At 66.4% G+C, this 55609-nt stretch carries 57 protein-coding genes (2 of these 57 only partly in view); 19 read left to right on the top strand and 38 right to left on the bottom strand.

The features are described from left to right. On the bottom strand, window positions 1-903 hold the 5' portion of the coding sequence (locus IE224_RS04725; protein WP_191308448.1) for a type III PLP-dependent enzyme. 252 nt of this gene lie to the left of the window's left edge; the window shows 903 of its 1155 coding nt (coding positions 1-903); its start codon is at window positions 901-903; its stop codon lies beyond the left edge, outside the window. 172 nt (window positions 904-1075) lie between these two features. On the opposite strand from IE224_RS04725, the gene IE224_RS04720 reads away from it, so the two are divergent. Further along, window positions 1076-1507, top strand: a complete 432-nt coding sequence (locus tag IE224_RS04720) for an Lrp/AsnC family transcriptional regulator (protein ID WP_167621181.1) — start codon at window positions 1076-1078, stop codon at window positions 1505-1507. A gap of 9 nt (window positions 1508-1516) precedes the next feature. Here the strand turns inward: IE224_RS04720 and IE224_RS04715 are convergent, their stop codons facing one another. Then, window positions 1517-2146 (bottom strand): winged helix-turn-helix transcriptional regulator, encoded by a 630-nt coding sequence (locus IE224_RS04715; protein WP_191308446.1) that lies wholly within the window; start codon window positions 2144-2146, stop codon window positions 1517-1519. 80 nt (window positions 2147-2226) lie between these two features. Here IE224_RS04715 and IE224_RS04710 point away from each other — a divergent pair, with 80 nt between their 5' ends. From IE224_RS04710 to IE224_RS04685, 6 genes are all read left to right on the top strand, one after another. After that, window positions 2227-2955 (top strand): DUF1428 domain-containing protein, encoded by a 729-nt coding sequence (locus IE224_RS04710; protein WP_167621179.1) that lies wholly within the window; start codon window positions 2227-2229, stop codon window positions 2953-2955. Continuing rightward, window positions 2955-3743: a VOC family protein gene (locus IE224_RS04705; RefSeq protein ID WP_191308445.1), complete on the top strand. Its 789-nt coding sequence runs from the start codon at window positions 2955-2957 to the stop codon at window positions 3741-3743. The genes IE224_RS04710 and IE224_RS04705 overlap by 1 nt, the downstream gene beginning before the upstream one ends. After that, entirely contained in the window at window positions 3740-4381 is a 642-nt protein-coding gene (locus IE224_RS04700; protein WP_201281078.1) for a glutathione S-transferase family protein, read from the top strand. Before IE224_RS04705 ends, IE224_RS04700 begins: the two co-directional genes overlap by 4 nt. Then, complete coding sequence (locus IE224_RS04695) at window positions 4378-4725, top strand: VOC family protein (protein ID WP_191308443.1); 348 nt, start codon at window positions 4378-4380, stop codon at window positions 4723-4725. The genes IE224_RS04700 and IE224_RS04695 overlap by 4 nt, the downstream gene beginning before the upstream one ends. A gap of 118 nt (window positions 4726-4843) precedes the next feature. Further along, on the top strand, window positions 4844-7933 hold the full coding sequence (locus IE224_RS04690; RefSeq protein ID WP_191308441.1) for a valine--tRNA ligase: 3090 nt from the start codon (window positions 4844-4846) through the stop codon (window positions 7931-7933). Window positions 7934-7995: 62 nt separating this feature from the next. Then, window positions 7996-8319, top strand: coding sequence for a DnaJ family domain-containing protein (locus tag IE224_RS04685; protein ID WP_191308439.1), 324 nt, complete (start codon window positions 7996-7998; stop codon window positions 8317-8319). Here IE224_RS04685 and IE224_RS04680 read toward each other — a convergent pair. The 6 genes from IE224_RS04680 to IE224_RS04655 form a co-directional block, all read right to left on the bottom strand. Continuing rightward, window positions 8306-9409: a pyridoxal phosphate-dependent aminotransferase gene (locus IE224_RS04680; RefSeq protein ID WP_191308437.1), complete on the bottom strand. Its 1104-nt coding sequence runs from the start codon at window positions 9407-9409 to the stop codon at window positions 8306-8308. The genes IE224_RS04685 and IE224_RS04680 overlap by 14 nt on opposite strands. Beyond that, window positions 9409-9645 (bottom strand): Lrp/AsnC ligand binding domain-containing protein, encoded by a 237-nt coding sequence (locus IE224_RS04675; RefSeq protein WP_126154199.1) that lies wholly within the window; start codon window positions 9643-9645, stop codon window positions 9409-9411. Before IE224_RS04675 ends, IE224_RS04680 begins: the two co-directional genes overlap by 1 nt. A gap of 29 nt (window positions 9646-9674) precedes the next feature. Beyond that, on the bottom strand, window positions 9675-11045 hold the full coding sequence (locus IE224_RS04670) for an MATE family efflux transporter (protein WP_167621173.1): 1371 nt from the start codon (window positions 11043-11045) through the stop codon (window positions 9675-9677). An 89-nt stretch (window positions 11046-11134) separates the two neighbouring features. Further along, complete coding sequence (locus IE224_RS04665) at window positions 11135-11491, bottom strand: hypothetical protein (protein WP_167621172.1); 357 nt, start codon at window positions 11489-11491, stop codon at window positions 11135-11137. Between the two features lies 1 nt (window position 11492). Then, the gene (locus IE224_RS04660; RefSeq protein ID WP_191308435.1) at window positions 11493-12422 is read right to left on the bottom strand and encodes a DnaJ C-terminal domain-containing protein; all 930 of its coding nucleotides are present in this window, start codon (window positions 12420-12422) and stop codon (window positions 11493-11495) included. Between the two features lie 57 nt (window positions 12423-12479). Beyond that, window positions 12480-13538 carry an aldo/keto reductase gene (locus tag IE224_RS04655; RefSeq protein WP_191308433.1) on the bottom strand — a complete coding sequence of 353 codons (1059 nt, stop codon included), beginning with the start codon at window positions 13536-13538 and terminating at the stop codon, window positions 12480-12482. A gap of 110 nt (window positions 13539-13648) precedes the next feature. Here IE224_RS04655 and IE224_RS04650 point away from each other — a divergent pair, with 110 nt between their 5' ends. After that, window positions 13649-14062: a DUF1801 domain-containing protein gene (locus IE224_RS04650; protein WP_191308431.1), complete on the top strand. Its 414-nt coding sequence runs from the start codon at window positions 13649-13651 to the stop codon at window positions 14060-14062. Here IE224_RS04650 and IE224_RS04645 read toward each other — a convergent pair whose 3' ends face one another. The 17 genes from IE224_RS04645 to cyoA form a co-directional block, all read right to left on the bottom strand. Then, window positions 14063-14815 carry an ABC transporter ATP-binding protein gene (locus tag IE224_RS04645; RefSeq protein ID WP_191308429.1) on the bottom strand — a complete coding sequence of 251 codons (753 nt, stop codon included), beginning with the start codon at window positions 14813-14815 and terminating at the stop codon, window positions 14063-14065. A 43-nt stretch (window positions 14816-14858) separates the two neighbouring features. Next, window positions 14859-15737, bottom strand: a complete 879-nt coding sequence (locus IE224_RS04640; RefSeq protein ID WP_191308427.1) for an ABC transporter ATP-binding protein — start codon at window positions 15735-15737, stop codon at window positions 14859-14861. Then, a complete protein-coding gene (nikC, locus tag IE224_RS04635) occupies window positions 15734-16654 on the bottom strand; it encodes a nickel transporter permease (protein WP_191308425.1) in 921 nt (306 codons plus the stop codon). Before nikC ends, IE224_RS04640 begins: the two co-directional genes overlap by 4 nt. Continuing rightward, entirely contained in the window at window positions 16651-17643 is a 993-nt protein-coding gene (locus tag IE224_RS04630; protein ID WP_373305512.1) for an ABC transporter permease, read from the bottom strand. Before IE224_RS04630 ends, nikC begins: the two co-directional genes overlap by 4 nt. 114 nt (window positions 17644-17757) lie before the next feature. Then, entirely contained in the window at window positions 17758-19356 is a 1599-nt protein-coding gene (locus IE224_RS04625; protein WP_191308423.1) for an ABC transporter substrate-binding protein, read from the bottom strand. An 85-nt stretch (window positions 19357-19441) separates the two neighbouring features. Continuing rightward, window positions 19442-20599 carry a BatD family protein gene (locus IE224_RS04620; protein WP_191308420.1) on the bottom strand — a complete coding sequence of 386 codons (1158 nt, stop codon included), beginning with the start codon at window positions 20597-20599 and terminating at the stop codon, window positions 19442-19444. Then, a complete protein-coding gene (locus tag IE224_RS04615) occupies window positions 20596-21210 on the bottom strand; it encodes a hypothetical protein (RefSeq protein WP_191308418.1) in 615 nt (204 codons plus the stop codon). The genes IE224_RS04620 and IE224_RS04615 overlap by 4 nt, the downstream gene beginning before the upstream one ends. Continuing rightward, a complete protein-coding gene (locus tag IE224_RS04610) occupies window positions 21207-22106 on the bottom strand; it encodes a vWA domain-containing protein (RefSeq protein ID WP_167621162.1) in 900 nt (299 codons plus the stop codon). The genes IE224_RS04615 and IE224_RS04610 overlap by 4 nt, the downstream gene beginning before the upstream one ends. Next, window positions 22094-23041 (bottom strand): VWA domain-containing protein, encoded by a 948-nt coding sequence (locus IE224_RS04605; RefSeq protein ID WP_191308416.1) that lies wholly within the window; start codon window positions 23039-23041, stop codon window positions 22094-22096. Before IE224_RS04605 ends, IE224_RS04610 begins: the two co-directional genes overlap by 13 nt. 7 nt (window positions 23042-23048) lie before the next feature. Continuing rightward, the gene (locus IE224_RS04600; protein ID WP_191308414.1) at window positions 23049-23384 is read right to left on the bottom strand and encodes a hypothetical protein; all 336 of its coding nucleotides are present in this window, start codon (window positions 23382-23384) and stop codon (window positions 23049-23051) included. Beyond that, on the bottom strand, window positions 23381-24211 hold the full coding sequence (locus IE224_RS04595) for a DUF58 domain-containing protein (protein ID WP_229849245.1): 831 nt from the start codon (window positions 24209-24211) through the stop codon (window positions 23381-23383). Before IE224_RS04595 ends, IE224_RS04600 begins: the two co-directional genes overlap by 4 nt. Continuing rightward, window positions 24205-25164, bottom strand: a complete 960-nt coding sequence (locus tag IE224_RS04590; protein WP_191308412.1) for an AAA family ATPase — start codon at window positions 25162-25164, stop codon at window positions 24205-24207. Before IE224_RS04590 ends, IE224_RS04595 begins: the two co-directional genes overlap by 7 nt. Before the next feature lie 101 nt (window positions 25165-25265). Beyond that, a complete protein-coding gene (locus IE224_RS04585) occupies window positions 25266-25946 on the bottom strand; it encodes an SURF1 family protein (protein ID WP_202380106.1) in 681 nt (226 codons plus the stop codon). Next, on the bottom strand, window positions 25943-26359 hold the full coding sequence (locus IE224_RS04580) for a cytochrome o ubiquinol oxidase subunit IV (protein WP_191308410.1): 417 nt from the start codon (window positions 26357-26359) through the stop codon (window positions 25943-25945). Before IE224_RS04580 ends, IE224_RS04585 begins: the two co-directional genes overlap by 4 nt. Further along, window positions 26359-26976 carry a cytochrome o ubiquinol oxidase subunit III gene (cyoC, locus tag IE224_RS04575; protein WP_167621156.1) on the bottom strand — a complete coding sequence of 206 codons (618 nt, stop codon included), beginning with the start codon at window positions 26974-26976 and terminating at the stop codon, window positions 26359-26361. The genes IE224_RS04580 and cyoC overlap by 1 nt, the downstream gene beginning before the upstream one ends. A 3-nt stretch (window positions 26977-26979) precedes the next feature. Then, window positions 26980-28986, bottom strand: a complete 2007-nt coding sequence (gene cyoB, locus IE224_RS04570) for a cytochrome o ubiquinol oxidase subunit I (protein ID WP_191308407.1) — start codon at window positions 28984-28986, stop codon at window positions 26980-26982. 9 nt (window positions 28987-28995) lie between these two features. Further along, window positions 28996-30186 carry a ubiquinol oxidase subunit II gene (cyoA, locus tag IE224_RS04565; protein ID WP_167621154.1) on the bottom strand — a complete coding sequence of 397 codons (1191 nt, stop codon included), beginning with the start codon at window positions 30184-30186 and terminating at the stop codon, window positions 28996-28998. A 226-nt stretch (window positions 30187-30412) separates the two neighbouring features. Between cyoA and IE224_RS04560 the strand changes: the two genes are divergently transcribed. Further along, window positions 30413-31738 (top strand): MFS transporter, encoded by a 1326-nt coding sequence (locus tag IE224_RS04560; protein ID WP_167621153.1) that lies wholly within the window; start codon window positions 30413-30415, stop codon window positions 31736-31738. Between the two features lie 7 nt (window positions 31739-31745). On the opposite strand, the gene IE224_RS04555 is transcribed toward IE224_RS04560, so the two are convergent. Together IE224_RS04555 and IE224_RS04550 are read right to left on the bottom strand one after the other, a co-directional pair. After that, window positions 31746-32171 (bottom strand): GFA family protein, encoded by a 426-nt coding sequence (locus IE224_RS04555; protein WP_191308405.1) that lies wholly within the window; start codon window positions 32169-32171, stop codon window positions 31746-31748. Window positions 32172-32237: 66 nt separating this feature from the next. Continuing rightward, window positions 32238-34397, bottom strand: coding sequence for a malate synthase G (locus tag IE224_RS04550; protein WP_191308403.1), 2160 nt, complete (start codon window positions 34395-34397; stop codon window positions 32238-32240). 264 nt (window positions 34398-34661) lie between these two features. On the opposite strand from IE224_RS04550, the gene IE224_RS04545 reads away from it, so the two are divergent. Continuing rightward, the gene (locus IE224_RS04545; protein ID WP_167621150.1) at window positions 34662-35051 is read left to right on the top strand and encodes a pore-forming ESAT-6 family protein; all 390 of its coding nucleotides are present in this window, start codon (window positions 34662-34664) and stop codon (window positions 35049-35051) included. A 47-nt stretch (window positions 35052-35098) separates the two neighbouring features. On the opposite strand, the gene IE224_RS04540 is transcribed toward IE224_RS04545, so the two are convergent. The 7 genes from IE224_RS04540 to cls form a co-directional block, all read right to left on the bottom strand. Then, window positions 35099-36340 (bottom strand): AI-2E family transporter, encoded by a 1242-nt coding sequence (locus IE224_RS04540; RefSeq protein ID WP_191308401.1) that lies wholly within the window; start codon window positions 36338-36340, stop codon window positions 35099-35101. A 90-nt stretch (window positions 36341-36430) separates the two neighbouring features. Further along, window positions 36431-37657, bottom strand: coding sequence for a saccharopine dehydrogenase family protein (locus IE224_RS04535; protein WP_191308399.1), 1227 nt, complete (start codon window positions 37655-37657; stop codon window positions 36431-36433). Between the two features lie 35 nt (window positions 37658-37692). Beyond that, on the bottom strand, window positions 37693-38793 hold the full coding sequence (gene nspC, locus IE224_RS04530) for a carboxynorspermidine decarboxylase (protein ID WP_191308397.1): 1101 nt from the start codon (window positions 38791-38793) through the stop codon (window positions 37693-37695). Between the two features lie 87 nt (window positions 38794-38880). After that, window positions 38881-39246 (bottom strand): hypothetical protein, encoded by a 366-nt coding sequence (locus IE224_RS04525; RefSeq protein ID WP_167621146.1) that lies wholly within the window; start codon window positions 39244-39246, stop codon window positions 38881-38883. 11 nt (window positions 39247-39257) lie between these two features. Beyond that, entirely contained in the window at window positions 39258-40025 is a 768-nt protein-coding gene (locus IE224_RS04520) for a DUF6478 family protein (RefSeq protein ID WP_202380105.1), read from the bottom strand. A 63-nt stretch (window positions 40026-40088) separates the two neighbouring features. Next, a complete protein-coding gene (locus IE224_RS04515; protein WP_191308393.1) occupies window positions 40089-40367 on the bottom strand; it encodes a 4a-hydroxytetrahydrobiopterin dehydratase in 279 nt (92 codons plus the stop codon). 6 nt (window positions 40368-40373) lie between these two features. After that, window positions 40374-41801 carry a cardiolipin synthase gene (cls, locus tag IE224_RS04510; protein WP_191308391.1) on the bottom strand — a complete coding sequence of 476 codons (1428 nt, stop codon included), beginning with the start codon at window positions 41799-41801 and terminating at the stop codon, window positions 40374-40376. Between the two features lie 91 nt (window positions 41802-41892). Here cls and accD point away from each other — a divergent pair, with 91 nt between their 5' ends. Then, window positions 41893-42813: an acetyl-CoA carboxylase, carboxyltransferase subunit beta gene (gene accD, locus IE224_RS04505; RefSeq protein WP_167621142.1), complete on the top strand. Its 921-nt coding sequence runs from the start codon at window positions 41893-41895 to the stop codon at window positions 42811-42813. Between the two features lie 59 nt (window positions 42814-42872). Continuing rightward, window positions 42873-44144, top strand: coding sequence for a bifunctional folylpolyglutamate synthase/dihydrofolate synthase (locus tag IE224_RS04500; protein WP_191308389.1), 1272 nt, complete (start codon window positions 42873-42875; stop codon window positions 44142-44144). Window positions 44145-44147: 3 nt separating this feature from the next. On the opposite strand, the gene zapE is transcribed toward IE224_RS04500, so the two are convergent. Then, on the bottom strand, window positions 44148-45245 hold the full coding sequence (gene zapE / locus IE224_RS04495) for a cell division protein ZapE (protein WP_191308387.1): 1098 nt from the start codon (window positions 45243-45245) through the stop codon (window positions 44148-44150). A gap of 104 nt (window positions 45246-45349) precedes the next feature. Between zapE and IE224_RS04490 the strand changes: the two genes are divergently transcribed. Further along, window positions 45350-45997, top strand: a complete 648-nt coding sequence (locus IE224_RS04490) for a 5'-methylthioadenosine/S-adenosylhomocysteine nucleosidase (RefSeq protein WP_191308385.1) — start codon at window positions 45350-45352, stop codon at window positions 45995-45997. Between the two features lie 50 nt (window positions 45998-46047). Then, the gene (locus IE224_RS04485; RefSeq protein WP_191308383.1) at window positions 46048-47844 is read left to right on the top strand and encodes an ABC transporter transmembrane domain-containing protein; all 1797 of its coding nucleotides are present in this window, start codon (window positions 46048-46050) and stop codon (window positions 47842-47844) included. Here IE224_RS04485 and IE224_RS04480 read toward each other — a convergent pair whose 3' ends face one another. Beyond that, window positions 47845-48390 (bottom strand): CAP domain-containing protein, encoded by a 546-nt coding sequence (locus IE224_RS04480; protein ID WP_229849244.1) that lies wholly within the window; start codon window positions 48388-48390, stop codon window positions 47845-47847. A 165-nt stretch (window positions 48391-48555) separates the two neighbouring features. Between IE224_RS04480 and lysM the strand changes: the two genes are divergently transcribed. From lysM to IE224_RS04465, 3 genes are all read left to right on the top strand, one after another. Further along, a complete protein-coding gene (gene lysM, locus IE224_RS04475) occupies window positions 48556-49050 on the top strand; it encodes a peptidoglycan-binding protein LysM (protein ID WP_191308381.1) in 495 nt (164 codons plus the stop codon). A 136-nt stretch (window positions 49051-49186) separates the two neighbouring features. Continuing rightward, complete coding sequence (locus tag IE224_RS04470; protein WP_167621136.1) at window positions 49187-51073, top strand: acyl-CoA synthetase; 1887 nt, start codon at window positions 49187-49189, stop codon at window positions 51071-51073. A gap of 82 nt (window positions 51074-51155) precedes the next feature. Further along, window positions 51156-52301 carry a glycosyltransferase 61 family protein gene (locus IE224_RS04465; protein ID WP_167621135.1) on the top strand — a complete coding sequence of 382 codons (1146 nt, stop codon included), beginning with the start codon at window positions 51156-51158 and terminating at the stop codon, window positions 52299-52301. Here the strand turns inward: IE224_RS04465 and IE224_RS04460 are convergent. After that, on the bottom strand, window positions 52289-53650 hold the full coding sequence (locus IE224_RS04460) for a glycosyltransferase family 61 protein (protein ID WP_191308379.1): 1362 nt from the start codon (window positions 53648-53650) through the stop codon (window positions 52289-52291). The two genes, IE224_RS04465 and IE224_RS04460, sit on opposite strands and share 13 nt — an antisense overlap. Window positions 53651-53862: 212 nt before the next feature. Here IE224_RS04460 and IE224_RS04455 point away from each other — a divergent pair, with 212 nt between their 5' ends. Together IE224_RS04455 and IE224_RS04450 are read left to right on the top strand one after the other, a co-directional pair. Beyond that, window positions 53863-54141, top strand: a complete 279-nt coding sequence (locus IE224_RS04455; RefSeq protein WP_191308377.1) for an HNH endonuclease family protein — start codon at window positions 53863-53865, stop codon at window positions 54139-54141. 70 nt (window positions 54142-54211) lie between these two features. Next, window positions 54212-54364: a hypothetical protein gene (locus IE224_RS04450; protein WP_191308375.1), complete on the top strand. Its 153-nt coding sequence runs from the start codon at window positions 54212-54214 to the stop codon at window positions 54362-54364. Window positions 54365-54432: 68 nt separating this feature from the next. Here the strand turns inward: IE224_RS04450 and ettA are convergent, their stop codons facing one another. Further along, window positions 54433-55609: the 3' portion of an energy-dependent translational throttle protein EttA gene (ettA, locus tag IE224_RS04445; protein ID WP_167621131.1), read on the bottom strand. Its footprint extends 479 nt past the window's final position; 1177 of the gene's 1656 nt are visible here — the last part of the coding sequence; its start codon lies beyond the right edge, outside the window; its stop codon occupies window positions 54433-54435.

Below are 55609 nucleotides of genomic sequence, written 5' to 3'. Positions count from 1 at the left end.
GATGACCGGAAGTTCGGACAGCCCGCCATAGACGCCGTCGTTCAGGAAGACATCAGTCCCGTCCCTGACCGCCTTGACCCGTGTGATAAGGGCATAGGCGTCGGCGCAAAGGCCGCGCCCGGGTTCGCAGACCAGCAAGGGCGCGTCCGCACCAAAGCATTCCGCGACCATTTGGCTGATTTCGGTAAAGATCGCCTGCAGGTCAGGCTTGCCCCCCAGGACACGGTGCGAGGGGAAGCCGCCGCCCACATTTAGCCGATGTGCCTTGACGCCCGACATGTCGCAGATCCTGCGGGCCATGCGGATATAGCTTGCCCAAGCGGCCGGGTCGGCGCATTGGGTGCCCGGGTGAAAGGTCAGCGACGGGACATAGCCCCGATCCGCCACCAAGCGCAGCAGGTCCGCCGCCAGGTCCGGCGTTGCCCCGAACTTCGAGCCGAAGTCATAGGCCGCACCCGATACCGGCAACTTGAACCGGGCCGAAATCTCGACCCCCTTCCCGTCCATCTGTGTGGGCACCTGCGCGATCAGCTTGTCCAGCTCGCTTCGGCTGTCAACGGACCAGGCCAGGATGCCCTCGCGCACGGCATGGGCGATCTCGCGCGGCGAGCGGACGGGATTGTGGTAATGGCGCGCGGCACCCGGCGCCAGGCGGCCGACCAGATCGATCTCGAACGGCGAGGCCAGGTCGAAGCCCTTGATCCCGGCGGTCACCAGGTTCTGGATCACGGCCTCGTCCGGGTTGGACTTGACGGCATAGGTGACAAGGCCGGGAAAGCCTTGCAGGAACTGCCGCGCCCGGTCCTGCAGGACGGTCGGGGCGAAGGCCATCACCGGATGGTCGGGCTGAAGATTGCGGATGATCTCGGCCGGGTTGTCCCAGACGGTCTTCTTTGGCTCCATGGACGGGATCCTTTCGCGCGTTCCGTGCAGGCGGGGCGACAGGGTGACGCTCCTCCCTCCAGCGTGGCGCGTATGGGTGCCGGTTTCACCAGCCAAAAGGGTAGATTTGCGCGCTCGGCCGGTTAGAATGACGATGATTGCGTCAATGTGACGAAGCAGGGGCCCACGGCCGGTGGATGATCTGGATCGCAACATCGTGGCGCTGCTGTCCCAGGACGCCCGCACATCGATTGCCGTTCTGGCCCGGCGGCTGAAGGTCGCGCGGTCGACCCTGCAAGCGCGGCTGGAGCGGCTGGAAACCTCGGGCGCCATCGCCGGATATACGCTTCGCCTGGGCGATGCCGCGCGGCTGGGCCGCATCCGCGCCACCGTCCTGCTGGTGATCGAGCAGCGCAGCCAGCCCGCCATCCTGTCGCGGCTGAAATCCATGCCCCAGGTCGAACGCATCCACACCGCCAGCGGCCGGATCGACCTGCTGGTCCAGATCGTCAGCGGATCGACTGCCGAACTGGACGAGACCCTGGACCGGATCGGCGCCATTGACGGCATCCGGTCGCAGGAAAGCCTGATCCACCTGACGACCAAGCTGGACCGCGCCCTGTGATGGGGTCGCCTAGCGCAACCGGAACAGGTCCACGAAATCCTGCGCCGCGCGCGGATCGCCCGCCAACCCGATCACCCCGTCCCGTGCCAGGTCGGCCAGCGGCACCGGGCCGTAGACCGCCCGCGCCAAGCTGTTGCCATCGCCCGACAGGGTGAAATCCGCGTCCGCCTGACCTGCTGCGGGACGCAGGACACCGCGCGCAAGATGCAGGGTGTAAGCCTCGGTCCCCATCGACAGGCCGGCCGTCACCGGCCCCTCGCCCCCCCGGATCATCGCCGTCATCGAGATCACCAAGGCCGTCGGGCTGATGAAGCGCCGGGGATCGTGGCCCGGATGCAGCGCACCCCAACGGCACGCCGCCTGCAGGACCGGCATCAACCCGCGCCCCGAATCCGTCAGCCCGTAAAGCCCGGCGTCATGCGTGACCACGCCTGCGCCTGACAGTTGCGTCAGCCGCTGGGTCAGCACGGCGGCGGTGATGCCTGGCAGCCCGTGGCGGATCGCCTGGAACCGCTTGGGCGCCAGCATCAACTCGCGCACCACCAGCAACGCCCAGCGGTCGCCCACCACGTTCAGGGCATGGGCGGCAAGGCATCCTTCGTCATAGCGGATGCGCGGGTTCTGGCGGGTCTCGGTCATGGCTCACGGTATCAGTTGCTTTTTCATACTGCAACAGGCACCATCCCTTTGTCGGGCTTTGCCGACCGAGGGAGGAGTTCATGACCTATATTTCCGGCTTTGTCGCAGCCGTTCCGGCGGCCAACAAGGATGCCTTCATTGCCCATGCCAAGGCTGGCTGGCCCTGGTTCCAGAAACGCGGCGCGCTGCGCATGGTCGAATGCCTGGGCGAGGACGTGAAGCACGGCCGACAGACGGACTTCTATCGCGCGACCCAGGCGGCCGAGGACGAGGTGCCGCTGTTTTCCTGGGTCGAATGGCCGGACCGCGAAACCTGCGACGCGGCCTGGGCCAGCATGGAGGATGGCACCGACCTGCCCGAGATGCCCGCCATGCCCTTTGACGGAAAGCGCATGTTCTGGGGCGGCTTCACCCCCATTGTCGAGGTGGGCGAAAGCCGCCCCGGCAGCTATGTCCAGGGGTTCGTGCTGGCCGCGCCCGAGGAAAAGAAGCAGGCCTATATCGACATGGCCCAAAGCGCGACCGAGATGTTCCGCCGCCTGGGCGCCACATGGCAGGTGGAATGCTGGGGCACCGATGTTCCCCACGGCACGCAGACCGATTTCTATCGTGCCACCCAGGCAAAGGACGGAGAGGTGCCGCTGTTTTCCTGGATCGAATGGCCCGACCGCGCCACCTGCGACAATGCCGCCCGGCAGATGGAATCCGAGATGGCGGGGATGGAGATGCCCTCCATGCCCTTTGACGGGATGCGCATGTTCTGGGGCGGCTTCACGCCGGTCTTCGACAGCAAGGCTGGGGTGCAGTGATGGCCAAGGTTCACGGACATCCGATCTGGTTCGAGCTTGCGACGGCCAAGGGGCAACTGGCCGCGGCGGGCGATTTCTATGCCAGCGTCCTGGGCTGGCGCATCGCCGACAGCGGGATGGAGGGGCTGACCTACCACCTTGCCACCGCCGATGGCGACATGGTGGCGGGGCTGATGGAGATCCCCGATGGCATGGAGGGAATGCCGCCCAACTGGACGCTGTATTTCGGGGTGGACGATGCCGATCAGGCGGCCGATGACATCCGCGCGGCGGGCGGGCAGATCCATGCAGGCCCGTCCGACATTCCCGGCACCGGCCGGTTTGCGGTGGCCTCGGACCCGCAGGGGGCGCCCTTCGGGATCCTTGCCACCCTGCCGATGGAGGATGGCCGCCAGACCCAGGCCTTCGATCAGAAAAAGGCCGGCCACGGCAACTGGACAGAACTGATGTCCAGCGATCCTGCGGCGGGCTTCGACTTCTATGCCCGCATCTTCGGCTGGCAGAAATCGGATGCGATGGACATGGGTCCGATGGGCACCTACCAGCTGTTCCGTCATGACGGCGGCGATATCGGCGGCATGATGGGCCTGGGCAACGCGCCGCAGCCCTGCTGGCTGTCCTATTTCGGCGTGAACGGCATCAACCCGGCCATCCAGCGGATCAGGGACGGTGGCGGCACCATTCAGCACGGCCCGCAAGAGGTTCCCGGCGGCGCCCATATCGCCGTCGCCACCGACCCGCAGGGCGCCTGGTTCGCTTTGGTCGGCCCGCTTGAGGAAACATCATGACGCTGGTCCTGACCACCTATGACTGGGTGCCCGACTTTCCGCGCGGCTTCGTGCGCGATATCCGCGTCCGCTGGATGCTAGAGGAACTGGGACGGCCTTATCGGGTCGAGACGGTGCCGCTGCGGGACAAGTCCCCGGACCATGTCGCGCAGCAGCCCTTCGCCCAGGTGCCGTTCATCCGCGACGGCGACCTGACGCTGTTCGAATCGGGCGCGATCCTGCTGCATCTGGCAGAGGGCACGGTTCTGATGCCACAAGCGCAGCGCCCGCATGTCCAGCAATGGCTGATCGCCGCGCTGAACAGCGTCGAGCCCTTTGTCCTTGCCTGGATCGTGAACAAGGTCTTCGACAAGGACGAGGCAGGCGCTGCCCGCCGCGAACCCATGATGCGCCGGCGGCTGGCACAGTTGCAGGCCGCCCTGGGCGGGCGCGACTGGCTGGCGGGCGACGGCTTCACCGTGGCTGACCTGCTGATGGCCGACATCCTGCGCATTCCCGCGCAGAACGGGTTCCTGGACGACCTGCACGGGCTTGCCGCCTATGTCGAACGCGCGACAGGGCGGCCCGCCTTCGGAAAGGCCATGGCCGATCACCTGGCGCATTGGCGTGCAGCCGATGAAAAGGCGGGGGCGGCATGATCGGCCCCGGGCGCAACATCGCGATCAAGGTGCCCCTGCACCGATGGGACGAGATGGTCGCCTTCTATCGCGACAGGATCGGCCTGCGGGTCGCCCGACAGATGCGGGACAGTATCGGCTTCGACTTCAACGGCTTCACCCTGTGGCTTGACCGGGTGCCCCATCAGGCGCAGGCCGATCTTTGGCTGGAACTGTTCAGCGACGATCCGGACGCCGCCCTGGCGCGACTTGGCAGCCCGCTGCGCGACGAACTCGAACCGCTGGAAGGGGTGACGGGGCACTGGACCTCGGACCCCGCTGGCACCGTCCTGCTGGTCCGCCAACCGCGCGAGGGCGAAACCTGACGCTTGCGCCCTGCCGTGCCGCCGGGCGATGTGGCGGCGCGGCCATGACCCAAGCCATCCCTTGGCCTTTGCCCCTGCATTCGCTAATCCCCTTTCCAAGCGAAGGGGATCTGCCGAGATGAGCATGGACAAAAGCTTTGACGCCAAGGCCGCCGAGGCCAGGATCAGTGCGGAATGGGAACGGGCGAATGCATTCGCCGCCGGGGCCAATGCCCGACGGTCCGAAACATTCACCGTGATGATCCCGCCGCCGAACGTCACCGGCAGCCTGCATATCGGCCATGCCTTCAACAACACGCTGCAGGACATCCTGATCCGCTGGCACCGGATGCGCGGCTTCGATACGCTGTGGCAGCCCGGCCAGGACCATGCGGGCATCGCAACGCAAATGGTCGTTGAACGCCAGATGGCGCAACGCCAGGAACCCGACCGCCGCAGCATCGGGCGCGAGGCCTTCACTGCCAAGATCTGGGACTGGAAGCGGGAATCCGGCGACACGATCATCAACCAGTTGAAGCGCCTTGGCGCATCCTGCGACTGGTCCCGCAACGCCTTCACCATGTCGGGCGCGCCCGGCGCCCCTGCGGGCGAGGAAGGCAATTTCCACGACGCGGTGATCCGGGTCTTCGTGGATCTGTATAACAAGGGCATCATCTATCGCGGCAAGCGGCTGGTGAACTGGGATCCGCATTTCGAAACCGCAATCAGCGATCTCGAGGTCGAGAACCGCGAGGTTCCGGGCCACATGTGGCATTTCAAATACCCGCTGGCCGGCGGCGAGACCTATGAGTACGTCGAACGCGACGCCGACGGGAACGTCACGCTGCGCGAGACGCGCGATTACATTTCCATTGCCACCACCCGCCCCGAAACCATGCTGGGCGACGGCGCGGTGGCGGTGCATCCGGACGACGCGCGCTATGCCCCCATCGTCGGCAAGCTGTGCGAGATCCCGGTGGGGCCGCGCGAACACCGCCGCCTGATCCCGATCATCACCGACGAATATCCCGATCCCGATTTCGGGTCCGGCGCGGTCAAGATCACCGGCGCGCATGATTTCAACGACTATGGCGTGGCACAGCGCAACGGCATCCCGCTTTACGCGCTGATGGACAGCAAGGGCGCGATGCGCGCTGACGGGCTGTCCTATGCCGAAAGCGCCGAAATCGCATCTCGCGCGGCGCGGGGCGAGGATGTGGGCGACGTGTCCAACGTCAACCTGGTGCCCGAGGATCTGCGCGGCCTGGACCGGCTGGAGGCCCGCAAGCGCGTCGTCGCGCAGATCAATGCCGAAGGCCTGGCCGTCACCTATCTGCACAAGGAAATCGACGCGGACACCGGGTCGGAACACTTGGAACGCCGTCCGGTCGTGGACAGCAAGCCGATCATGCAGCCCTTCGGCGACCGGTCCGGCGTGGTGATCGAACCCATGCTGACCGACCAGTGGTTCGTGGACACAGCCCGCATCGTCGGCCCCGCACTTGACGCCGTCCGGTCCGGCCGGACCGAGATCCTGCCGGAACAGCACAAGAAGGTCTATTTCAACTGGCTTGAGAATATTGAACCCTGGACGATCAGCCGACAATTGTGGTGGGGCCACCAGATCCCGGTCTGGTATGGCCTCGACCTGTCGCTGGAAGGCCAGGTCGAGGATGACCAGGACGGTGCGCTTGACGACGTGGAGATTTTCGCGCTGCTGGAAGAAGGCCTGGTCCACCGCGACGAAATCCACCACGCCGCCGCCAGCTTTGCCGAGGTGGCCGAGCAGTTCCGCGATTCCATCGCCGGCCTGCCCCAGCCGCTCGAGATCGCCCGGATCGTCGAATGCACCGACCGCAATGCCGCCATCGACGCCTTCGCGCGTGGTCTGGCCGATTACAACCTGACCCAGGATCCGACCCGGCTGGTTTATCCGGTCTGGCGCGACCCGGACGTGCTGGACACCTGGTTTTCCTCGGGCCTGTGGCCGCTGGGCACGCTGGGCTGGCCTGAAGACACGCCTGAACTGCGCCGGTATTTCCCGACCGACGTCCTTGTCACCGGCTTCGACATCATCTTCTTCTGGGTCGCCCGGATGATGATGATGCAGCTTGAGGTGGCGGGCGACGTGCCCTTCCGCACCGTCTATGTCCACGGCCTCGTGCGCGACGAAAAGGGCGCGAAGATGTCGAAGTCGAAGGGCAACGTCATCGACCCGCTGTCGCTGATCGACGAATACGGCGCCGATGCGCTGCGCATGACCCTGACCGGCATGGCCGCGATGGGCCGCGACCCCAAGCTGGGGCCGAAGCATGTCGAGGGGGCGCGCAACTTCGTCACCAAGATCTGGAACGCGACGCGCTTTGCCGAGATGAACGGCGTGCGCGGCGGCGGCGCCATGCCCCAGCCCAGCCACACCGTGAACCGCTGGATCATCGGCGAGGTCGCGAGCATCCGGCTGGCCACGGACGAGGCGCTTGCGACATACCGCTTCAACGATGCTGCGAACGGGCTTTACGCCTTTGTCTGGGGCAAGGTCTGCGACTGGTATGTGGAATTCGCCAAGCCCCTGTTCGACGGCGATCACGCCGACGAAACCCGCGCCACGATGGGCTGGGTGCTGGACCAGTGCTATCTGCTGCTGCACCCGATCATGCCCTTCGTGACCGAGGAACTGTGGTCTCTGACCGGGGATCGGTCGAAGATGCTGGTCCATGGCGACTGGCCCGACTATGGTGCCGAACTGATCGACGCAGATGCCGACTGCCAGATGAACTGGGTGATTTCGCTGATCGAGGCAGTGCGCTCCGCCCGCGCCCAGATGGGCGTGCCGGCCGGCGCCAAGCTGGACCTGGTCGTGACCGAGGCGGATGCAGCCGCACGCGCGGCGCTGACCGCCAATGGGCCGCTGATCGAGCGTCTGGCGCGGGTCAATGCGCCGGTCGATGGCGCGGCGGGCAAGGGCATGATCGCGGTCGCAGCGCAGGGGGCCAGCTTTGCCCTGCCCATCGGCGAGGTGATCGACGTCTCGGCCGAAACCGCGCGTCTGCAGAAAGCCGTCGGCAAGACCGAAAAGGACGCCGACGGGTTGCGCAAGCGGCTTGGGAATCCGAAGTTCGTCGAAAACGCTGAACCTGAAGTCATCGAGGAAACGCGAGAGAAGCTGGCAGCGCTTGACGACGACCTGGCGCGGTTGAAATCGGCCTTGGCGCAGTTGGCCGCGATGTGACGACACTCCTCGGCCCTCGATGCGGGGCCGGGGACCGCAACAAGGCTTCAGGGGGTGCCGGGATGGGCTGGCTGGACCGGATCGCCGAACGGATGATGCTGAAGGCGCGGGCCGAGGGAAAGCTCTCGGGCCTTAAGGGCGAGGGCAAGCCCCTGCCCGACCGCCCGGCGGGCGAGGACGGCACGGCGGTAGGCTTTCGGATCATGGCCCAAGCGGGCGTCCTGCCCGAGGAGATCGTGCTGAAAAAGCAGGTCATCGCCGCGCAGGAACGCCTGGCCAGCCTGCCAGAAGGCCCGGAACGCACGGCCCTTCTGGCCGAGATCGCGCGGCTTCAGATGCGCCAGGCCATCGCCGAGGAAGCCCGGCGCCGCTTCATGCGCGACTGACCGCCGCGACGGCCCGGGGCAAGGCCTCGGCCAGGATATCCAGTTCGGCGTCGGGCGCGCAGCTGATGCGGATGCAGCGGTTCAGGGGCGCGACCCCGGGCATCCGGATGAACACGCCTTCTGCCGCAAGCGCATCCACCAGGCCGCGGGCGAAGGCGCCGTCGCGGCCGGTATCGACGGCGACGAAATTGGTGGCCGAAGGCAGCGCCGTCATGCCGTTGTCCCCGGCAATGGCGCCGATCCGGGCCCGAGCGGTCGCCACCTGCGCCACGGTCCGGGCCAGCCAGTCTCGATCTTGCAAGGCCGCAAGGGCGCCTGCCTGGCCGATGCGATTCACGCCGAAATGGTTTCGCACCCGGTCGAAGGCGGCGATCAGGTCCGGATGGCCCATGGCATAGCCCACCCGCGCGCCCGCCATGCCATAAGCCTTGGAAAAGGTCCGCATCCGGATGACGCGCGGATCGTCTGCGTCGATGTCAGGAAGGGCGTCGGCCGGGGCGAATTCGGCATAGGCCTCGTCCAGGATCAGCAGCGTGCCTTCCGGCAGATCGTCCAGCATCGTCCGGATCACCGTGCCGTCGTGCCAGCTTCCCATGGGATTGTCGGGATTCGCCAGATAGACCAGCCGCGCGCCCACCTGCCGGACGCGGTCCAGCAGGGCCTGCGGATCCTCGGCTTCGTTTCGGTATGGCACCTTGTTCAGGCAGCCGCCGAAGCCCGCGACATGGAAGTTGAAGGTCGGATACGCCCCGTCCGAGGTCACCACCACGTCGCCCGGCGCGACGGTCAGCCGCACCAGCAGGCCCAGAAGCCCGTCGATCCCCTCGCCCACGACGATGTTCCGGGGCCGGACGCCGTGATGAGCCGCAAGGGCGCGGGTCAGGTCGTGATTGGTCGGATCGCCGTATTTCCAGACCTCGCCCGCCGCCGCCTGCATCGCGGCAAGGGCGCGGGGGCTGGGGCCGAAGCCGTTCTCGTTCGCGCCAAGTCGGGCGGCGAAGGGACGGCCCGCCTGGCGTTCCAGCGTCTCGGGACCGACAAAGGGCACGGTGGCGGGCAGGCCCGCCGGGATCGGGGCAAGGCGGATCATCAGAAGGCGCGGAAGGTCATCGTGGTCAGCGTGCGGCTGATATGGGGAATGTCGAACAGCTTCTCAGACAGAAACCGGCCCACATCCTCGTCTTCCGGGATATAGACCTTGGCGATCAGGTCGTAGTCGCCCGAGGTCGAGTAAAGCTCGCTCACGACTTCCCGGTCATAGATGGCCTCGGCGACCTGATAGGTCTTGCCGGGCTCGCAGCGGAACTGGACGAAGACGGGTCGCATGGGTGGCCTCCTTTGCAATCGGGCGCAGGTTAGACTGCCGCGGCGGGACGGGTCCAGACCCCGCGCGCGTGTCCCCGCCAGAACCGAACCAGCAGCAGCGCCGCAGCCACCGTCAACCCGACGCAAAGGCCCACCCACAACCCGGCCGGACCATAGCCCAGCGGGAAGGCCAGCCCCCAGGCGACGGGCATCCCCACCACCCAATAGCTGAAGCCCGCGATCCACATCGGCACGCGCGTGTCATGAACGCCCCGCAGGAAACCCAGGGCCAGCACCTGCAGCGCGTCGGCAAGCTGGAACAGGGCCGCGAAGAACAGCAGGCCCGCGCCGATGCGGATGATCGCCCCGGCCTGCGGATCGGACGGGTCCAGATACAGCCGCACCAGCGGCACGGCGGCGGTCAGGAACAGCAGGATGGTCAAGCAGGCGAAGGCCAGCGACATCCAGGTGACGGTCATGGCCGCGTCGCGCATGAAGACGGGGTCGTTGCGCCCCTTGGCCTGGCCCACGCGGATCGTCGCGGCATTGGACAGGCCCAGATGCGCCATGAAGGCGATCGCGGTGATCTGCAGCGCGATCCCGTGCGCGGCCAGTTCCTGCGTGCCGATCCAGCCCATCATGATGTTCGACCCGACGAACAGCCCTCCCTCGGCCACCATGGTCAGGCCGATGGGCAGCCCGATCGAGGCCACGCGGCGAAGCGCCGACCAGTCGGGCCGCCAAAGCCGCTGGAACAGGTTGTACTTGCGCGCCATCGGCAGCCAGATCGCATAGGCGACCAGCAGGAACAGTTGCAGCCACTGGACCGTCAGGCTGGCGATGGCCGCGCCCGCGACGCCCAGTTCCGGCGCCCCCAGGTTGCCGAAGATCAGGATCCAGTTCAGCGCGACGTTCACCGGCAGCCCCGCCAGCGTCACCCACATCACGACCTGCGTCCGCTCCATCGCCGCCAGATAGGAGTTCAGCGTCAACTGGCACAGGACGACCGCCAGGCCCCAGCCGGCAATGCGCAGATATTCCTGCGCATAGGCCGCGACGACCGGGGACTGCCCAAGCGCGGACAGGATCGGTTCGGAAAACCACATCAAGGGCATGACTGCCAGCCCGAAGCCGCTGGACAGCCACAGGGCCATGCGTGTTTCGCGCCGCACCTCGGTCTCGTCGCCGCGGGCAATTGCGGTGGCGATCAGGCCCAGCACGCCGGTGCCGAAGCCCATGCCCAGGAAGAACAGGATGTGGAAGAACGAGGTGGCGATGACCAACCCGGCCAAGGCGTCCACGCCGTACCATCCGACCATCACCGTATCGCCGACGCCGATGGCCATGCGTGCCAGATGGCTGCCGATCAGGGGCAGGCCCAGCGACAGGGTCGCGGCAATATGAGGCAGATAACGGGTCATGATCCCGCCATACTGCGAGGGCGGTCACTTCACAATCTGCAAAAGCGGCAGATCAGCTTTCGGCTTTCCTTGAAAACGCGCACCAACCTTCAGTCGTCGCGGGACAGGGTCACGACGCGCAGCCGGCGGACGGTCTTCTGGATACGACCGCGCACTTCGTCGGGCTCGGTGGCGACGGCCTGGATCAGCGCCCGCATGTCGCCGCGCGCGGTGTTCAACTGGTCGATCAACGACATGACCATCGCCAGCGAATCGTCGGGCAGATCATAAACCTCGGACAGGTCGCAAAGCAGTTGCAGCCGGGCCAGATCGGCCTCGCTGAAGGCATGGCCCTGCGGGGTGACGACGGGACTTACCACATGGGCGGCCACAAAGGCGTGCAGCCGGGCGGGATCCAGGCCCTCGAGGGTCGCGATGACTTCGGTCTCGGAGAAATGCCGGGCCATGCTATTTCCCTCCGGCCTTCATTCCGGCCCGCGGATCATAGCCATGGTCCTTGCGCCAGGCTTCCATGAAACGCGCCAGATCGTCGTCCACCCTGGGCGGCATCACGATCTTCAGGTCCACCTGCTGATCGCCGCCATTGATCCCCCGGCCGCGCAAGCGCAGCTTCTGCCCGGTCGTGGCGCCCTTCGGGATCGTCAGGTTGACCGGGCCGTCGATGGTCGGGACCGCGATCTTGCCGCCCAGGACCGCCTCGTCCAAGGTGATCGGCAGGGTCAGCAGGATATCGTCGCCGTCGCGCCGGAAATCCGGATGAGGGGCCACGCTGATCGCCAGATAGGCGTCGCCCGCCCCGCCCTGCCCCAGGCCCTGCCCGCCCTTGCCCTTCAGCCGGATGGTCTGGCCGTCGCGCACGCCCTTGGGGATCGTCACCTCGAGGTCGCCCCCCTCGGGCAGGGTGATGCGGGTCTTGCCGCCCCTGGCGGCGGTCAGGAAATCGACCTGGAGCGAGAAGCGGTAATCCTGCCCGCGCACATGGAAGTTGCGTGGATCCTCGGCCCCGCCCCGGTTGAAGCCGCCAAAGCCGCGCCGCCCGAAAAGGTCCGAGAAGACGTCCGACAGGTCCGGGTCGGACTCAAAGCCATAGCTGCGGGCATAGGGGTTGCCCGCGGCTTCGGCATGGTCGCGCCAGGGGCGGCGCTGCGCGCGTTCCTGGCCCTGGGCATCGATTTCCCCTGCATCGAAGCGGCGCCGCTGTTCAGGATCCTTCAGCAGGTCATAGGCTGCGGACGCGGCCTTGAAGCGCGCCATAGCCGCCGGATCGGGGTTCAGGTCGGGATGGTCCGACTTGGCGATCCGGCGATAGGCCTTCTTAATCTCGGCGTCGCTTGCCGATTTCGTCAGCCCCAGGGCCTCATATGGATCACCAGCCATGCCCATTTCCTCATTTCATCGCCTGTGTTCAAGAACATAGGGAACGGCCACGTTTCATCAATAGGGCAACGGATACTGCTTGTGCAGCCGGTCCACCGCCTTGCGCAGGTCGTCCGGCAAGGGCTTGCCCAGGCCCGCGATCAGGTGGTCAAGCTGGTCCATCCGCGTGGCGCCGATGATCGGCACCACCTTGAAGGGCCGTGTCAATTGCCAGGCGATCGCCATGTGGATCGCGTCCCAGCCATGTTCGGCGGCCAGCTTGTGATAGGCCTCGGTCGCGGCGACAGCTTGCGGGGTCTTGCGACCCCCAAGGTTGCCTTGCCCGCCCGTGGCCTTGTCGACCGCCGCGCGGCTGCCATCCGGCATGGCTCCGCCCGAGTATTTGCCCGACAACAGGCCAGCGGCCAGCGGGGAATAGGACAGAAGCGTCACATCCTCGTTCACCGCGACCTCGGCCAGGTCGGTGTCGTAAAGTCGATAAAGCAGCGAATATTCGTTCTGGATCGAGACCATGCGCGGCCCACCGGTCCGGTCGGCCACGTCGCACCAGCGGGCCAGGCCCCAGGCGGATTCGTTCGACAGCCCCACGGCGCGGATCTTGCCCGCCTTCCGGGCATCCGACAGCGCCCCCAGGACGTCGGCCATGTGGTCCAGTGTCTGCTGCTTCGACTGCTTCGAGGGGTCGTAGGTCCAGTTCTGGCGGAAGGCATAGCTGCCGCGCACCGGCCAGTGCATCTGGTAAAGGTCGATCCGATCCGTCTGCAGCCGCGTCAGCGAGGCGTCGATGGCCTTGGCGACGATGGCGCCGTCATAGGGCACGCCATCGCGGACCATCTGGCTGGGACCGGTGATCTTGGTGGCGACCTCTACCCGGTCGCGGTTGCCGCCGCGGGCCAGCCAGTTGCCGACGATGGTTTCGGTCAAGCCGATCGTTTCCCGCCGGACGGGGTTCACGGGATACATCTCGGCCGTGTCCAGGAAGGTGATGCCCGCGTTCAGGGCGCGGTCCATCTGGGCGTGGCCATCGACCTCGGCCGTCTGGTTGCCGAAGGTCATGGTGCCCAGACAGATTTCGCTGACCTCGACATCGCTGCCGCCCAGTTTCACGCGCTTCATGGTGGTCCCTTTCCTGCTGTCGCGCGCACGTTAGCGATAGCGCGCGGCGACGCAAGGCTTTGACCAAGGCCGAACCTGTGCCAGACTTGCCCCGCCAAGGGGGCAGGACGATGGAGACAGGCAAGCCCGTGCTTCTGTCGGGCGGCAACCCGCAGATCCCGAAAGGCTTTGGCGAGGGACCGGTGCAAGCCTATATCGCAGCCATGCCGGGTTGGAAGCAGGACGTCGGGCGAGCGCTGGACGGTCTGATCACGGCTGCGCTGCCGGGCGTCGGCAAGGCGGTCAAGTGGAACTCTCCGCTTTACGGGATGCAGGAGGGGCTGTGGTTCCTGTCCTTTCACTGCATGACCCGATACATCAAGGTTGCCTTTTTCCGGGGCACCGAGCTTCGGCCGATGCCGCCGGTCGGGTCCCGGCAGCCCCTGGTCCGCTATCTGCATATCGGTCCGGACGGTGCCTTCGACGAGGCGCAGTTCACCGGCTGGGTGCGGCAGGCAAGCCGTCTGCCGGGCGAGAGGATGTGATCACGCCCGCTCGTATCCTTGGGACGCGGCGATCAGTTGCCGGGTATAGTCCTGCTGCGGGGTGCCTCCGCGCAGGGCCTGGACATCCATCACCTCGACGATGCGGCCGCCCTGCATGACGGCCAGCCGGTCGCACATGTGGCCCACCACCGCCAGGTCGTGGCTGACCATCACATAGGTCAGGCCGTGTTCGGCGCGCAGGTCGGCCAGCAGGTTCAGGATTTCCGCCTGGACGCTGACGTCAAGCGCGCTTGTCGGTTCGTCCAGCAGCAGCAGGCGCGGTTCCGCCGCCAGGGCACGGGCGATGGCGACCCGCTGGCGCTGCCCGCCCGACAGTTGGTGCGGATAGCGGAAGCGGAAGCCGCGACCCAGGCCCACATCGTCCAGAAGCCGCCCGATACGGCGATCGATATCGTCCATGCCCTGCAGGCGCAGGGTTTCCGACAACACCGCATCGACCGAATGGCGGGGATGCAGGCTGGCATAGGGATCCTGGAAGACCATCTGCACGGTCTTGTAGAAGGCCCGGTCGCGTTTGCGCGCGGCCAGCGGCTGGCCTGCGACCGTGATGGTGCCGGACCAGGTGTCGATCAGGCCTGCGATGGCGCGCAGGATGGTTGACTTGCCCGACCCGGATTCGCCCACAAGGCCGAAGCTTTCGCCTTGGGCGACGCTGAAGCTGGCGTCCTGCACGGCGTCCACGCGGTCGGGATGGTGGCCGAACCAGACGTTCAGGTGATCGACCGTCAGCATGGGCGGCTCCGGCGGGATTGGGTATTTGGACAACGGAGAAGCATCAGAGGCCCCCTGGAAATTCGGTTTCCAGGCTTTGGCTGATCATGCCGCCGTCGCGCCAGGCATCCTGACGTTCCAGCACCGGCAGGCGGTCCACCGGCGCGTCCAGCCGCGGCAGGCTGTTCAGCAGGCCCTGGGTGTATGGATGGCGAGCCTGGTGCAGGTCGCGTGCCGCCAGCGTTTCCACGATCCGGCCCGCATACATGATCAGCACCCGGTCGCAGAACTGCGCGACCAGGTTCAGGTCGTGGCTGATGAAGATCAGGCCCATGCCCCGGTCGCGGACCAGCCGGTCCATGATGTTCAGAACCTCGGTCCTGACCGACACGTCCAGCGCGCTTGTCGGCTCGTCCGCGATCAGGATTTCGGGGTCGGGGGCCAGCATCATGGCGATCATGATCCGCTGGCCCATGCCGCCCGACACCTCGTGCGGATAGGCGCCCATGACCCGTTCGGGATCGCGGATCTGGACGGCGGCCAGCATGTCCAGCGCCTTCTGGCGCGCCGCTGTGCGGTTGCCGCCTGCGTGCAGGCGATAGGCCTCGACGATCTGGTCGCCGATGGTCATGACCGGGTTCAGGCTGAACTTGGGATCCTGCATGACCATGCTGATCCGCCTGCCCCGGATCTTGCGCATCCGGCGTTCGGGCAGGTTCAGGATCGACTGGCCCTCAAGCTCCATCCGGTCGGCGGTGACGCGGCCCGGCGGGCGGACAAGGCCCAGGATCGCACGGCCCGTCATCGACTTGCCCGACCCGGATTCGCCCACCACCCCCAGTCGTTCGCGGCCAAGGTCAAAGCTGACGCCGCGCACGGCCTCGAAGGCGCCCTGGCGGGTGGGAAAGGTGACGCGGAGGTTCTGGACCGAGAGCAGCGTCATTCCTTGGCCCCTTTGGGATCCAGGACGTCGCGCAAGCCGTCGCCCAGCAGGTTGAAGGCCATCGAGACGATGAAGATCGCGATCCCCGGCATGGCGGCGACCCACCAGAAATCCAGGATATAGGTTCGCCCGTCGGAAATCATCGCCCCCCATTCCGGCATCGGCGGCTGCGCGCCAAGGCCCAGGAAGCCCAGTCCCGCCGCCGACAGGATGATCCCCGCCATATCGAGCGCCACGCGCACGATCAGCGAGGAAATGCACAGCGGCCAGATATGCTTGATGAGCAGCCGCAGCGGCCCCGCCCCTTGCAGGCGGGCGGCGGCGATGAAGTCGGCATGGCGGATGGTCAGCGTTTCCGCCCGCGCAAGGCGGGCATAGGGGGGCCAAGCGGTCAGGGCCAGCGCCAGGACCGCGTTGCCGATGCTGGGGCCCAGGGCCGCGACGAAGGCCAAGGCCAGGATCAGCTTGGGAAAGGCCAGGAAGATGTCGGTGATCCGCATCAGCACCTGGTCCACCCAGCCGCCCGCGAAACCCGCCACCGTGCCGATGAACAGCCCCATGATCGGCGCGATCAGCGCCACGGTGCCGACGATGAACAGCGTGATCCGGGATCCGTAGATCAGCCGCGACAGGATGTCCCGGCCAAGCGCGTCGGTGCCCAGCCAGTGATCGGCGGATGGCGGTTGCAGCCGGCCCGCCAGGTCCTGCGCAAAGGGGCTTTGGGGGGCAATCCAGGGTGCCAGGATCGCCATGCCGATCAGCCCGACCAGTACGATCAGCCCCAGCATCGCCAGCTTGTTGCCGCGGAAGGTCAGCCAGCCCTGGTAGAAGGCGCCAAGCCGGGCTTGGCGGCGGGTCTGGGGCGCGTCTGACAGCAGCCATTCTCTCCTGGATTGGGCGCGTCCGATCTGGTTCATTTCGACCTCGGATCGAGGACGCGATACAGGATGTCGCTGAACAGGTTCAGCACCACGAAGCAGGTGCCGACGACCACCGTGCCGCCCAGGACCGCGTTCATGTCGCCCGACAGCAGCGCCTTGGTGATGTATTGGCCCAGGCCCGGCCAACTGAAGATGATCTCGGTCAGGACGGATCCTTCCAGCAGCGATCCGAAGGACAGCGCGATCACGGTGATAAGGGGAATCTGGATGTTGCGAAAGGCGTGGCGCCAGATCACCGCGCGTTCGGACAGGCCCTTGACGCGGGCAGTAGTGATGTATTCGGCTGAAAGCTGTTCCAGCATGAAGCTGCGCGTCATGCGGCTGATATAGGCCAGGCTGAAATAGCCCAGAAGGCTGGCGGGCAGGATGATGTGGGAAAACGCGTCCTTGAAGGCGCCCCAGTCGCCCGCGATCAGCGAATCGACAAGGATCAGCCCGGTCACGGCCGGCACCATCCCGTCATAGATGATCCCCTGCCGCCCCGGCCCCCCGACCCAGCCGAGGATGCCATAGAAGACCAGAAGCCCCATCAGACCCAGCCAGAAGATCGGCATGGAATAGCCCACAAGCGCCACCACGCGGGCCACCTGGTCGATGATCCCGCCCCGGCGCGCGGCGGCGATCACGCCCAGCGGCACGCCGATCAGGACGCCGATCAGGGTACCCAGGGTCGCCAGTTCGAAGGTGGCAGGAAAGACCCGCTTGATGTCGTCCACGACAAGCTGGCCGGTGGAGATGGACCGTCCGAAATCGCCTGTCAGCACATCGCCCAGATAGCGCACGAACTGCACATACAGCGGCTGGTCCAGCCCCATTGCCTGATAGGCGGCGTCGTATTGCGCCTGGGACGCGCGGTCGCCAACCACCTTCAGCACCGGGTCGATGGGCATGACCCGGCCGATGATGAAGGTGACCAGCAGCAGACCCAGCATGGTCAGGGCCAGCGACAGAAGCGTGCCGCCGATGCTGCGGGCGCGGCGGCGCCGGGCGGCGGCGCGGTGGTTGGGCGCATCGGGATTCGGCGCGGGGGGCAAAGCTGTCCCCCGGCCGGCGGCATCGGTGTCGGAAACGGCCAAGCCTTATTCGCCCTTCGTAACCTGCCGATACATGACCGAGGTCACGGACCCGCCGGAATTCCAGTTCTGCACGTTGTCGCGCAGGCCGGTGTTCTCGACCCGCTGGAACAGCGGCACGATCGGGGCCTCGGCCTGATACTGCTTCTGGATGTCGATATACATCTGGGCGCGCTTGTCGGCGTCCTGTTCCAGGGTGGCGGCCACCGTGGCCTCGTTCATCTCGGCCGGAACCTCATAGGCGTTGCGCCAGGCCAGAAGGCCCGTCGCCTGCGCCTCGTCGCTGTTGTCGGGGTTATAGGCGAAGGTCGCGGCATTGGTGTTCGGGTCGGAATAATCCGGCCCCCATTCGCCCAGGAAGACCGGCACGTCGCGGGCGCGATAGGCGTCCAGCACCTGCGCGCCGGTCATCTGCTGGATTTCCAGCGTCAGGCCTGCCTCGGCCATGGATGCCTGCAGGGCCTGGGCCACGTCCACATATTCGCGCAGGTCGCGGACCTTGGTGGTGATGGTCTTGCCGGACATCCCCGCATCGTCGATCAGGGCCTTGGCCTTGGCGACGTCATAGGTCCAGGGCATGTCCTCCAGCGCACCCAGGTATCCCTTGGGCAGGAAGGACTGGTGCGGAACGAAGGTGCCTTTCAGGAAGCTGTTCGCGATGCCGTCGTAATCGACCAGGTGCTTCATCGCCTCGATGACCTGGGGGTTCGACAGGACCGGATCCTTCTGGTTCAGGCCCATGTACAGGATCCGGCCGCGCGGTTCGTCCTGGATCTTGACGCCCTCGACCGTGCCCACGGATTCCACGTCGGTCGGCGACAGGTTGCGGGCGGCGTCGATGTCGCCCTGTTCCAGCAGCAGGCGCTGCGCGCTGGATTCGGCGACGTTGCGGACCACCACGCGCTTCATCTCGGGCGCACCCTGGAAATAATCCTCATAGGCGGTGAACTGCACGGCCTCGTTCGGGCGCCAGCCGGCCAGGACATAGGGGCCGGAACCCGCCTCGTTGGTGTTCAGCCAGGTATTGCCCAAGTCGTCGCCCTGGGCGTTCGCCATGACCGTTTCCTTGTCCACCACGCTGGCGATGTTGGCGGTCAGGCAGTTCAGCACGAAGGTCGGCGCATAGGGCTTGTCGAGCGTCAGCGTCAGGGTCGTGTCGTCGAAGGTGATCTTTTCTTCCACGTTGTCGGCGGTGAAACCGAACTGGGTCAGGATGAAGGCCGGGGTCTTGTCCAGCTTGACCGCGCGCTGCAGCGACCAGGCCGCATCCTCGGCCCGGACGGGGTTTCCGGAATGGAAGGTCACGCCCGGGCGCATGGTGAAGGTGATGGACATGCCGTCCTCGGACACTTCCCAGCTTTCGGCGAGCGAGGGCTTGAAGCCCGCCTCCATGTCCAGCGGGTCGAAATCGACCAACCGGTCATAGGTGTTCTGGTTCACGTCGTTGCCCGAGAACTCGAAGCTTTGGGCCGGGTCCAGGCTGATGATGTCGTCGATCGCGGCGGCCACGACCAGCGTATCGGCGGGCGTTTCCGCCCAAGCCGCGGGCGCGATGGCCAGGGCCGATGCCAGCAGGATCGCGCGCGGGGTCAGAAGATGTTTCATGGTGGTTCCCTGTCGGTTCATCCCGCTTCGTGGCGGGTTGCATGACATGCAGCGTGACCCATGGCCGGACGGGTGGCAACCCCCATCAGGCCCCGCGCAAGGCCCGGTGGAACGCCGCCAGCCAGCGGCGCGCATCGAAACCGGGCGGCGGATCGGCTGCGAAAAGCTGGCGGTCAAGCTGGGCCATGACGGCCGGGGCGGGCTGCCCGCGCCAATGCAGGTGGCGGTCCGCAGCCGCCCGCAGCGCCGGCAGGTCACCCGTGTCGGCCGCGTGGCGCATGGCCCACGCATGGGGGCCGGGCTGCCAGCGGCGCAACTGCCGGCGGATGCGGTCGCGGGGCAGCAGCCCGCGCCCCCGCAGCATGAGGCCGAGGCCAAGGGCCATGCCCCCGCCCAGCGACAGAAGCGTGCCCAGCCGGTTGCGCAGCACCGGTCCTTCCGGGTCGCCGAAGTTCGACCCGAAGCCCGCGAAGCCGAAGGGGATCGGCTTCAGGGGCGCCACCTGGATCTGCCGGTTGTCCGTGTCGAACCAGGTAAAGGCCTCGGCGTGAAGGATGGCGGGCTCGCCCGTGCGGGGGCGCAGCTGCCATTCCCAGACGACCCGCGCAACCGGCCCCCCTTCGGTCAGAACGGTTTCGCGGGTTTCGGGTTGGCTGAACAGGATCAGCCAGGGCTGGGACAGGTCGGGGCGTTCGGGCAGGTGATGGGCAAGCGTTCCCAATGCCTCGATGGTGACGCGGCGGGTCAGGATCTCGTCCTTCTTCAGGCGGCCGGGTTCGGCGGACAGTTCGTCCGTCAGCGTCAGTTGCCGCGCCGACAAGGGCGGCGCGTCGGCGGGAAAGGGCCGGACGGCCAAGGTGACGGGATCGGCGGTCACGGTGGTTTGCGCGCGTTGTCCATCTTCCGTGACATAGGTCAGCTTGTGGCTGACAGGGCCCACCGTCAAAGGCCCGTCGCGGCGCGGAAACAGCGCGATCTTGCGTTCGAAGATCTGCAAAAGCCGACCCTGCACGCGATCCTTGTGCCAGTCGTCGCGCGCGACCTGGATCCAGTCGTAGTCGGGCGAGTTCGGAAACTCCATGTCTTCCAGCGAGACGGTCAGGTCGTATTCGCCCCGGATCGTCAGTTCGATCATTTCCGACACGACCGGATTGCCGTGGTCGTGCAGGATCATCAGGCGGGTGTCGCCCTGCGCCAAGGCGGCGCCTGTCAGGGCCAGCCAGATCAGGATGGCGCGGATCACCACGGGTCTCCTTCCTCGGGGCGGATCAGGCCAAGCTGGGCACGGCGGTCGAACTCGCCCAGGATGCGCAGGCGCAGGAACTCGCCGGGGTCGTCGACAATGGTGTCCAGCCACTGGTCGGTCGCGGCCAGGCCACGGGCGTCCAGCCGCCGCTCCCATTCCGGCCCCGAAGCATTGGCCAGAAGATCCGAAATGGGCACGTCTTCTGCCTCAAGCCCCCCTGCCCCGCGGATGCGACCAGGGGCGATGGAATCGCCCTGGTGCGGCGGATACATCGCGGCCACCAGATCGCGGTTGCGGCGCGCCTGTTCGTCGGCAGGGTTGGCAAACAACATCGCATCGAAATAGGCCACCGACAGCGGGTAATCCCCCGTGGCCGCCAGCGACAGGCCGCGGTTGAAGGTCTGCGACCGGCCCGCTTGGGCGAAGGCCGCATCGGCAGCCGCGTGATCGCCCGCGCCGTAAAGCGCCACGCCGCGGCCAGCCGGATCGGACAGCAGGATCGCCGCGGGTCGGTCAAGCCCCGCGCGCAGGGCAAGACGGCCCAGGGCATCAGGACCAGCCAAGGCAAGGGCCGCAATTCCGGCCAGGGCAATCAGCGCGGGCTTCATTCCAGCCTCCGCAGCATCATCAGCAGCCCCGGCAGCGCCAGAACCGCGAGCCACGGCCCCAGGTCGCGGTATTGCAGCGCCCGCAGCGCCGGGTCGCGCGTCGATCCGCCGCTGCGCGCCAGCCGCGCAGCCAGCCGGTCGGTGCGGTCCCATGCCTCGACCGCCCCGCCGCGCACCAGCCGGTCAAGCGCGTCCTCGGGCGCGGCCGGGGCGCCGGGTGCCAGGGCTGTCAGCCGCAGGGCCGAGATGCGGACCCCCTGTTCCGCAAGCCGGTCTGCCTCGGCCAGGGCCTGCCGGTCGATCCCGCCGCCGTCCGAGACCAGCACAAGATCGGCGCGCGGAAGCCCGGCCAGCATCCGCGCCGCCATTCCGATGGCCGCTGCCGGACGGCTGCCCTGCGCCGGCATTGTATCGCCGTCCAGAACGCCGATCTGGGTCTGCAGGCTGCCCACGTCCAGCGTCGGCGCGGTTGCCGTGAACGCCTCGCCCGAATAAAGCACCAGACCCACGGGCCGACCGGCCAGCCCCTGCGCCAGACCGGCCGCCGCCAGCTTGGCCTGGTCCAGCCCCGGCCCCTTCGCCACGGAAGGCGACAGGTCCACCGCAACCACCACGGCGTCCGATTGTGCCAGAACCGGCGCATCGGCGCGCGGCAGGGCCGGCCCCGCAAGGCCCGCGATCAGCAGCGCCAAGGCCAAGGGCGCAAGAAGCCGCATCCACAAGGGCTGGCGGCCGCGCAATGCCCCCAGGGCCTGCATCGCCCGCAGCATGTCCGAACCCATCACGCCTTCCCACCCGCCGGCATCGGGCAGGCGGCGCAGGCGCAGCAGGACCAGCCCTGCCAGCGGCAGCAGCGCCAGCAGCCACAAGGGGCGCAAAAGGATCAGCCCGTCCATCCGCGCCTCCGCCCGGCGATCAGGAACAGGCACAGCGCGGCAAGGGCGGCGGGCCAGACCCACAAGGGCTGCCACAACCGCATCGGCGGGCGGGCCGAGGGGTTCGGCTCCAGCCGGTCCAGGCTTGCGGCCACGGCCTGCAAATCGGCAGTGTCGCGGACGCGGAAGCTTTCGCCCCCGGCGACCTCGGCCACGGCGCGCAGGGTGGCCACGTCCACCGCGTCACGCGATTGGGGCTGGTTTTCCAGATCCTCGGGGCCAAGGGCGATGGAATGGACGCGGATGCCGTGGTCATGGGCCAGCCGAGCGGCTTCGACCGCGGGAACGGTGCCCGAGGTGTCCACCCCGTCCGACAGCAGCACGATCACCCGCGTCGGCGCATCGCTGCGCGACAGGCGCTTGGCGGCAAGGCCCAAGCCGTCGGAAATCGCGGTGCCGCGTCCGGATATGCCGATCTGCGCCTCGTCTATGGCCCGGGCCACGGCGTCCACGTCAAAGGTCAGGGGTGCGGCGAAATAGGCGCGCTCGCCGAAGATCACCAGCCCGATCCGGTCCCCCCGCCGCGCCGCGACAAAGGCGGAGGCGGTGCGCTTGACGGCCTCCAGCCGGGTGACGGGCTGGTCGTCCAGGAGGAAGTCTTCCTTCAACATGCTGCCGGACAGGTCGATCACCAGCACGATGTCGCGGCCCGATGCGGGGATCACGTCGCTTGCGACCTCGATCCGCGGGCCCGCCAGGGCAAGCACAAGCGCGATCCAGGCCAGCCCCGCCAGCCAGGATCCATGCATCCGGGCCGCGCCGGCAGGACGGGCACCCGCCAGAAGATGCGCGGGCAGCGCCAGGGCGGGGCGGGGCACGGCAAGGGGCGGCAGCAGGCGGCGCAGCAGCAGGGGCAAGGGCAACAGCGCCAGAAGCCAGGGAAAGGCGAGGCTCATCCCTTGCCTAGCCCCTGCGGCGGCCAAGCGCGATGCGGTCGATCGCGTCGTCGTCGGGCGCGGGCGCCGCGCCATAGGCGGCCGGGCGCAGCGGGTCGGGCAGACGGCCGAGGATGCGGGCTATGGCAAGGATCCGCACTTGGGACGGCATTCCGCGCGTGCCGAGGATCCGCGCGCGCCGCGACGGCCTGCGGGCCAGCAGCGGCCCCAGCAGCAGCGCGACCAGAAGGCCCGCCAGCAGGCCGATCCCGCCCAGGGCCAGCATCTCGCGCCAATCCAGTGCAGCCATGTCCAGGGGCAGGCGCGGCGGGGAAAGCTGGGCCAGAAGCTCGTCCCTTGTCACGGCGCGACCTCGGCCACCGTGGCGCCAAGCGCCCGCAGCCGCGAAAGATCGGCCGAGATGTCGGGCGCGGCCAAGCGGACAATGCGGCTGTGTTGACCATCGCTTACGGCAAGGACGCCGGGCGGAGGCTGGATCTCGCTGTCGTCCAGCATCAAGGCCAGCGTCACGGCGCGACGCCGGCAAAGCTGGGCCAAGGCATCCTCGGCCCCTGCAAGCCCGTCAAGACAGGTGGCCAACAGCACCCTGCCCCCCGCAGGCGACATGCGCGCGGCGCGGGCGATCGCCTGGATCAGGTCACCTTGTCCGGGCGCGGCAAGCGCCCCGTCATGCTGGCGGGCGAGGGCGTTGCAGACTGCGGCCATATGCCCCTCTCCGCCCGCCCCGCGCAATTCCGCCACCCGCGTCCCGGCCACCAGGCAGGCGACCGATCCGCCGCGCAGGGCGACTGTCCAGCCCGCCTGCGCCAGGTGCCGCGCGGCGCGCACGGATCGCAGCGCCGCACCCGTGCCCCACAGCATCGGGGCGCGGAAATCGGCCAGCAGCAGGATCGTATCGTCGCGATCCTCGTGCAGGCTGCGGATATGCGGATGGCCGGTGCGGGCGGTCGCGGCGGGGTCCAGCCGACGGGGATCGTCGCCCGCGACATAGGCGCGGATTTCGCGCAGGTCCATGCCCGCCCCCGGCATCCGCGCCGGGACCGCGCCTGCACGACGCGTCAGCGGGCGGTGCTTGCCGCGGTCGGGTGCCTGGTCGCGCAGCGCCAGCAGTTCGGCCGCGATCAGGCGGATGCCCGGTGCGTCGGGCAGGCCTGCGGGCAAGGCTACCACGGGCGCACCTGGCGCAGGATCTCGGCCACCAGGCTGCGGGCGGTGCGGCCCTCGCCGCTGGCGGACCAGGCGGGGATCAGCCGGTGCGACAGGGCATCGGCGGCAAGCGCCTCGGCATCCTCGGGCAGGCCGTGGTCGCGGCCGTGCAGCCAGGCCCGCGCCCGCACCCCCGCCGCAAGCGCCAGCGTGCCGCGGGGCGAGACGGGATGTTCCACCCATTCCGCCACCGCCCCGCCCGGCCGCGTCGCCATGACCAACCGCACGATGAAATCCTTGAGCGCGGGTGCAAGATGAACCCGCGCGACCTGTGACCGCGCCTGGGCCAGGTCGGTGGCGCGGATCATCGTGCCGCCCTGAGTGGCCGGGGCCACCGCCTCGGCCTCGACCAGGTCGAGGATCGCGCGCTCGGCCTCGGCACTGGGCAGGTCCAGGCGCAGGTGCAGAAGAAAGCGGTCAAGCTGCGCCTCGGGCAGGGGAAAGGTGCCCTCGTGCTCGATCGGGTTCTGGGTCGCCACGACCATGAAGGGATCGGGCAAGGGCCGCGTCACCCCGCCGGATGTCACCTGCCCCTCGGCCATGGCCTCCAGCAGCGCGGATTGCACCTTGGGCGGCGCCCGGTTGATCTCGTCCACCAGCACGAGGCTGTGGAAGATCGGGCCGGGGATGAAGTCGAAGCCGCCCGTTTCGGGACGGAACACCTGCGTGCCCGTCAGATCCGAGGGCAGAAGGTCCGGCGTGCACTGGATGCGGGCGTGGCTGCCGGGCAGATGCGCCGCAAGCGCCTTGACGGCGCGGGTCTTGGCGATGCCCGGCGGGCCTTCGATCAGGACATGGCCCCCGGCCAAGAGCGCGACCAGCAGGCGTTCCACCAGCACGGCATGGCCGATCAGCGTGGCGCCGATCTCGGACCCCAGGCGGCGGACGGCATGGGCCTGTTCCGTCAGGTCGTTCATCGCTTTCTCCCCCCGCGTTGAACTTGCCTACTGTGCAACTGCGTGGGATCGCGATCCAGTGCTAATGCTGGATTTTCCCTGCCACTTTGGTCTGAAAACCTCTAGCGGCGCAGGGCGTAGGCGACCAGGACCAGCAGCCCGCCGGCCATCGCGAACCAGGTCAGCGCATAGGTCAGGTGGGAATTGCGGAAGGCGATAACGGTCAGCCCGCCGATGGGTTGGGCATCGCCCGCGCGGTCGGCGTCGATGAAATAGGGCGCGACATCGGGCAGGCCCAGCGTCGCGGCAATCGCCTGGGTGTCTCGGGAATACCAGCGGCCCGCATCCGGGTCGTTGGCGCGCAGGAAGGCGCCGTCGGGCTGGGACAGGCGTAACAGCCCTGTCACAGCCTGCGGTCCCTGCGGCAAGGGTCGGTCGTCGCGGCGGTCTGCGGCGACGAAGCCCCGGTTGACCAGAACAGTCCAGCCGTCTTCGGTGACAAGCGGGGTCATGACCCAGAAGCCCGCCCCCCGTTCCGTCACCGCCTGCACCAGCACGTCGCTGTCGGGCCGGTATTCGCCCCCGACGCTGACGCGGCGGTATTCGGCATTCTCGGCCGTCAGCCCCGCCCATTCGGCAGGCGGGGGCGCGGGGACCGGGTCCGCCGCCACCCGCGCGTCCACGCGGGTGATCAGGTCGGTCTTCCAGGCCAGCCGCTGCACCTGCCAGACGCCCAGGCCCATTAGGACCAGGAAGACGATCCCCGCCGCGACCAGCAGGGCTATGGGGCGGCGGGCGGTCACGATCCCAGGCCCAAGGCCTCGTGGTTCATCTGGGGCATCATGTTGGTGTTCATGTTGTACATGACCCACAGCGACCCGGACAGCACGATCACCAGGATCACGACGGTGAAGATCAGCGCCATCATGGTCCAGCCTTCGTCGCTGCGCGTGTTCATGTGCAGGAAATAGACCATGTGGACCAGGATCTGCACTATCGCCATGCCCACCACCACGACGGCGGTCAGGAAGCGGCTTTCGAAGCCGCCCGCCATCACGATGGCAAAGGGGATCGCGGTCAGGATCACCGACAGGATGAACCCGGTCAGGTATGACCGGACGCTGCCGTGGTCGTGGCCGTCGTCATGTTGGTCGCCATGCGCCTCGGCCTGGCGTTCGGCGCGATGCTTGTCGCCCTGGGCTTCAATCGAGGTCATCAGATCATCCCCAGCAGATAAACGAAGGTGAAGACGCCGATCCAGATCACGTCCAGGAAGTGCCAGAACATCGACAGGCAGGCCAGCCGGCGGCGGTTGGCCGGGATCAGCCCGCGCTGACGGATCTGGATCATCAGCGTGACCAGCCACAGGCAGCCAAAGGCCACGTGCAGCCCGTGGGTTCCCACAAGCGCGAAAAAGGCCGACAGGAAGGCCGACCGCTGCGGCCCCGCGCCCAGGTGGATCAGGTGCTGGAACTCATAGATCTCGACGGCCAAGAACAGCAGACCGAAGACCAGCGTGATCCCCAGCCACATCAGCGTGCCACGGGTGTTTTCCTTGACCATCGCCAGCATGGCAAAGCCATAGGTGATCGAGGACAGCAGCAGAAAGGCCGTGTTCAGCGCCACCAGTTCCAGGTCGAACAGATCCTTTGGCCCCGGACCGGCAGCATAGCTGCCGCCAAGGACGCCGAAGACCGCGAAGAGGACCGCGAACATCAGGCAGTCGCTCATCAGGTAGATCCAGAAGCCGATGCTTGTGGACGCGCCCTCGTGGTGGTGGTGCGGCTCGACTTCCCAGAAATCGCCGGGGGCTGTTTGAGTGGCTGTGCTCATGGATCAGACCCCTGCGCTTGCCAGCTGGCGGTCGCGCGCGTCTTCCGTCGCGCGGACCTCCTCGGCCGGGATGTGGTAGTCGCGGGCATAGTTGAAGGTATGCAGGATCGAGGCGACCACGATGCCCGCGAAGGCCAGGGCCGCCAGCCACCAGATATACCAGACCAAGGCAAAGCCGCAGATCGTGGACAGGCCCGCGATGATGACGCCCGTCCCGGTGTTCCGAGGCATGTGGATGGGGACATAGGCGGCGCGCGGCCGGGTCTGGCCGTAACGCTTCATGTCCCACCAGGTGTCCAGCCCGTGGCTGACCGGCGTGAAGGCGAAGTTGTAGGCCGGAGGGGGCGAGGACGTTGCCCATTCCAGCGTGCGCCCGTCCCAGGGATCGCCCGTCTCGTCGCGCAACTGGTCGCGGCGCGCGATGGACACGCCGAACTGGATGAACATGGCGGCGATGCCGATGGCGATCAGGACGGCGCCAAAGGCCGCGATGACGAACCAGATCTGCAGGCTGGGATCGTCGAAGACCCGCACCCGCCGCGTCACGCCCATCAGCCCCAGGATGTAGAGCGGCGCGAAGGCCGTCCAGAAGCCCACGACCCAGAACCAGAAGCTGACCTTGCCCCACCAGGGATCCAGCCGGAAGCCGAAGGCCTTGGGCCACCAGTAATAGACCGCCGCGAACAGGCCGAACAGCACGCCGCCGATGATGACGTTGTGGAAATGCGCCACCAGGAACAGCGAGTTGTGCAGCACGAAGTCTGCGGGCGGCACGGCCAGCAGCACGCCCGTCATGCCGCCGATCACGAAGGTCAGCATGAAGGCGATGGTCCACATCATCGGCAGTTCGAACCGGATGCGGCTGCGATACATGGTGAACAGCCAGTTGAAGATCTTGGCGCCCGTCGGGACCGAGATGATCATGGTGGTGATCCCGAAGAACGAGTTCACGGACGCCCCCGACCCCATCGTGAAGAAGTGGTGCAGCCAGACCAGATAGGACAGGATGGTGATGCAGACCGTCGCATAGACCATCGAGGTGTATCCGAACAGCCGCTTGCCGGTGAAGGTCGCCACCACTTCGGAATAGACGCCGAACAGGGGCAGGATCAGGATATAGACCTCGGGGTGGCCCCAGATCCAGATCAGGTTCACATACATCATGGCGTTGCCGCCAAGATCGTTCGTGAAGAAGTTGGTGCCCACGTAACGGTCCAGCGTCAGCAGGACCAGCGTCGCGGTCAGCACCGGGAAGGACGCCACGATCAGGATGTTCGTGCAAAGCGAGGTCCAGGTGAAGATCGGCATCCGCATCATGGTCATGCCGGGCGCGCGCATCTTGATGATCGTCACCAGCAGGTTGATGCCCGACAGCGTGGTCCCGACCCCCGCGACCTGAAGGCCCCAGATGTAGTAATCAACGCCGACATAGGGGCTGTAGCCGATCCCCGACAGCGGCGGGAAGGCCAGCCAGCCGGTCTGCGCGAATTCGCCCACGAACAGCGACATCATGACCAGGACGGCGCCGCCGACCGTCATCCAGAAGGACAGGTTGTTCAGGAACGGGAAGGACACGTCCCGCGCGCCGATCTGCAGCGGCACGACATAGTTCATCAGGCCCGTGACGAAGGGCATCGCCACGAAGAAGATCATGATGACCCCGTGGGCCGAGAAGATCTGGTCGTAGTGGTGCGAGTTCAGGTAACCCTCGGACCCGCCAAAGGCGATCGCCTGCTGAAGCCGCATCATGATCGCGTCGGCGAAGCCGCGCACGAACATGACCAGGGCCAGCACGACATACATGATGCCGATCTTCTTGTGATCGACCGTCGTGAACCATTCGTGCCACAGGTATGACCACAGGCGATACTTGTGCAGCATCCACAACAGCCCGGCGCCGCCGATGGCGACGACCACGCCGGTGGCCCAGACGATCGGATCCTGCGGGATCGCGTTCCAGTCCAGGCGGCCCAGCAGGAAGGTGGTTTGGATGTCGGAGGGTACAGCCATCTTCGGCCTCTACAGGTTCTGGTCGGCGCCGGAGGGCGGCGTGGACTGTGTCAGTCGGTTCGGGATCAGGTTGCGGCCCAGGATGCCCTGCGGCGCCTCGAGCCCCTGCCCGCGCATGGGCGTCAGGTCGCGCCGCGCGGGACGTTCGGCCTGATCGGCACTTGCCAGCATCTCGTTCAATTCCTCGACCGTGCAGATGCCGGTGACCTGGAAGGGCGGCAGGCCCAAGATGGGGCGCGGCGTGCCGCGGCCGGGATCGGTGAGCGCCGCCACGTTGGCGATGCCCGGCAGGCCCAGCCCGCCCTGGGCGTCATAGGCCATCATCTCGGCCATGCACATGCGGCCCTCCTCGACGCACATGTTCACCACGCGGCTGAACAGTTGCGGATCGACCTGGGCAAAGGCCTGGGGCGCCACATTCTCGCTGGGCTTTTCAAGTTCCAGATAGCGGGCGCGGTCCAATGCCTCGCCGCTGTCGGCCGCTTCGGCGACCCATGTGTCAAAGCCGGCGCCGTCAAGCGCATGGGCCTTGAAGCGCATGCCTGAAAAGCCGTGGCCCGAATAATGCGACGCCAGGCCCTGGTATTCGCCGGGATGGTTGAAGACGCCGTTCAGCGTGGTCTGCATCCCCGGCATGGCATAGATCATCCCCGCCATCGCCGGGATGTAGAAGGCGTTCATGACCGAGGTCGAGGTCAGCGTGAACTCGACCGGGCGATCCACCGGCACGGCCAATTCGTTGACCGAGGCGATGCCCTGTTCGGGATAGATGAACAGCCATTTCCAATCCATCGCGACGACCTGGACCTGCAGCGGCTGTTCATCCTCGATGGGCTTCTCGGCGCTGATGCGGTCCAGCGGGCGATAGGGATCCAGCAGATGCGTGCCGACCCAGGTCAGCGCGCCCAGGCAGACGATGATCAGCAGGGGGATGGCCCAGATCACCAGTTCCAGCTTGGTCGAATGGTCCCAGTCGGGGTCATAGCTGGCCTGCTTGTTCGTCGCGCGATAGCGCCAGGCAAACCACACCGTCAGCGCCATGACCGGGATGATGATGATCAGCATCAGCAGCGTGGACTGCACCAGCAGGTTCGCCTGCCGCGCCGCGATGTCGCCCGAAGGCCGCAGCACGACCGCCTCGCAGCCCGCAAGCAGCATGATGGGCGCAAGCCAGAGAAGATGTTTGAAAGGGTGTTTCATGTGGTGATGACCCCGTTGGCCGCGAGACTTACGCAGCTGTTCAGACGGCGACGCCTTGAGATTGACGTTCAGATAGATGCCATGACCCATGTCAAACATAAGACAATTTGTCGCGTATTAATCCCGCTTCGTTTGTATCATGTCTGCCAATGACCGCGCGAATCCTTCGGGACGTCGCGCCTATTGCCCTTCATGCCTTCTGGCCCCATCCGGAGTGGTGCACGCAATGGTGACATCTGCCGAAACATCTGCCCAGCAAGGTCCAAGCCCCGGCAAGGATGCAGACGATATCCATGTCTCGCCCTCGGACATCGCGGTCGGCGTGGTGATCGGGCGCACGTCCGAGTTCTTCGACTTCTTTGTCTTCGCCATCGCCTCGGTGATCGTGTTTCCCGCGCGGCTGTTTCCCTTCGTGGACCCGCTGACGGGCACGCTTCTGTCCTTCGGGCTGGTTCTGCTGGCCTTTGTCGCCCGGCCTGTCGGCACGGCGATCTTCATGCGCATCGACCGCAAGCATGGCCGCGTGACCAAGCTGACGCTGGCGCTGTTCCTGCTGGGCACCTCGACCGTGGCGATGGGGCTGGTGCCGTCCTATGCGGTGCTGGGCGAATGGGCGATCATCATCATGGCGGTGCTGCGGATCGGCCAGGGCCTTGCCATCGGCGGAAGCTGGGACGGGCTTTCCTCGCTTCTGGCGCTAAGCGCGCCCAGGAAGAAGCGCGGCTTCTATGCGATGGTGCCGCAGCTTGGCGCGCCCATCGGGCTGATCGTTGCGGCACTGCTGTTTTCCTATCTGGTATCCAACCTTTCGGCCGAGGATTTCCTGGACTGGGGCTGGCGCTATCCCTTCTTCGTGGCCTTCTCGGTCAACGTCGTGGCGCTGTTCGCCCGTCTTCGCATCATCGCCTCGCCCGAGTTCCAGGAGGCGTTCGAGACGCGAGAGTTGCAGCCGACCCGCATCCGCACCGCCTTCCGGTCGGACTGGCGCGCGATCTGGCTTGCATCCTTCGTGCCGCTGGCAAGCTTTGCGATGTTCCACATGGTCACGGTCTTCCCGCTGTCCTGGGTTTACCTTTACACGGACGAGACGCTGACCTTCTTCCTGAACATGCTGGCGCTTGCCGCGGCCTTCGGCCTGGGTTCGGTCCTGCTGTCGGGCTATCTGTCCGACTGGTTCGGGCGGCGGCGCGTGCTGCTGTGGGGCGCGCTTGGCATCGGCGTCTTCAGCCTGATGGCGCCCCTGCTGCTGAGCGCGGGCAAGACCGGCGTGTCGGCCTATCTGATCGGGGGCTTCATGATCCTGGGCATCAGCTTCGGCCTGTCGTCGGGCGCGGTGGCGTCGATGTTCAACAGCCGTAACCGTTACACGGATTCCGCTTTTGCCTCGGCGCTTGGCTGGCTGTTCGGGGCAGGGCTTGCGCCGCTGACTGCGCTGTTCCTGTCAACGACGCTGGGCCTGTTCGCGGCGGGGCTTTACCTGCTGTCGGGTGCTGCCGCCACGGCCGTGGCGCTGTGGCTGGCCCGGCAGATGGAGTTCCAGAAGCAGGGGTAAGGCCGCTTCACGATGCCGGGTCAAAGCGCAGGATCCCTGAAAGCCTTGGCCCGGCATCCGTGTCTTTGGGATGGGATACGCCGTCCAGAACGGGAACCTCGGGGAAATCGAAGGGACTGACGCCGTCGAGGCAGGCCACGTTCACGCCGAACTGTTCGGGGTTCGACCGGCGCTGATGGTGGGTATAGATCCCGCAGGTCTTGCAGAAGTAATGCTTCGCCGAGCCCGTGTTGAAGGTATAAAGCGTCAGGTTGTCCCGCCCCCCGACAAACTCGATGTCGCCAAGCTGGGCGGATACGGCAACCGCGCCGCGCATCCGGCAATAGGAACAAGTGCATCTGCGGACGGTGTTGAAGCCGTCCGTCAGCCGCACCCTGAACCGGACCGTGCCGCAATGGCAGGCGGCATCGATCTGATTTCTGTTGTCGGACATCCGCACCCCGCAATCATGCGGAGGTTAGCTTGCCGCCCGCGGCGGCGGCAAGCCCTTTGCCGGTTCTCAGCCCCGCAGCGCCTTGGCTTGCCTGCGCCGTGCGTGCAGCTCGGGTTCCGTGTAACCGGAGGGCTGGGTCGTGCCCGTCAGCACCAGGTCGCGCGCGGCCTCGAAGGCGGGACCGTCGAAGCCGGGGGCCATGGGGACATAGTTCGGATCGCCTGCGTTCTGTTCGTCCACCTTCAACGCCATGCGGCGCAGCGCATCCTCGACCTGGTCGCGGGTGATCAGGCGCTGTTCCAGCCAGTTTGCCAGAAGCTGCGCGCTGATGCGGCAGGTGGCGCGGTCTTCCATCATCGGCACGTCGTCGATGTCGGGCACCTTGGAACAGCCGACGCCCTGGTCCACCCAGCGGACCACGTATCCCAGGATCCCCTGGGCGCTGTTGTCCAACTCGCGCAGGATCTGGTCCTGCGGCAGGGGCGTGTCCCCCATCAGGGCGGGGGTCAGCAGCGCATCCAGGTCGGGCACGGGCTGGCCCTGCAATTCGTCCTGCCGGGCTGCCACATCGACCATGTGGTAATGCAGCGCGTGCAGCGTGGCCGCCGTGGGGCTGGGGACCCAGGCGGTGTTGGCGCCCGATTGCGGATGGGCGATCTTGGCGCCCAGCATCTCGGCCAGGGCGTCGGGCTTGGCCCACATGCCCTTGCCGATCTGCGCGCGGCCGCGCAGCCCGCAGTTCAGGCCGATCAGCACGTTGCGGTCCTCATAGGCCTTCAGCCAGCCGGACCGGCGCGTCGCATCCCGCCCCGCAAAGGCGCCGGCCTGCATCGAGGTGTGGATCTCGTCCCCCGTGCGGTCCAGGAAGCCGGTGTTGATGAAGAACACCCGGTTGCGGATCGCGTGGATGGATGCGGCAAGGTTCGCGCTTGTGCGGCGTTCCTCGTCCATGAGGCCCAGCTTCACGGTGTTGGCGGGCAGGCCCAGGATCTGTTCCACCTTGGTAAAACTGCGATCGGCGAATGCGGCCTCGTCCGGGCCATGCATCTTGGGCTTCACCACATAGATCGCGCCGGCGCGGCTGTTCCGCGGGCCTTCGGTCTTTCTGATGTCGTGGATCGCGCAGGCAGTCGTGACCATCGCATCCATCAGCCCCTCGGGCGTGTCCTGTCCGTCCAGGCGCACGGCATCGGTGGTCATCAGCAGGCCCACGTTGCGCACCAGCAGCAGCGCCCGGCCCTGAAGGACAAGGGTGCGGCCGTCGGGGCGGGTCACCTGCCGGTCGCCGGCCAGGCGGCGGGTCATGGTCTTGCCGCCCTTTTCGAAGCTGTCGGCCAGATCGCCCTTCATCAGCCCCAGCCAGTTGGCGTAAACGGCGACCTTGTCCTCGGCATCGACGGCGGCGACGCTGTCCTCGCAATCCTGGATCGCGCTGAGGGCGGCTTCCACGACCACGTCGCGCAGGCCGGACGCCGACGCCGCGCCGATCGGGTGGCCGGGATTGACGACCAGTTCGACATGAAGCCCGTTGTGACGCAGCACCAGCCCGGTATCGCCGCCCTCGGTCCGGCGCCCGACATAGGCCGCGGGATCGCGCAGCGTCACGACCGAGCCTGCGACGGTAGCCTTCAGCCCCTCGGCATCGGCATCATAGGCCGACACCTCGGCATGGCTGCCGCTGGTCAGGGGAAAGGTCTCGTCCAGGAACTGCGCGGCGCGAGCCACCACGGCCTCGCGGCGCGCGGGGTCGATGCTGCCCGCGGGCGGCGGCGGCCCCAGCACGTCGGACCCGTACAGCGCGTCATACAGCGATCCCCAGCGGGCATTGGCGGCGTTCAGCGCGAAGCGGGCATTGCTGACCGGCACCACAAGCTGCGGCCCGGCGACCTGGGCAATTTCCGGGTCGATCTGGCCGTTGTCGACGGCAAAGGGCGTGGGTTCGGGGACCAGGTAGCCGATCTCGGTCAGGAAGGCGCGATAGGCGGTGATATCCCAAGGCTGGTTTCCCCGGGCCTTGTGCCAGGCGTCGATCCGGCCCTGCAATTCGGCCCGTCGATCCAGCAGCGCGCGGTTTTCGGCCCCGAAGTCGCGCAGCAGTTCCCCATAGCCCGACCAGAAGCGGTCGGCATCGATGCCCGTTCCCGGCAGCACCTGGCCTTCGACAAAGGCTGCAAGTTCCTCGGCCACCTCTAGGCCGTGTTTGGGGACATAGCGGGTCTGGCTCATGCGGCTGCTCCTTTCGACTGGGGCGACGGTATACCATCGCGCACTTTGAATCGGTTTACGTCAAGCCCCTGCATTTTCCAAGATATGGTGAAAAGTTTTTCTGCATTCCGGAAAAAGCCGGATAGGCGGATTCCAACCGTCCGGCTTGGCAGTTTCTAGCAGGATCCTGCGGTTTGCAGACGCCTCTGCAACCCCCGCCCGCCAAGCCCGTTGTCCTGCGCGCCGTCCGGCGGCGCATCCTAGGACGGACATGAAGGAGTTCAGATGTTCCGCAATACCGCTTTCGCCCTCGGGCTGGTTCTGGCCGCCCCGGCGGCTTTCGCGCAGACGGCCCCGGCGGCCGAACCGATCGACCCGTCGCTGGCCTACGAGGCCGCGCGCAACCAGCTGGGCATCCTGAAATATTGCGCGGACCAGGGCCATACCGGGACCGAAGCCGTTGCCGCCCAGGAAAAGATGGTGGGAATGCTGCCCGCGGGCGACACCGCCGCAGGCGACCAGGCCGAGGCGAAGGGTGCCGCCGGCACCGTGTCCATTGGCGAGACCGAGGTGACGCTGGCCAATGCCGCCGCCAACCAGAACACGACCGTCGACGCGCAGTGCAAGCAGATCGAGGCGGCCGTCAATCAGGTCGCCGCGCAACTGCCCGGCTGACGGACCCGTCTGACCAATCGGAAGGGCCGCCCGCGTGGCGGCCCTTTTCATGTCTTGCCGCTTCCCGCAACCTCGTCCTCGACGATCTCGGCCGTCACTTCGCGGGCTGCGGCCTCGTCCTCGGCCACGCTGCCCGCCTCGACAATCTCGCGGGCTTCTTCCTCGTCCTCGTCCTCGAGCGTGGGGGGATCCTCGCCCGCCAGGAAATTGCCGAACTTTTCCCAACCGGGGACATAGTCGGCCAAGACGCGCATCACCACCAGCACCGGCACGGCGATGATCATGCCGATCACCGACCACAGCCATGCCCAAAGCGCCACGGCCAGAAACACCACCACCGCGTTCATCTGCAGCCGGCGCGACACGAAATAGGGCGTGATGATCTGCCCTTCCAGCGAGGTCAGCAGAAGATAGCTGCCCGCCACCATCAGCGGCCAGAACAGCCCCGGCATCACGACAAGCGCGACCAGGGCCGAGGAGATGACCCCCACAATCGCGCCCAGATAGGGGATGAAGTTCAGGATAAAGGCGCCCAGGCCGAACAGCACCGCGCCGGGCATTCCCCAGGCGAACATGGCAAGCCCGACCGCCAGCCCCAGCCCCGCATTGATGATGGTGATCGCGCCAAGGTAGTTGCCCAGCGAATCCTCGATCTGGCGCAGGGCCAGATAGGCGCTTCGCTTTTCGGCCATGGTGTCGAAGCTTTGCACGATCTTGAGATACAGAAGGTCGCCCGACGCCAGCATGAAGAACAGCAGGAACAGCGTGAAGACCACCTGCCCGGCGATGGCAGGCGTGAACTTCATCAACGAGGTGAGGGGACTTTCGCTGACCTGCTCGACCTTGATGGGTTCCTGCTGTTCGGGGTCGTCGCTGGCCTGGACCTGCTCGATCTCTTGCGCGGCCTGCTGAAGCTCTTCGAAGGATTCGCGGATGTCGCTGAACTTCTGTTCCAGGCGGATCTTGATGGTGGGCAGGTTCTCGGCCGCCCGGCTGATCGGGCCACTGGCGGCCAGGCCAATCAGAACCACCGTCACGACAAGCCCCAGCGTGATTCCCGTCGCGGTCAGCGCGTCCGGGATGCCGCGCCGGCGTGCAAGGCGGCGCAGGGGCGTGAAGACGAAGAACAGCAAGGCCGCCAGCGTGACCGGCATCAGGAAATCGCGCCCGGCGGCAATGGCTGCAAAGCCAAGGATCAGGAAGATGCCGATGACGGCCCAGTTGGCTGCACGTTCGCTTCTGCCGCTGCTTTCGGTTCGAAAGCGCGGAAAGCTGTATTTTTCGGCCACGGCGTCCCCCCTGCATCAACGCCAGCACCGAACGCGAACGGCGGCCCGATGTTCCGGACCGCCGCCAGCGTCAACCCGTAAAGGGCCCGATTACAGGGGGTGGTCACCCGTCGCGTCGATCACGCGAGTAGGCAGGCCCATGTCCCCAAGAAGTTCCAGGAAGGGCCGGGCGGGCAGATCCTCGACATTGGCCATTCGCTTCACATCCCAGGTGCCGCGCGCGACCAGCACCGCCGCCGCGACCGGAGGCACGCCTGCGGTATAGCTGATGCCCTGGCTGCCGACTTCGTTGAAGGCTTCCTTGTGGTCGGCGACGTTGTAGATGAAGACCTCGCCCGGCTTGCCGTTCAGGCTGCCCTTGACCAGATCGCCGATGCAGGTCTTGCCCTGGTAATCGGGGGCAAGGCTGGCCGGATCTGGCAGCACGGCCTTGACGACCTTCAAGGGCACGACCTCTTGCCCCTCGGCGGTTTTCACCGGCTGTTCGGACAGAAGGCCCAGGTTCTGCAGCACGGTGAAGACGTTGATGTAGTGGTCGCCAAAGCCCATCCAGAAGCGCACATCGGCGTCCTTGTAGCGGGCTGACAGGCTGTGGACCTCGTCATGGCCGGACAGGTATGCCTTCTGCTTGCCCACGACGGGCAGATCCCATTCGCGCCCGACCTCGAACATCTTGTTCGTGCGCCATTCGCCGCCCTGCCAGGAATAGACCGTGCCGGTGAATTCGCGGAAGTTGATCTCGGGGTCGAAGTTCGTGGCGAACCAGCGGCCGTGGGAACCGGCGTTGATGTCCACGATGTCGATGCTGTCGATCTTGTCGAAATATTCGTCCTCGGCCAGTCGGGCATAGGCGTTGACCACGCCCGGATCGAAGCCCGCGCCCAGGATCGCGGTGATTCCGGCCGCCGCCACATCATCGCGACGCTTCCATTCATAGTTGCCATACCAGGGCGGCGTTTCGCAGACTTTGGCCGGATCCTCGTGGATGGCCGTGTCGATATAGGCTGCGCCCGCGCGGATGCAGCCTTCCAGAACGGTCATGTTGATGAAGGCCGTCCCCACATTGATGACGATGCCCGCATCCACCTGGCGGATCAGCCCCTCGACCGCGCCCGCATCCATCGCGTCCAGCGCGTGGCTGGCGAAGGGCATCTGGTGGCCCTTGTCGCGCAGGGTCTGGATGATCGCGTCAGCCTTGGACTGCGTGCGGTTGGCGATGTGCAACTCGCCAAATTCCGCGGCCCATTGCGCAACCTTGTGCGCCACGACTTGCGCGACGCCACCCGCGCCGATGATGAGGACGTTCTTCTTGGCCAATTCTGGATCCTTTCCGGGGTTGCAGAGAGGGCGCCTTAGGACAGGCTGGACTTGTAGTCTTCGTAGGGAAAGCTGCGGACGCTGCGGACGCTGCCGTCCTCTTCCCTGATGGCGATGGCGGGCATGGCCACGCCGTTGAACCAGTTCTTCTTGACCATGGTATAGCCCGCCGCGTCCGCGATGCTGATCCGGTCGCCGACGGCCAGGGGCTTGTCGAAGCGCCCGTCGCCGAAGATGTCGCCCGCAAGGCAGGTCTTGCCCGCGACCTGGTATTCGTGGGTACCCGACTGCGGCAGCTTGGCGGTTTCGCGATAGATCAGCAGATCCAGCATATGCGCCTCGATGCTGCTGTCGACGATCGCGACCTTCTTGCCGTTGTCGATGATGTCCAGCACGCTGACCTCCAACGTGGTGGTGCCGGTGATGCTGGCCTCGCCCGGTTCAAGATAGGCCTGGACGCCGAAACGGTCCTGGAAGGCCTTCAGCCGGTCCGCCAGACGCTCGACCGGATAGCCCTCGCCGGTGAAATGGATGCCGCCGCCAAGGCTGACCCAGTCCAGCCGCTTCAGGATCTCGCCGAATTCGGTCTCGATCCGGGTCAGCTGGCTGTCGAACAGGTCGAAGTCGCGGTTTTCGCAATTGTAATGGATCATCACGCCGCTGATGCGGTCCATCGCCTGTTCCAGCCGCGACAGATCCCATTCGCCCAGGCGGCTGAAGGGCCGCGCCGGGTCGGCCAGGTCGAAGCCGCTGGTGGAAAAGCGCGGGTTTAGGCGCAGGCCGGTTGTCACGCCCTTGGCGCGGTCGGCAAAGCGGTCAAGCTGCGACAGGCTGTTGAAGATGATCTTGTCGGAATAGGACACCGCCTCGTCGATCTCGTGATCGGCCCAGGCGACGGAATAGGCGTGGGTTTCCTTGCCAAAGGTCTCGTGCCCAAGGCGCAGTTCGAACAAGGACGACGAGGTGGTTCCGTCCATGTAGTCGCGCATCAGGTCGAAGACCGACCAGGTCGCAAAGCATTTCAGCGCCAGCAGCGCCTTGGCCCCGGACGCCTCGCGCAGGCGCGCGACCTGTTCCATGTTGCGACGCAACGCGGATTTGTCGATCAGGTAGAAGGGCGTCTGCATCCCGGCCATGCGAAACCTTTGGGCTGAAAGCGAAAGCGCCGATATAGCCACGGCCCGTGCTTTTCGCAAGGAACGGTGTCAGGGGCGTGACAGCCCTCAGCCGCCCGAGGCGAACCGCCGGAATTCGCGCTTCACCAGGTCAAGTTCCGCCCGAAGCTGCGCGACCTCGGCCAGCAGCTCCTCGCCCGCGACGGTGCCCGCGACAAGGGTCAGGCTGGCCAGCACCTGCGATCCGACCTTGTCAGGATCGCCCGCCACCAGCAGCAACCCATGCACCCCCCGGTCGATCACCGATCCCGGCAGATCCACGGCCACGGACCAGGTGCCCGGCCCGGCCTCGCGCAGCCTTGCCTGCGCCACCGCCTTGCCCCGATGGACCAGGCACAGCGCCGCAGGCGGGTCGTCGGACTGCAAGGCCCCGGTCCAGCAGCCCGCGGACAAGCCGTGATCCTCGAACGTCATGGCTTGTCCCTTCAGGCCTGGGCGCGCGGGTGATGCGACACCAGCACGTCGTTGATGGTGACCGCGTTCAGGCGGGGCGATTCGAAGATCAGGTCCAGCCAGGCGCGTTCGATGGGCCGGTTGGCAAGGTCGGCATAGGCAAGGTCGAACTCGACCCGCCGGCGCGCGCCCCTTCCTTCCGCCGGGTGGCCCAACTGGCGCAGCATGGTCTCGGTATTAGGGCCTTGGACCAGGTTGATCCGGGCATAGATGGTGATGGCTCGTTCCGCGTCCATCACCGTGTCCAGTTGCAGCACGCGTTCCGGCCCCAGCCCGCCCAGGGCGTTGCCGGGCAGGTCCAGGGCCAAAGACAGGAAGCCGCAGGAATTGCCCATCATCTCGACCTGCAGGGCATAGCAGGCAGCCTGTCCGGGGCGTGGCCGTGCAGACTGGCGCAGGATCAGCGCGTTATAGGGGCAGTCGTGCCACAGGGCCGCATCCTCGCCCAGGCGGTGGCCGTTTTCCGGCGCGACAACGGCCCTGGGGCTGACCTGCCCGCACAGCAGCCGGGGCCGCCAATGCCAGTCGGTGCCGGGCGGCAGGTCATCCTCGGCAACACCGGTCTTGCGCAGCATCCAAGGGTCCGAGATCTGCAGGAAGCGCGACAGGTGGCGATGCAGGCGCTGCGCTTCCTCGCGCAGGTCGGGGTCCACAGGCTTCGGCCTGCGGTCCAGCCGCTCGGCCAGACGGACCCAATCCGGGCGCCGCCGATCCAGACCGAAGATGTCAAGCAGCCGCATGACCATGAGGGCACCTTGTCCTTGTCCCCCGTGGATAAACTGCAACCTGGGCGCGAACAAGCCTCAGCGCAGCAGGGCGTCCAGATGCGCCGCGGCAGTGAAATCCGCGTCCGTCAGCCCGCCCGCATCATGGGTGGTGAAGGTGACCTGGCAATAGCCCCAGCCGAAGGCCACGTCGGGGTGATGGCCGCGCTTGTTGCCCAGCCAGGCCACCAGGTTCGCCATCTCGACCGCCTTGGCAAAACCTTTGAACGCGAAGTGGCGGGTGATCGCCTTGCCCTCTGGGGTCAGGGTCCAGCCATCCAGGCCCGCCAGCCGTTCAGCGATATCTTGGCTTTCCATGTCCCCTCACAGCAATGGCGACGCCAGGGCCAGCAGGTTGTTGCGCAACCGGCGCAGGATCGACCAGTCGCGGACCTCCTCCAGGGTAATCTCGCGCGCGCGTTCGGCATAGCTTTCCTGCCGCGCGTCCAGTTCCTCGATGAAGTCGCGGTCAAAGACGGCCATGTTGACCTCGTAGTTCAACTCGAAGCTGCGGCGGTCCAGGTTGGCGCTGCCGACCATGCCCATCCGGCCGTCCACGGTCATGATCTTGGAATGCAGCAAGCCGTCCTGGAACAGCAGGATCCGCGCCCCCGCCGCCAGAAGGCCATAATAGAACCCCTGGCTGGTCGCGCCCACCACGATGGAATCGTTGCGCGCCGGCAGGATCATCGTCACCTCGACCCCCCGCCGGGCGGCGGCGCGGACGGCTGCGTCCAGGGCGGTGTCGGGCACGTAGTATGGCGTCGTGATCACCACCCGGTCGCGCGCCGCATGAAGCATCCCGGACAGGCAGTCCGAGATGGAGCCCTGCCGCCGATCCGGCCCGGTGGGTATGACCTGGGCGATGTCGCCCGGATCGGCCACCGGTTCCACGGGCTGCAGCATGTAGCCCAGGTCCTTGCCGGTATAGCTCATCCAGTCGCCCAGGAAGACCGACTGGAACTGCCGCACGACCGGCCCCTCGACCGACATCAGGATATCGACCCAGGGGGCAAAGCGCGGCTTGATGGCGAAGGCCATGTCCGCGCAGTTGCGGCTGCCGGAAAAGGCGACGCGGTTGTCGACCACCAGGATCTTGCGGTGGTTGCGCAGATCCAGCCTGCGGAACAAGACGCTGATGAAGGGCAGGCCCCAGGGGAATGCGGTGACGCATTCCGCGCCCGCTTCCTGCATCTGCGCCCAAAGGGGCGAACGCACCAGCAGGCGCGATCCAAGCGCATCCACGATCACCCGGCATTCGACGCCCCGGCTGGCGGCGCGGGCCACGGCCTCGGCCACCTTCTGGCCGGAATGGTCGGGCAGCCAGATGTAGAACAGGATATGGACGTGGCCCACGGCCCGGTCGATGGCGTCGATCAGCCGGTCAATGGCCTCGTCGCTTTCCTCCAGCAGGTGGATGCGGTTGCCCGACAAGGCCGACATGCCCCCTACCGCCGCATTGGCCGCGACCACCGGCAGCGCGTAATGCGGCGGCTCGGCGATGACGGCGTGATTGGGGATGCGCAGGTTGGTCAGCCGGTCGCGCACGTCGGCCATGCGCTGAACCTCGGCCTGGTTCATGCGAACCTCGCCGAACAGGATATAGGACAGGATGCCCACGACGGGCAGCGCCTCGATGACCATGATCCAGGCCAGGCGGACAGACGGATCCAGCCGCGGGCGGATCAGGACCCGCGCGATAAGGGCCAGCGTGACCGTCGTATGCAACATGACGAGGAATGAGGCCCACATGCCGCGCATCATTCCCGCCCGCCACGGCAATTGCAATTCCCCCCGTCGCGGCCTATCTCGGTGGCTTGAAAACAGCAGGGGCCGCCCGCGAATGAACTGGATCACCAACTACGTCCGTCCGCGCATCAATTCGCTGTTCTCGCGCCGCGAGGTGCCCGAGAACCTGTGGACGAAATGCCCCGAATGCGGGACGATGCTGTTCCATCGCGAACTGTCGGACAACCTGAACGTCTGCACGAATTGCGACCACCACCTGGCGATCAGCCCCCGCGACCGCTTCACCGCCCTGTTCGACGGCGGCGCTTTCCTCGAGGTGAAGGTCCCCGAGCCCATCGCCGACCCGCTGCAGTTCCGCGATCAGAAGAAATACCCCGACCGCATGAAGGCGGCCCAGAAATCCACCGGCGAAAAGGAAGCGATGCTGGTCGCCGAGGGCGAGATCGGCCGCACCCCCATCATCGCCGCAGCCCAGGATTTCAGCTTCATGGGCGGGTCGATGGGCATGTACGTCGGCAACGCCATCATCGCCGCCGCCGAACGGGCCGTGAAGACCAAGCGCCCGCTGGTGCTGTTTTCCGCCGCCGGCGGCGCGCGGATGCAGGAAGGCATCCTGTCGTTGATGCAGATGCCCCGCACGACCGTCGCGGTCGAGATGCTGAAGGAAGCCGGCCTGCCCTATATCGTCGTGCTGACCCACCCGACTACCGGCGGCGTCACCGCCAGCTATGCCATGCTGGGCGACATCCAGATCGCCGAACCCAACGCCCTGATCTGCTTTGCAGGCCCCCGCGTGATCGAGCAGACCATCCGCGAGAAACTGCCCGAAGGCTTCCAGCGGGCCGAATACCTGCTGGAACACGGGATGCTGGACCGCGTGACGCACCGCAAGAAACTGCGCGACGAACTGGTCTCGATCCTGCGCATGGTCGGGGGAATGCCCGCCCCTACCCGCGCCGACCTGCCCGCGCCCGTCATCGAACCCATCCAGCCCGAACCCGCGCAGGCCGTCTAGGCTTCTTCTTCACCCAAACATCCCGGGGGTCCGGGGGCTGGCCCCCGGCTTGTGCCGCCATGAGCCAATCCGACGCCATCCTCGACCGCCTGATGTCCCTGCATCCCAAGGTCATCGACCTGTCGCTGGACCGGATGCACCGCCTGCTGGCGGCCCTTGGCAACCCCGAGCGCCGCATCCCGCCGGTGATTCACATTGCCGGCACGAACGGCAAGGGCAGCACCCAGGCGATGATCCGGGCGGGGCTGCAGGCCGGTGGCGCACGGGTCCATGCCTATACCTCGCCGCATCTGGCGCGTTTCCATGAACGCATCCGCTTGGCGGGCGATCTGATCGCGGAAGCCGACCTCGCCGCCACGCTGGAGGAATGCGAGGCCGCCAATGCGGCCCAGCCCATCACCTTCTTCGAGATCACGACGGCAGCCGCCTTCCTGGCCTTCTCGCGCACCCCTGCCGATTTCACCCTGCTCGAAGTGGGCCTTGGCGGCCGGCTGGACGCCACGAACGTGATCGACAGCCCCCGCCTGACGGTCATCACGCCGGTCAGCATCGACCATACCCAATACCTGGGCGAGACGCTGCCCCTGATCGCGGGCGAAAAGGCCGGCATCATCAAGCGCGGCGTCCCCGTGATCGTCGGTCCCCAGCAGGACGAGGCCCTGCGCGTGATCGAGGCCAAGGCCTCCGGCCTGACCGCGCCGGTTTTCGCCCATGGCCAGCACTGGATGATCGCGCCGGACCGGGGCGGCATGATCTATCAGGACGACCATGGGCTTTGGGACCTGCCGTTGCCGAACCTGATCGGCCCGCACCAGATCCAGAACGCCGGCACCGCCCTTGCCGCGCTGCGCCACCTGGGCGCGACCGATGCCCAGGCCCGCGCCGCCGCGACCCAGGCCGAATGGCCCGCCCGGATGCAGCGGCTGCGCCACGGCCCGCTGGTCGATCTGGCCGGTCCGCAGGCCGAACTGTGGCTGGACGGCGGCCACAACCCCGCCGGGGGCGAGGCGCTTGCCGCCACGCTGTCCGCCATGCCGCCGCGTCCGACGCATCTTGTCTGCGGGATGCTGAACACCAAGGACATCGCCGGCTATCTGCGCCCGCTGGCGGCCCATGCCTGTTCCCTTACCGCCATCGAGATCCCCGGAGAGCCGAACACCCTGCCCGCAGCCACGACCGCGGGCGTCGCGGCAAGCGTCGGAATGATCGCGGGCATGGCCGATGATGCAGCGGTCGCCGTTTCGGCCATTGTCGCACGGGATCCCCAGGCGCGGATCCTGATCTGCGGGTCGCTGTATCTGGCGGGCCGGGTGCTGCGCGAGAATGGCTGAGGGCTAGGCCCCCCGCCCCCAACCTGCATCCTGCATCTCGCGCAGGCGGCTGGCGGTGCGTTCGAACTCGAAGCTGCCCTCGCCTTCGTTGTAAAGCTGTTCCGGCTGGTCCGCCGCGCTGGCAATCAGCCGCACCTTGGCTTCATAGATCGCGTCGATCAGGGTGACGAAGCGCTTGGCCTCGTTATAGTTGGACGCGGACAGGCGCGGGATCGCGTCGATCATCAGCACCCGCACCTCGCGCGTCAGCGCCAGGTAGTCGGCCGGGCCCAAGGGCTTGCCGCACAGGTCCCAGAAGCTCGACCGGCCCGCGCCGTTTGCGAATCGCGGCAGGGTGAAGCTGCGCCCGCCGACCTCGATCCGCCGGGCCTCGCCTTGCGCGCCGCCGGTCATGTCGTCCCAGATCGCGTCCATCGCGTCCCTGGCGGCGGCATCGGCCGGGCAGAACCAGACCTGCCCGCCGCTCGCCCGGCCCTGCCGGTGGTCCACGGGGCTGTCCAGGCAGACGACCTCCAGCCGCTGGCGGATCAGGTCGATGAAAGGCAGGAACAACTGCCGGTTCAGCCCGTGCTTGTACAGATCCTCGGGCACGCGGTTGGATGTCGTGACGATCACCACGCCCTGTTCCAGCAACACCAGGAACAGCCGCCCCACGATCATCGCATCGGCGATGTCGGTGATCTGCATCTCGTCAAAGCACAGAAGGCGGACCTTGGCCGCGACCTCCATCGCGACGGGACGCACGGTGTCCTGGTCGCCCCGCTGGCGGGCGCGGTTCAGGCCCGCCTGGATTTCCTGCATGAATTCGTGGAAATGCACGCGCCGGGCCGGCACCGTTGCGGCCTCGGCCATCAGGTCCATCAGCATCGACTTGCCGCGCCCGACGCCGCCCCACAGGTAAAGCCCCCGGGCAGCCGATGCGGGCGGCGAGCTGCCCACGCCCAGGAAGGCCCGCCATGCCGACCGCTTGTCCGGCGCGGGGGTGGCGGCCATGTCGTCCAGCACCCGGTCTAGATGCGGCAGCACGGAAAGCTGCGCCGGATCGGCCTCGATCCGTCCTTCCGCCACGCGCTGCCTGTAAAGATCGCTGACCTTCCCCATGCGCCCGCAAGTGCCACGGATGCGGAAGGCCCCGCAAGGCCCAATGCTTGACCATTCGCCGCGCCTCGTGCGACCCCTGCCAAAGCAGCCATTTCCGAGGATCCATGACAAAGACATCCAGCCTGATCGCGGACATGCCCGTCCTGTTCGTCATGGCGGCCGAGGCCGAATACGGCCCCGCCCTGCGCGCCCGGATCGACCCGATCATCACCGGCATCGGCCCGGTCGAGGGCGCGGTCCAGCTGACCGCAGCCCTGGCCGGAATGCGCGACCTGCCGCGGCTGATCGTGTCGCTGGGCTCGGCCGGGTCGGCGCGGCTGGAACAGGCGCAGGTGTATCAGGTGACGGCCGTCGCCTATCGCGACATGGACGCCTCGCCCCTGGGCTTCGAAAAGGGCCGCACGCCGCTGCTGGACCTGCCGGTCCGCGTCGAATTGCCCCTCCGGGTCGAGGGGGTGCCGACCGCCACCCTGTCCACCGGCGCCAACATCGTCAGCGGGGCGGCCTATGACGCTGTGGCCGAGGACATGGTGGACATGGAAACATTCGCCCATCTGCGCGCGGCCCAGCATTTCGGGGTGCCGCTGGTCGGGCTGCGCGGGATCTCGGACGGGGTGGCCGAATTGCAGACGCTGTCGGACTGGACGCAATACCTTCACATCATCGACGAAAAGCTGGCATGGGCAGTGGACCGCATCGCCGAGCAACTGGCCGAGGGACGGCTGATGCCCTTGGCCCCGCGCTTGTCCTGAGGCGTCCCACGGCCTAAACCCGCCTGGCACAGCTACCGGCAAAGGCAGACATGGCACGCGGCACGACGATCACCCCCGACCGGCCCACCAGCAAGCGCGTGGGCGCCCTGCGCGCGCTGTGGCCCTTTGTCCGCCCCTACCGCGTCCAGGCGGGCCTGGCGCTGATCGCGCTTGCCGCGACCTCGGCCATCAGTCTGATCCTGCCGCTGGCGGCTCGGCGGGTCGTCGACAATTTCGACGACGGCGCCGGGCTGCTGGACGACTATTTCGGCGCGGCGCTGATGATCGTGGCGCTGCTGGCCCTGGGCACGGCGGCGCGGTATTACTTCGTCACCCGCCTGGGCGAACGGGTCGTGGCCGACATCCGCAAGGCCGTCTTTGCCCGCGTCATCACCCTGTCGCCCGCCTTCTTCGAGCGCGTGATGACCGGCGAGATCCTGTCGCGCATCACCACCGACACGACGCTGATCCAGTCGGTGATCGGCGCGTCCCTGTCCATCGCGCTGCGCAACATGCTGATCCTGGCGGGCGGGCTGGCGATGCTGGCCTTCACCTCGCTGAAGCTGATGGGGCTGGTCCTGCTGATCGTGCCGGCGATCCTTGTGCCGATCATCGTCCTTGGCCGCCGCCTGCGGGGCCTGTCGCGCGCCAACCAGGACTGGATCGCCGCATCCTCGGGCGCGGCGTCCGAGGCGCTGCTAGCAGCCCAGACCGTCCAGGCCTACACGCATGAAGGGCGCAGCATTGCGCGCTTTGACGACGTGACCGAAGGCTCGTTCGGCGTGGCGCTGACGCGGATCCGCACGCGGGCGGTGATGACCGCCATCGTGATCTTCCTGATCTTCGCGGGCGTGATCGGCGTTCTGTGGATCGGCGCGCGCGACGTGCAAACCGGCGTGATGACCGCCGGGCAACTTGTGCAATTCGTGATCTACGCGATCCTTGTGGCCAGCTCGACCGGCGCCCTGTCCGAGATCTGGGGCGAACTGCAGCGCGCGGCGGGCGCGACCGAACGCCTGGGCGAACTGCTGTCGGCCGAGGATGCGCTGACCGATCCCGCCCGTCCCCTGCCCCTGCCCCGCCCGGTGCGCGGCCAGATCACGCTGGACGGCGTCAGTTTCCGCTATCCGACACGGCCCGATGTCTCGGCCCTTGATGATGTCAGCCTCTCGATCAAACCGGGCGAGACGGTGGCCCTGGTCGGTCCGTCGGGCGCGGGCAAGACCACGGTGATCCAGTTGATCCAGCGGTTCTGGGATCCGGCGTCAGGCCGCGTGACGCTGGACGGGATCGACCTGCGCGACCTGGCGCGGGCCGATTTCCGGCAGGCCATGGCGCTTGTCCCGCAGGATCCGGTGATCTTCGCCACGACCGCGCTTGAGAACATCCGCCTCGGCCGCCCCGATGCCCCCCCGTCCGAGGTCGAGGCCGCGGCCCGCGCGGCCCATGCCCATGATTTCATCACCACGCTGCCGCAGGGCTATGACACGCCCCTGGGCGAGCGCGGGGTGATGCTGTCGGGGGGCCAGCGCCAGCGCATCGCCATCGCCCGCGCCATCCTGCGCGACGCGCCGGTCCTGTTGCTGGACGAGGCCACAAGCGCGCTTGACGCGGAATCGGAATCGCTGGTGCAGGCCGCCGTGCAGCGGCTGTCCGAAAACCGCACCACCGTCGTGGTTGCCCACCGGCTGGCCACGGTGAAAAAGGCCGACCGCATCGTGGTCTTCGACGGCGGCCGGATCGTGGCCCAGGGCACCCATGATGCCCTGGTGTCCGAGGGCGGGCTTTACGCCCGGCTGGCGCGGATGCAGTTCACCGACATGCCGGTCCTGCCGGAACCCGCCTGATCACTTCGGAGCGGCATAGACCGCCGCCCAGAAGCGGGTCTTGCCGTCCGGCCCGATCGCCTGCCCGATGCCGTAATCGCGGACCTGCGGGATCATGATGTTCGCCAGATGGCCGCTGGACGCGTTCCATTCGGACAGCACGCGTTCCTGCGAGAATGGTCCCGCGGCGATGTTCTCGGCCGTGACGCGGGGTGCATAGCCCGCGGCCTTCACGCGCGGGCCGGGGCCGCTGGTCTTGCTGCCAAGATGGGTCATGCGGCCACGCTGCGCCATGTCGCAGGCGTGCTGCGCGGCCACGCGGGCCAGTACCGGATTGGCCTGGACGGGCGGCAAGCCCGCGCTGCGCCGCATCGCATTGGTTGCCGCCGCGCCATGGCTGTTCTGGCTGGAACTGGTGGCAAGGCAGGTGGCTTGCCCCGCCGGCATCAGCTGCATGGCATGGGGATCGTTCTTGCCGACGCTGGTATCAGGAGAGGTCTGCGCACAGGCTGCAAGGATGGCGCAACCAAGGGCCAAGACAGGCAATTTGGTAAGGGATGTCATCATGCTTCACCTTTGATGTTTAAGCGCATCTTACGGGTGAAAGTGTGAATGATTTAACAATGCACGGTTGTTATATAGCAAGGCCCGACGGCATAACCAGAGGGAACGCTTGGCTCAAGACCGCGTTTTTCACGAAATGATCAAGTTTCCATCAGCAAAGGATGAACCATGGCAATTTGGGACTTCGTGAAGGACGCCGGAAAATCGGTCTTCGGCAAGGCCGAGGCCGCCGAGCCCAAGCCTGCCACCCAGCCCGAGGCGGCTGCGGCAAAGCCCGGTCAGGATCCGGAAACGACCCGCAAGGTCGCCGCACTCAAGGCCGAGTTGCGGGCGCTGAACCTGGACAAGGATGACGTGCACCTGACCCTGCGCGGCGATACGGTGAAGATCGAGACCAAGGGCGCGGATCGCGAAACGCTCGAGAAACTGGTGCTGGCCGTCGGCAATATCGAAGGCATCGCCAAGGTCGAGGCCGACCTGCCCCAGGCCGAGGAGGCGCCCTTGTTCCACACCGTCAAGAAGGGCGAAACGCTTTCGGCGATCGCCAAGGCCTATCTTGGCAATGCCAACAAATACAACGCGATCTTCGAGGCGAACCGCCCGATGCTGCTGGACCCGGACAAGATCTATCCGGGCCAGACCCTGCGCATTCCCCGGGATTGACCGGTGACGCGGCGTCCGGCCCGTCCTGACGCCGCGTCCTTTTCCGCCCTTTCGTCAAGACCCTTGCCCCTTTTCCCGTCGTTGCCCCATTCTGGCTTCGATTGGGATCAGGAGGGTGATCCCGTGGGAGGGATCGATGACGCGTTTCAGCAGCTATGACGACCGCAATGCCTTGGAAGCAGCCATGCCTTACGAGGCCAGGGACTTGCCGGTCACGCTCTACGGCTTTCTGGCCCGCACAGCCGAACGCTATCCCGACCGCCCCGCGATCAGCTTCCAGCTTCTGGCCGATCCGAAAAGCCACGCCTCGACCCTGACCTGGCAGGATCTGCTGGAACGGGTGACCGAGACGGCGAACCTGTTCCGCAAGCTGGGCGTCGGGCCGACCGACACGGTGGCCTATCTTCTGCCCAACAGCATAGAAACCCCGGTGGTCCTGCTGGCCGGTGCGACCGCCGGGATCGTCAACCCCATCAACCCGCTGCTGGACGCCCAGCAGATCGCGGGCATCCTGCGCGAAACCCGCGCCAAGGTTCTGGTCACGCTGCGCGCATTCCCCAAGACCGACGTGGCCCAGAAGGCGGCCGAGGCCGTGGCCCTGGCCCCGGACGTCACCCATGTGGTCGAAGTGGATTTGAACCGCCACCTGCGCGGGCTGAAACGCTTCATCGTGCCGCTGATCCGCCCCCGCGTGAAGCGCAGGCACAAGGCCAGGGTCCTGAACTTCGAGGCCGCGACAAGCGCCGAAAAGCACACCCGCCTGGATTTCGAGGACATCCAGCAGGACCGCGTGGCCGCCTATTTCCACACCGGCGGCACGACCGGAACCCCCAAGGTGGCGCAGCACAAGTATTCCGGCATGATCTACAACGGCTGGCTGGGCGGGTCGCTGCTGTTTGACGAAAACGACGTGCTGATGTGCCCGCTGCCGATGTTCCACGTCTTCGCGGCCTATCCGATCCTGATGTCCTGCATCGCATCCGGCGCGCATGTGGTAATGCCCACACCTGCCGGATATCGGGGCGATGGGGTCTTCGACAACTTCTGGAAGCTGATCGAACGCTGGCAGGCGACCTTCCTGATCACCGTGCCCACCGCCATCGCCGCCCTGATGCAGCGGCCGGTCAATGCCGATGTCCGCTCGCTCAAGACCGCGATTTCGGGCTCGGCCCCCCTGCCGATCGAGCTTTACAACCGCTTCAAGTCCGCCACCGGGGTCGAGATTGCCGAAGGCTATGGCCTGACCGAGGCCACCTGCCTTGTCAGTTGCAACCCCGTAGACGGCATGAAGAAGGTCGGCTCGGTGGGCATCCCCCTGCCCTATACCCATGTCCGCATTCTCCACCACGACGATGCGGGCAATGTCCGTGAATGCCCGACCGACGTGGTCGGAGAGATTTGCGTGGCCAATCCCGGCGTCTTTCCGGGGTCCACCTACACAGAGGCTGACAAGAACCACAAACTGTTCGCCGAGGACATCTATCTGCGCACGGGCGACCTGGGGCGGCTGGATTCAGACGGCTATCTGTGGATCACCGGCCGCGCCAAGGACCTGATCATCCGCGGCGGTCACAACATCGACCCCGCCGAGATCGAGGAGGCGATGCTGTCCCATCCCGCCGTGGCCTTTGCCGGCGCGATCGGCCAGCCCGACAGCTTCGCGGGCGAGCTGCCCTGCGTCTATGTCGAACTGGTCGCCGGCGCCCAGGCCTCCGAGTCCGAATTGCTGGCCCACGCCAAGGCCCATATCCACGAACGCGCCGCCATTCCCAAGCATGTCGAGATTCTGGCGGAACTGCCCAAGACGGCGGTCGGCAAGATCTTCAAGCCCGACCTGCGCCGCATGGCGATCACGCGCGTCTATGACAAGGCTCTTGACGGCACCGGCGCCCGCGTGGCCGAGGTGGTCGAGGACAAGAAACGTGGCCTCGTCGCGCGCCTTGCCCGCGAAGGCGAGGTCGACGAGGCGGCCGTGAAGGCGAAGCTGGGCGAGTTCACGCGGCCTTGGGAATGGGCTGCTTGACCACAATCTTGGGTAGCCGGGTTGTTGCCATTAACAATTCTGCGTAGAAACATTCCTGCGGAACCTATGCTGCGGGGGCAAGATGCTGGATCTGAACAACGAGTCGGACGACTTGGTCCTGATCGAGAATGCGATCGTTGTTCCGCCCACGCCGAAAGGCATGGGGAAATGGCAGCCCTCGGGCGTTCTGGACAGCAAGGGTGACTTTGTCGCCAACTCGATCAGTTGGTCCAGCAGCACCTTGCCGGTCAATTCCGAACCGAAGATGCCGCCGACTGAGGCCATTCACGACATGGCCGGCACGCATATGTTCGCCGGCATCAGCTATGGCCATTTCGGGCATTTCATCACGGAAAGCATGACCCGGATCTGGGCTCTGGATCAGGTGCGGGACAAGATCGACGGGCTGGTCTTCACGCCCAAGAACCAGATGAAGGACAACCTGCGCCCCTTCGAGGTTTACCGGGAGTTGATCGACAATTTTGGACTGGCGGGCGTTCCCATCGCCTGCCCCGCCGAACCCGTCCGGGTCGAGCGGCTGTATGTCCCGAAGCAGGGCTTTGGCCTGGGCGACCTTGCCGGCGGCAGCAGGAAGTTCGTGGATTTCATCAACCGCCACGCGGGTATTGACGTGACCCCGGCCGGGGCCGAGCGGATCTATATCTCTCGGTCGCAGCTTCCGGCCGATCGCGGCGGCATTCTGGGCGAGGCGAAGCTCGAGGAATATCTGGCGGCGGAAGGCTATGCGATCTTCCATCCGCAGAAGGAAAAGAAACTGGCCCAGTTGGCCCAATACAAGGCGGCGCGCGTCGTGATCTCGGTCGATTGCTCGCCGTTGCACCTGATCGGCTACGTGGGCAACGCCGACCAGACCGTGGCGATCCTGCGGCGGCGCAGCCTGGACTTCGGCGATCTGTTCGCGCGGCAGTTGACCGGCTTCAAGGGAATCCGCTGCCTGACGGTGGATGCGCTGAAGAACGACTGGCTGCCGCTGAACACCAATCGCCCCAGCCGCAGTTCCTTTGGCGAGATCGACTTTCCCGAAACCTATCGGACCCTGAAGGAGGCCGGGCTGATCCGGGGCGAGACGCCCTGGACGCCGCTGACGCTGGACGAACGGAACCGCGACCTGCATCGGATCGAGGCGATGCACGAGATGGCCTTCAAGCCTTTCAAGCCCGACAGCAGCTTCCAGACCAGCATCCAGGCTGCCGATCAGTCCGGCTGACCTTCCTCCGCAAGGTCGCAGATCAGGTCGATTGCCGCCTTGCCCACCCGCACGCCGATCAGCCCGTCGGTGATCGAGGGGATGACCGAAGGGTCCTCTTGCGCCAGATCCGCAAAGACCACCGAATAGCGGCAGCCCGCGACATGGGCATTGCCCAGGAAATCCCCCCAGCGGTGGAACTGCGTCTGGATGCTGCCGATCTCGATCACGTGGGCGTCGGGATTGGCGAACATCATGTTGGCGAAGAAGGCGCCGTGCGCCGAAACGACCACTTCGGCGGCGTTCATGGTGGCGATCTGGTCAACGGGCGAAAGCCGCTCGAAATATACCTTCTCGAACCCCAGGGCCCGCAGCCGGTCCCACAGCGCGTCCTGCCCCAGAAAACCCCTTTGATTGACCGCGTCGTTCTGGGGATCGCGGACCACGAAGATACGTCGCGCCAACCTGCGGCCCGGCCCCTCGGCCGCCTTGGCAAGGGCCCGTTCGCGCATTTTGCGTAACGAACGGTCGAATGTGTTCTTGAGCACGAATTTCCGGCTTTGCGTATGGGCGGTCAGATCCCGCCATGCCGGATCCCCTTCGTGACGATCAAGCTCCTCGGCAATGCGCGGGTCGCCGTTCGCCGCCACAAGATGCCGCGCGTTGAATGGGATGACAACGTGGTCATAGCGGCAGGCACGGTCGGTAAAGGCGATCCGGCCCTCTAGTTCGGGGAACAATGCGTGTGTGAACTGTTCCGAGAACGCTGACGTCCTGGCGTTGCGGCAGTGAATGGTGATCTGGCCTGTCTCACGGTCGCAGAAATGCGTCAGTTGAGGCAGGGTTTCGGTCATGAAGTGGTAATAATTGACACGGTTCCGGCACTCGATCCCGACAGGCATGTTCCTGATGGCACCGTCCCACAGGGGCAGGTCGGCGTCCGTCCCGGATCGCATCTGGCGGAAGAACGAGATCATCGCGGCCACGGCCTCGTCCGTCTTGTTATGTTTCAGAAACCGCGCGAAAATCCGGTCGCCTGATGCCCCGTTGGCAAGCCATTTGCCGTTGATCTGAAGGCTTCCGGCACTGAACATGGCATCTTCGGCAACTGCGGGAACCGTGTTCGTCTCGAAGACACAGGGCGCCTGTCGCCATCTGTCCTCAAGGTTTCGTTCAAGACGCCTCTGGATGTTTCCGTGATCGCTGCGGGCATACTGGCGGACGCTGGCGCCGGGGGCGCGGCGAATCAACCACTCTGGCTGTTCCACCGGGAAAAGTCCCGGATCGGTACCGGGCATGAAGAAATATTCCTCGGCAGGACCGGCCCATCTGCCAGTGGCGCCATGCTTTTCCGTCTGAACGGTGGCCACCTTTGTTCCTTTCGCGACTGCGAAGACTTCCTGTTGTGACGCCTGCCTTGGATCGCGAAACAAAGCCGCGCCACAACATCCTATGCGCGAATACACCAAGGCCGGAAAACCCCACAGGTGTAGTCATGACCCACCCGCTGCAGAAAGCCAAGATTGTCTGCCCCGGATTTGCGTCTTATCCTGTCACTGTCCTGCAGGCAGGAAGCCGGCCCATGCCCGATGATCCCGATTGCCCCCTGTGCCTGCGCCCGATCCCGCCCGGCGTGCCGCAAAGCCGGCATCACCTGGTCCCTAAGCTGCGCGGCGGCAAGGGTGGCGAGACGGTGCTGCTGCATCACGTCTGCCATCGCACGATCCACAAGACGCTGGGCGAAACCGAACTGGCGCGCAACTATGCCACTGTCGAGGCGCTGCGTGCGCATCCAGACCTGCGGCGCTTCTTCGACTGGGTCGGCAAGCGTCCGCCGGGCTGGACGGGCAAGGTTCGGTAACGCGGCTGTGTGTTTGCCGCGGCTCGATTCGGCCGCAGGCTTGCCTTGTTCCAACAGGAAAGGAGACTGCATGCCCAGACTTGCCCTCACCACCCTGGCCGCCTGCCTGCTGGCGGCACCCGTGCTTGCCGCCGACGCACCGGCGACGACGGACAAGGCCGCAGGCCCGGCCACGACGCTGATCCTGGCCAACTGCCCCGGCAAGCCGCCGGTCAACGCCTGAAGAACGCGCAACGCCCGTGGGCGTTGCGTGCATCCCATTGCCGGCGGGGTCTAAGCCCGCCTTCCGCCTTAGCGCGTGAACTTCTTGTACTTCACCCGCTTCGGCTCGATGCTGTCCGGGCCCAGGCGGCGGACCTTGTCCTTTTCGTAATCCTCGAAGTTGCCCTCGAAGAACTCGACATGGGCGTCCCCTTCGAAGGCCAGGATATGCGTGCACAGCCGGTCGAGGAAGAAGCGGTCGTGCGAGATGATGATCGCGCAGCCGGCGAAGTTCTCGATCGCGGCCTCCAGGGCCTGCAGGGTTTCCACGTCCAGGTCGTTGGTTGGTTCGTCCAGCAGCAGCAGGTTGCCGCCTGACTTCAGCAGCTTGGCCATGTGGACGCGGTTGCGTTCACCGCCCGACAGCAGGCCCACCTTCTTCTGCTGGTCGCCGCCCTTGAAGTTGAACGAGCCCACATAGTTGCGGCTGTTGACCTGAGCGTCGCCCAGTTCGATCACCTCGGCCCCGCCCGAGATTTCCTCCCACACGGTCTTTTCCGGGTCCAGGCTGTCGCGCGACTGGTCCACATAGGACATCTTCACCGTCTCGCCCACGGTGATGGTGCCCTCGTCTGGCGCCTCCTGGCCGGTGATCATCTTGAACAGCGTGGACTTGCCCGCGCCGTTGGGGCCGATCACGCCGATGATGCCGCCGGGCGGCAGGCTGAAGGACAGATCCTCGATCAGCAGCTTGTCGCCCATGTGCTTCTTCAGGCCCTCGACCTCCAGCACCTTGCCGCCAAGGCGCGGGCCGTGCGGGATGACGATCTGGGCCTTGCCGACCAGGTCCTTGACCGATTCGTCGGCCATCTTGTTATAGGCCGAGATCCGGGCCTTGGATTTCGCCTGCCGGGCCTTGGCGCCGGCGCGGATCCATTCCAGTTCCTTTTCCATGGCCTTCTGCTTGGCCTTGTCCTCGCGCGCTTCCTGGGCGACCCGCTTGGCCTTGGCTTCCAGCCAGCTGGAATAATTGCCCTCATGCGGCAGGCCGCGGCCGCGTTCCAGTTCCAGGATCCAGCTGGTGATGTCGTCCAGGAAATAGCGGTCGTGGGTCACGGTCAGGATCGTGCCCTTGTAGTCGATCAGGTGCTTTTGCAGCCAGGCAATGGTTTCCGCGTCCAGGTGGTTGGTCGGTTCGTCCAGCAGCAGCATGTCGGGCGCCTCGAGCAGCAGCTTGCACAGCGCCACGCGGCGGCGCTCGCCGCCC

The organism is Paracoccus aerius (assembly GCF_014656455.1).
GTDB classification, from domain to species: Bacteria; Pseudomonadota; Alphaproteobacteria; order Rhodobacterales; family Rhodobacteraceae; genus Paracoccus; species Paracoccus aerius.
The sequence above is the reverse complement of the archived record's forward strand: the minus strand, read 5'-3'. Positions and strand labels throughout refer to the sequence as shown.

Bases quoted from the DNA above. Each gene is read 5' to 3' on its own strand.
- IE224_RS04480 (WP_229849244.1), bottom strand. From the start codon at position 48,390: ATGATGACATCCCTTACCAAATTGCCTGTCTTGGCCCTTGGTTGCGCC.
- IE224_RS04640 (WP_191308427.1), bottom strand. From the start codon at position 15,737: ATGACGCTGCTCTCGGTCCAGAACCTCCGCGTCACCTTTCCCACCCGC.
- IE224_RS04690 (WP_191308441.1), top strand. From the start codon at position 4,844: ATGAGCATGGACAAAAGCTTTGACGCCAAGGCCGCCGAGGCCAGGATC.
- IE224_RS04455 (WP_191308377.1), top strand. From the start codon at position 53,863: ATGCCCGATGATCCCGATTGCCCCCTGTGCCTGCGCCCGATCCCGCCC.
- IE224_RS04715 (WP_191308446.1), bottom strand. From the start codon at position 2,146: ATGACCGAGACCCGCCAGAACCCGCGCATCCGCTATGACGAAGGATGC.
- IE224_RS04695 (WP_191308443.1), top strand. From the start codon at position 4,378: ATGATCGGCCCCGGGCGCAACATCGCGATCAAGGTGCCCCTGCACCGA.
- cyoB (WP_191308407.1), bottom strand. From the start codon at position 28,986: ATGGCTGTACCCTCCGACATCCAAACCACCTTCCTGCTGGGCCGCCTG.
- IE224_RS04555 (WP_191308405.1), bottom strand. From the start codon at position 32,171: ATGTCCGACAACAGAAATCAGATCGATGCCGCCTGCCATTGCGGCACG.
- IE224_RS04525 (WP_167621146.1), bottom strand. From the start codon at position 39,246: ATGACGTTCGAGGATCACGGCTTGTCCGCGGGCTGCTGGACCGGGGCC.
- IE224_RS04605 (WP_191308416.1), bottom strand. From the start codon at position 23,041: ATGAGCCTCGCCTTTCCCTGGCTTCTGGCGCTGTTGCCCTTGCCCCTG.
- IE224_RS04490 (WP_191308385.1), top strand. From the start codon at position 45,350: ATGACAAAGACATCCAGCCTGATCGCGGACATGCCCGTCCTGTTCGTC.
- nikC (WP_191308425.1), bottom strand. From the start codon at position 16,654: ATGAACCAGATCGGACGCGCCCAATCCAGGAGAGAATGGCTGCTGTCA.
- IE224_RS04700 (WP_201281078.1), top strand. From the start codon at position 3,740: ATGACGCTGGTCCTGACCACCTATGACTGGGTGCCCGACTTTCCGCGC.
- IE224_RS04705 (WP_191308445.1), top strand. From the start codon at position 2,955: ATGGCCAAGGTTCACGGACATCCGATCTGGTTCGAGCTTGCGACGGCC.
- IE224_RS04580 (WP_191308410.1), bottom strand. From the start codon at position 26,359: ATGACCTCGATTGAAGCCCAGGGCGACAAGCATCGCGCCGAACGCCAG.
- IE224_RS04615 (WP_191308418.1), bottom strand. From the start codon at position 21,210: ATGAAGCCCGCGCTGATTGCCCTGGCCGGAATTGCGGCCCTTGCCTTG.
- IE224_RS04485 (WP_191308383.1), top strand. From the start codon at position 46,048: ATGGCACGCGGCACGACGATCACCCCCGACCGGCCCACCAGCAAGCGC.
- IE224_RS04515 (WP_191308393.1), bottom strand. From the start codon at position 40,367: ATGGAAAGCCAAGATATCGCTGAACGGCTGGCGGGCCTGGATGGCTGG.
- IE224_RS04520 (WP_202380105.1), bottom strand. From the start codon at position 40,025: ATGCGGCTGCTTGACATCTTCGGTCTGGATCGGCGGCGCCCGGATTGG.
- nspC (WP_191308397.1), bottom strand. From the start codon at position 38,793: ATGGCCGGGATGCAGACGCCCTTCTACCTGATCGACAAATCCGCGTTG.
- IE224_RS04590 (WP_191308412.1), bottom strand. From the start codon at position 25,164: ATGAACGACCTGACGGAACAGGCCCATGCCGTCCGCCGCCTGGGGTCC.
- IE224_RS04545 (WP_167621150.1), top strand. From the start codon at position 34,662: ATGTTCCGCAATACCGCTTTCGCCCTCGGGCTGGTTCTGGCCGCCCCG.
- lysM (WP_191308381.1), top strand. From the start codon at position 48,556: ATGGCAATTTGGGACTTCGTGAAGGACGCCGGAAAATCGGTCTTCGGC.
- IE224_RS04500 (WP_191308389.1), top strand. From the start codon at position 42,873: ATGAGCCAATCCGACGCCATCCTCGACCGCCTGATGTCCCTGCATCCC.
- IE224_RS04465 (WP_167621135.1), top strand. From the start codon at position 51,156: ATGCTGGATCTGAACAACGAGTCGGACGACTTGGTCCTGATCGAGAAT.
- zapE (WP_191308387.1), bottom strand. From the start codon at position 45,245: ATGGGGAAGGTCAGCGATCTTTACAGGCAGCGCGTGGCGGAAGGACGG.
- IE224_RS04665 (WP_167621172.1), bottom strand. From the start codon at position 11,491: ATGGCCCGGCATTTCTCCGAGACCGAAGTCATCGCGACCCTCGAGGGC.
- IE224_RS04685 (WP_191308439.1), top strand. From the start codon at position 7,996: ATGGGCTGGCTGGACCGGATCGCCGAACGGATGATGCTGAAGGCGCGG.
- IE224_RS04610 (WP_167621162.1), bottom strand. From the start codon at position 22,106: ATGGACGGGCTGATCCTTTTGCGCCCCTTGTGGCTGCTGGCGCTGCTG.
- IE224_RS04650 (WP_191308431.1), top strand. From the start codon at position 13,649: ATGGAGACAGGCAAGCCCGTGCTTCTGTCGGGCGGCAACCCGCAGATC.
- IE224_RS04625 (WP_191308423.1), bottom strand. From the start codon at position 19,356: ATGAAACATCTTCTGACCCCGCGCGCGATCCTGCTGGCATCGGCCCTG.
- cyoA (WP_167621154.1), bottom strand. From the start codon at position 30,186: ATGAAACACCCTTTCAAACATCTTCTCTGGCTTGCGCCCATCATGCTG.
- IE224_RS04655 (WP_191308433.1), bottom strand. From the start codon at position 13,538: ATGAAGCGCGTGAAACTGGGCGGCAGCGATGTCGAGGTCAGCGAAATC.
- IE224_RS04680 (WP_191308437.1), bottom strand. From the start codon at position 9,409: ATGATCCGCCTTGCCCCGATCCCGGCGGGCCTGCCCGCCACCGTGCCC.
- IE224_RS04670 (WP_167621173.1), bottom strand. From the start codon at position 11,045: ATGACCCGTTATCTGCCTCATATTGCCGCGACCCTGTCGCTGGGCCTG.
- IE224_RS04550 (WP_191308403.1), bottom strand. From the start codon at position 34,397: ATGAGCCAGACCCGCTATGTCCCCAAACACGGCCTAGAGGTGGCCGAG.
- IE224_RS04560 (WP_167621153.1), top strand. From the start codon at position 30,413: ATGGTGACATCTGCCGAAACATCTGCCCAGCAAGGTCCAAGCCCCGGC.
- accD (WP_167621142.1), top strand. From the start codon at position 41,893: ATGAACTGGATCACCAACTACGTCCGTCCGCGCATCAATTCGCTGTTC.
- IE224_RS04710 (WP_167621179.1), top strand. From the start codon at position 2,227: ATGACCTATATTTCCGGCTTTGTCGCAGCCGTTCCGGCGGCCAACAAG.
- cyoC (WP_167621156.1), bottom strand. From the start codon at position 26,976: ATGAGCACAGCCACTCAAACAGCCCCCGGCGATTTCTGGGAAGTCGAG.
- IE224_RS04470 (WP_167621136.1), top strand. From the start codon at position 49,187: ATGACGCGTTTCAGCAGCTATGACGACCGCAATGCCTTGGAAGCAGCC.
- IE224_RS04645 (WP_191308429.1), bottom strand. From the start codon at position 14,815: ATGCTGACGGTCGATCACCTGAACGTCTGGTTCGGCCACCATCCCGAC.
- IE224_RS04675 (WP_126154199.1), bottom strand. From the start codon at position 9,645: ATGCGACCCGTCTTCGTCCAGTTCCGCTGCGAGCCCGGCAAGACCTAT.
- IE224_RS04450 (WP_191308375.1), top strand. From the start codon at position 54,212: ATGCCCAGACTTGCCCTCACCACCCTGGCCGCCTGCCTGCTGGCGGCA.
- IE224_RS04660 (WP_191308435.1), bottom strand. From the start codon at position 12,422: ATGGCTGGTGATCCATATGAGGCCCTGGGGCTGACGAAATCGGCAAGC.
- cls (WP_191308391.1), bottom strand. From the start codon at position 41,801: ATGTGGGCCTCATTCCTCGTCATGTTGCATACGACGGTCACGCTGGCC.